Genomic DNA, 56,260 nt, shown 5'->3' on the forward strand with positions numbered 1-56,260 from the left:
GACGAGCCGAGGCGGACCGCTTCTTCGGCCACCTGGACGACGCCGACCGAGCCGAGCTGTCCCGCATCCTGCGCACCCTGCGCGCCTGACACCACGGGTTTACCCACACCGGGCGGGGGTAGCCAGCGGCCCCGTTCGGGGACAAGGTGACAGGAGGACGCTGTGTCGCTGGTGCCAAACCTGATCCACCGTCCCGCCTGATGTGCGGGATCAGCGGGGAGGCCCGATTCGACGGCCGCTCCCCCGACGCGGCGGCGGTCACCCGGATGACCGAGGCGATGCGCTCACGCGGCCCGGACGACGAGGGCCTGTTCACCGACGGCTGGGTGACCCTCGGGCACCGCCGGCTGACCATCATCGACCTGTCCGACGCGGGCGGACAGCCGATGGTCCGCGACGACCTGGGCCTGGCGCTGGTCTTCAACGGCTGCATCTACAACTACCCCGAGCTGCGCGAGGAACTGCGGAACGCCGGGTACACCTTCCACTCCACCAGCGACACCGAGGTGATCCTGGTCGCGTACGCGCACTGGGGTGAACGGTTCGTCGACCACCTGGTCGGCATGTTCGCGATCGGCCTGGTCGACCGCCCGCGGCGGCGGCTGATCCTGGCCCGCGACCGGCTCGGCATCAAACCGCTCTACCTCGCCGAGACACCTGGACGGCTGCGGTTCGCCTCCACCCTGCCCGCGCTGCTGCGGGCCGGCGACGTCGACACCAGCATCGACCCGGTGGCGCTGCACCACTACCTGTCCTGGCACTCCATCGTGCCCGCGCCACGGACGGTGCTGCGCGGTGTGCGCAAGCTGCCGCCGGCCACCCTGCGGGTGATCGAGGCGGACGGGCGCAGCCGCGAAGAGGTGTACTGGCGGCCCGACTACGTGCGGGAGCCCGCCGACGCGGGGATGGACGCCGCCGACTGGAAGGCCGCCATCGGGGACGCGCTGCGCGCGGCGGTACGCCGACGGCTGGTCGCCGACGTGCCGGTCGGCGTGCTGCTCTCCGGTGGACTGGACTCCAGCCTCATCGTGGCGCTGCTCGCCGAGGCCGGGCAGCAGCACCTGCGGACGTTCAGCATCGGCTTCGACAGTCGCGACGGCGAGTCCGGCGACGAGTTCCACTACTCCGACCTGGTGGCCCGCGCGTACGACACCGACCACCAGCGGATCCGGCTGGCCGACGACGACCTGGTGCCCGCCGTACGGCGTGCCGTGCTGGCGATGACCGAGCCGATGGGCAGTCACGACGTGGTCGCCTTCCATCTGCTGTCCGAGCAGGTGGCGCAGCATGTGAAGGTGGCGCAGTCCGGGCAGGGCGCCGACGAGGTGTTCGCCGGCTACGGCTACCACCAGCCACTCACCGAGGCGCCCCGGCACAGCGCCGCCGAGACGTTCGCCGCCGCGTTCTTCGACCGCGACCACGACGAGCTGCGGAGCATCGTCGGCCCGGCGTACGCGCTGGAGCACGACGCCAGCCGGGAGCTGCTCACCGAACACCTCGCCGCGCCCGGGGCGCAGACCGCACTGGACGCCGTGCTGCGCCTGGACACCCACCTGATGCTCCCCGACGACCCGGTCAAACGGGTGGACAGCATGAGCATGGCGTGGGGGCTGGAGGTGCGTACGCCCTTCCTCGACCAGGACCTGGTCACCCTGGCCGCGCACTGCCCGCCGGAGCACAAGGTCGCCCAGAACGGCAAGGGCGTGCTCAAGGAGGTCGCCCGGGAGGTGCTGCCGGCCGAGGTGATCGACCGTCGCAAGGGCTACTTCCCGGTGCCGGCGCTGCGCAACGTGGACGGCCCGGTGCGGCACCTGGTCGCCGAGGCGTTGCAGGCGCCGGCCGCGCGCGAGCGAGGGCTGTTCCGCCCGGAGTACGTGGCACAGCTGCTCGCCGAACCGGACCGGGCCGAGGCGGCGGCCGGCAGCAACAAGCTGTGGCAGCTCGGCCTGCTGGAGCTGTGGTTGCAGACCCACGACATCCGCTGAGCAGCGCCGATCAGCCGGCGGTCGTGCGGGCGGCCAGGTCGTCGAGGACGGCACGCAGGTCACCGGTGCGCTCCAACACGCGGCGCTGCCGGGTCGCGCCGGTGCCGTCGCGGCGCAGACGGGCCAGTTGCGCCAACACGTACCCCAGGTCGCCGTGGCGCAGCAGGGCCGGCGCGATCAGGGCCATCAACTCGTCGACGAGCGCCCAGGCGGGGCGGGTGCCGCCGGCGCGCAGGTCGATGAGTTCGCCGTCGAGGCCGTCGTGGGCGGCCCGCCAGTGGGCGGCGGCGACCAGACAGTCGCGCACGGGCGGCGCGGTCACCCCGGCGCGTACGTCGTCGGCGAGGGTGGCGACCAGGGACCGGACCAGCGCGGCGACCAGCACCGCGTCGTCCACGTCCGGGCAGACGTCGCCCACCCGGATCTCCACCGTCGGGTAGGCCGACGACGGGCGGGCGTACCAGTAGACCATCGCGGCGTCGAGCATGATGCCGGCGGCGATCAGCTCGTCGACGGTCCGGTCGTAGTCGGCGGCGGAGTCGAAGTACGGCGTCGGGCCGATGCTGGGCCAGCGTTCCAGCTGCATGGACCGCCAGCTGGCGTGGCCGGTGTCGTGCCCGTCGTGCAGCGGTGAGTTGGTGGTGATCGCCTGCACCACCGGCAGCCACGTCCGCAGGTGGTTGCAGACCTGCACGGCCAGTTCCCGGTCGGGCAGCCCGACGTGGACGTGACAGCCGCACACCGCCGGGTCGTGCGCCACCGGGCCGTAGCGGCGCGACATCGCGTGATAGCGCGGTTCGTCGGGGACCGTCCGGTGCGGCTCGGCCACCGGCGTGGCGCCGATCGCCACCAGCCGGGCCCCGGCCGCGGTGGCTGCCTCGGCGGCGGAGTGGCGCAGCGCCACCAGGTGCGCGCGCAGCTCGCTGAGGTCGGCGCAGACCGGGGTGACCATCTCCACCATGCTGTGCCGGAACTCCTGGCGGCTCTGGTCCCGGGCGGAGCCGCGCAGCGCGGACAGCACCTGGTCGGCCACCGGCAGGTTGCGCCCGCTGTCCGGGTCGAGCAGCAGGAACTCCTCCTCGACGCCGAGCGTGAGGGTGGACAGGTCGGGAACGGTGCCGGCGGTCGCCGAACGGTACTTCATGGTCTCTCGCCCTCCACTGCTTCGGCCGGCGCCTCGGTTTCCCGGCCCGACCCGACGGCAAACGCCCGCTCAGGAGGTCGCCAGCGCCGCCGCGCGGGCGGTGAGGAAGGCCCGTTCGGCCGCGTTGTCCGTCAGGGCGACGGCTGTCCGGTACGCCTCGACGGCCTCCGCCTCCCGACCGAGGCGGACGAGCAGGTCGGCGCGGACCGCGTGGTGCACGTGGTAGCTGTCCAGGTCGAGCCGATCCACCTCGGCCAGCCCCGCGGCCGGCCCGGCCACCTCGGCGAGCGCGACGGCCCGGTTCAGCGCGACCACCGGGCTGGGGGCGACGACCGTCAGGTGGTCGTACAGCTGGAGGATCTGACCCCAGTCGGTGTCGGCGCTTCGCGGCGCGGCGCTGTGCACGGCGGCGATCGCGGCCTGGATCTGGTACGGCCCGGGCCGGTCGCGGCGCAGGCAGCGGCGCACCAGCGCCTGCCCCTCGGTGATCAGCTCGGCGTCCCACCGGGCCCGGTCCTGGTTGGGCAGCGCCACCAGCTCACCTGCGGCGTTGGTCCGCGCGTTGCGGCGGGACTCGGTGAGCAGCATCAACGCGAGTAGACCGAGCGCCTCCGGCTCGTCCGGCATCAGCTCGACCAGCAGCCGGGTCAGCCGGATCGCCTCGACGCACAGCTCGGCGCGGACGAGCTGTCGCCCGGCGCTCGCCGTGTACCCCTCGTTGAAGATCAGGTAGAGCACCGCGAGCACCGCGTGCAGCCGGTCGGGCAGGTCGGCGTCGCGGGGCACGCGGTACGGGATCCGAGCGTTCCGGATCTTCGACTTGGCACGAACCAGCCGTTGCGCCATGGTCGCCTCGGGCACCAGGAAGGCCCGGGCGATCTCGGTGGTGCTCAGCCCACCGAGCAGGCGCAGGGTGAGCGCGACCCGGGCCGCAGGGGCGAGCGCCGGATGGCAACAGGTGAAGATCAGACGGAGTCGGTCGTCGCGCACGGGTCCCTCCTCGACGGGTCCGTCGGCCGCGAACAACAGGGCCGCCTGGGCGTGCCGGTCGACCCGGGACGCGTCGCGGCGCAACCGGTCGATCGCCCGGTTCCGGGCCGTGGTGATGATCCAGCCGGCCGGACTGGGCGGCAGGCCGGTCGTCGGCCAGCGCGCCACCGCGACGACGAAAGCCTCCTGCACGGCCTCCTCGGCGAGGTCGATGTCGCCGAGGAGGCGAACCAGAACGGCGACCGCGCGCCCGTACTCCGCGCGGAACACCGCCTCCACATCCGGCACGGTCAGTCTCCGGCCCCCGCCTGGAAGGGGCGGACCTCGATCGGCAGCGTCGTGGCCAACGCGTAACGACGGCCCACGTCCAGGGCGGCGTCCAGGTCGGGCACGTCGATGATCGTGATGCCGCCCAGGTACTCCTTGCCCTCGACGAACGGGCCGTCGGTGACCAGGACGTCGCCGTCGCGGGCGCGCAGCACGGTGGCGGTCTCCGGGCCGTGCAGTCCCTGGCCAAAGACCCACGAGCCGGTGGAGACCAACTCGGCGCGCAGCTCACCGAGCTGGCGCATCACCCCGGCCAGAAACTCCGGGTCCGGGGGCAGCTCGCCCTGCGGCTGGTGAAGGCTGAGCAGGTACAGCGTCATCGTTCCTCCTCGCGGGGGGCCGGCCCGTCGCCGGCCTCTCATCCTCCACACGATCGGCCCGGGCCCGGATCGACAGGCCGGCGGAAAGTTTCTCGGAGGCCGGCCCGGCCCGGGGGTCGGCGTGCCCTTTGCTCTGCACCCACGGATGCGACAGTCGGCGGCCCACCGAGGCGTCGCCTCGGTGGGTGCAGAGCAAAGGACGAAGGACAGGGGTACGGTCCGCCCAGGTGCGGGTGCCGGAGGCCCGCGACCGGGTGAGCGGTGCCGGCGAGCGGGTGGCGGCCGAGGTGCTGGCCGGTTGAGCGGCACGACCGAGCCGGCCCGGTCTCGGCGGGACCGGGCCGGCCACGGCCCTGGGTGCTACCCGGGCCGACCCGGTCACGGAGAACCGGGCCGGCGCGGGTGCCCCGGTCAGGGGTAGGTGGTCAGGTACACCTGCTGGTTGGCCGCGTTCGCGGTGCCACCGGCGTTGTTGATCACCCGGTTGATGGTGCCGACGCCACCGAGCGAGACGGTGACCATGTTGGTGAAGCGCACGTTCGGGTTGTTGGGCACCTCGAAGGCCCGCTCCTCCACGACGGCGGGGTTCACGTTGAAGTAGCTGTAGCTGCCCAGCCCCCACGCCTGGTGGCTGGTCACCGAATCGGCGACCTTGTACGCGGCGTAGCCCCGGGTCGACCCGTTCATCCAGGCCGCCTGGTTGGGCGGGTCGTACGGCAGCTCGTTCTGGTAGAAGTACGTCCGGCCGCCGTTGCCGTTCCAGATGGTCTGGTACTTCTGGTAGTGCTCGACGAAGAGGCCGTACATGGTGACGTTGTCGCCGTTGACCGTGAGCCCGGTGTCGGCGGTGTTCAGCGTCCACCCGGTGGGTACGCCGCTGGCCGCGTGGTCGGCCCGCCACAGCCACATGTGGTCACCGATCACGTTGTCGCTGTTGACGGTCAACGTGTTGGTGGCCTTGCCGACGTGTGGGCCGCCGATGCGGAAGAACACGTCGTGCAGCGAGGTCGGGTTGCTGGCGTGGCTCGCGGACGAGCCGGACGGCCCGACCTCCATCAGCACCGGCGAGTTCGTCGTGCCGGCCTCGAACATCAGGCCGGCCACCTTGACGCCGTCCACATCGGCCACCCGCATCCCCACGCTGCCGTTGTCGGCCTGGATGGTGGCCAGACCGAGGCCGAGGACGACAGTGTCGGCGCGGTTGACCTGGATCGGTTCGGTGACGTGGTGCACGCCCGGGGTGAAGAGCAGGTGCCGGCCCTGGGCGAGGGCCGCGTTGATGGTGGCCGCGCTGGTGCCCGGCTGGACGACGTAGAACTGCGACAGCGAGATGGACGAGCCGGCCGGGGTCTTGTTGTACCAGCTGGTGCCGGTCGAGTTGGTGCGCAGCGCCGGCACGAAGACCCGGTACTCACCGGTGCCGTCGACGTAGAGGAACGGCTTCTCCCGCACCTGCGGGGTCTGGCCGATGACGGTGTGCGACGGGTTGGGGAAGCTCGGCGCGGGAGCGCCGTTGACGCCCTGGAAGACCATGTTCCACACCGAGCCGGTCCAGCCGTTGCCGAACTCGCTGTTGCGCGAGTACCACTGCTGCTGCGAGCCGGAGACGACCAGGCCGTCGACGCGGGTGTCGGCCATCAGGCCGCCGCTGGACCAGCCGTCTCCGCCGTTCCAGAGCTGGATCTGGTTCTGCGCGCCGCGCAGGTGCATCCGCCGGTACGGCGCCGCCTGGGACACCGCCCAGCGCTCCACGGTCTGCCCGGCGGGCAGGGTGACCGACAGGTTCTCGGCGGCCCGCCAGAAGTTCTGGGTGGCGTTGCCGCCGAACCAGAACGCCTCGGTGCGGACGTGACCGTTGAGGTTGACGTCGTCCGGGCTCAGGCCGAGCCCGGCGACCTGGGTGAAGAAGCCGAGGTTGACGTCGGCGGTGTAGGTGCCGGGCTTGAACAGCACCGCGTAGCGCTGCGGGCCGAACTGGTTGGTCTCCTGCTGGGTGAAGAGGGTGTTCAGTCGACTCTGGATGGTCGACGTCGAGGTGCTCGGGCCGAAGACGAACGTGTTCGGCCCGAGGTTCGGGTTGCGCGGGTCGGTCGTGTCGACCGGTGGCTCACCGGTCCCGCCGCCGGTGGTGTTCACCGCCAGCTCCCACAGCGAGTAGCCGTACGCGGTGCCCCGGGCGGTGCCGTACATCCGCAGGTACCGGCCGCTGCCGCTGACGGTCAGCGACTGCGTGCCGCCGGTGCCCGTGGTGGTCGAGTAGATGGTGGTCCAGGTGGCACCGTCGGCCGAGGTCTGGAGCTGGAACGCCCGGGCGTACGCGGCCTCCCAGGTGAGCACCACCCGGCAGATCGTGCGCGTGCTGCCCAGGTCGACGCGCAGCCACTGCGGGTCACTGGCGGCGCTGGCCCACCGGGTGCCGGTGTTGCCGTCGACCGCGGCGGATGCCGCGAGGCCGGCGTCCTGCGTGGACGACGCGGTCGCCGGGCTGCCCTGCGCGACGTTGGTGCTGCCGCAGGTGGGCGTGCTGCCGCCGGTCTCGCCGTAGACCTGGAACTCCCAGAGCGAGTAGCCGTAACCGGTGCCCCGGGCGGTGCCGTTCATCCGCACGTAGCGGCCGGCGCCGGTGACGGTGAGGTTCTGGGTGCCGCCGGTGCCGGTGGTGGTCGAGTAGATCGTTGTCCAGGTGGCGCCGTCGTCGGAGGTCTGGAGCTGGAAGGCGCGTCCGTAGGCGCCCTCCCAGAGCAGGTTCACCTGGCTGATGGTTGCCCGGGCGCCCAGGTCGACCTGGAGCCACTGCGGGTCGCTGAACGCGCTGGCCCAGCGGGTGCCGGTGTTGCCGTCGACCGCGGCGGAGGCCGGGGTGCCGGCGTTCTCGGTGGACGACGCGGTGGCGGGGCGGCCCTGGGAGAGCAGGGTGGGTGCGGCCTGCGCGGGTGTGGTGGCACCGGCCGGGGTGAGCGCCGCGACCAGGGCCACGGTGAGCCCGACGATCAGGTGCCGGACGGCCCGTCGGGGACGCGGGCGTGCGGATATTGCACGAGATGTCATGACATCGCCTGTCGATAGGGGGTTACGGATGCCGGACGGGTGGGATCGGGTTGGGCCCCGTGGCGCCGTGGGTGGTGCCAGCGATGGGCGGCGCCGCGGACCGGAGAGCGCTCTCGAGTGAGTGTTGCGGCGAGATTGCGACGGCGTCAAGACATCGATCTATAACACCGTTATTTATCCCGAGCTTCGGGTTTTGTGTAATTTGCCGCCGCCGGCCCCGTCGTTCCGCCTCAGCGGCGGATGCCACCCTCGGTGAGGAAGCGGGCGATCGGCAGGGTGGCGGCGCCCAGCGCCACGGCGTCCACGCCGAGCCGGCACAGCTCGATCGACGCCTGCTCGTACGGCTGGCGCAGCGCCTGCCTGCCGGCGGCCTCCCGGACGGCCGGCAGCAGGTCGCCCAGCGCCATCGCCGCCCATCCGCCGAGCACCACACGCTCCGGGTTGAACAGGTTGATCAGGTTGGCCACCCCGGCACCGAGGTAGCCGGCGGTGTCGTCCAGCACCCGCCGGGCGGTGGCCGAGGTCTCGGCGGCGGCGACCAGCGCCGCGATCTGGGACTCCTCGTCCTCGCCGGGCACCGGTCGACCCCGACGCGCCTCCCGGTAGCGGTCGATGATCGCCTCGGCGCCCACGTACGCCTCCAGGCAGCCGCGCGCGCCGCACCGGCAGGCCCTGCCGCCGTAGACGAGGGTGGTGTGCCCCCACTCCCCTGCGCTGCTGGACGCACCCCGGTAGGTGGCGCCGTTGGTCACCACCGACGCGCCGACCCCGGAGCCGACAAGCGCGAAGACGGCGTGCCGGGCGCCCCGGCCGGCGCCGAACCACATCTCGGCCTGGCCGAGGGTCTTGGCGCCGTTGTCGATGTGCAGCGGCAGATTGGTGCCGGCGCCGATCAGACGCTCCAGCGGCACCCGGTCCCAGCCGAGGGCCTGGGCGTGCACGACCGCCTCGGCGCCCTGCTCGACCACGCCCGAGACGCCGATGCCGACGCCGAGCACGTCGCCGGGGGCCACCTGCGCCTGGGCGGTCACCGCGTCGATGCCGGCCACCACGTGCCCGGCCACCAGGTCCGGCTCGGTCCGGGCCGGGTCGAGCGGGTACTCGATGCTGGCCAGCAGGGTCATCGCGAAGTCGAACAGCTCCACCCGGACCCGGGTCTCGCCGACGTCCACGCCGACCACGAAGGCGAACCGGGGTGCGATCCGCAGCAGCATGCTGGGCCGACCGCCGTCGGACTCGGCGGCGCCGGCCTCGGCGACCAGCCCTTCGTCGATCAGGTCGGCCACCACGTTGCTGACCGCCGGCTGACTCAGGCCCGTGCTGCGCACCAGGTCCTGCCGGGTGAGCGGGCCGTCGAGGAAGAGCTTGGTCAGCAGGGCAGACCGGTTGCGCAGCCGCACACTGCGGTTGGTGGCACGCGCCAGCTCCACTCGTCACCCTCGTTTCCCGTCGGCCGTTCGAGGCGACTGTAACCGCCTCGTGCTTGACGACCCACCGGCCAGCAACTTTAATGACGACATAATTTAAGCCGTGATTTAACTCCCGGGAAACGCCGACGGACCCCGACGGCGCACCCCCGAACCCTGTCCGCAGCCGGCCGCCCGTCGTCCCGACCCCTATCGGCGACGGAGGTCGGCGGACCCCCACCACGCACCGGAAGGGCTGACCCGTGTCGAGACGACACCTCGGGATATTCACCGCCGCCGTACTGGCCGCCGCCTCGCTGACCGCCTGCGGTGGCTCCGGCGACGACTCCGCCGCATCACCCAAGACCCTCACCTACTGGGCCAGCAACCAGGGCGCCAGCCTGGAGGCCGACAAGACGATCCTCCAGCCCGAGCTGGACAAGTTCGAGAAGCAGACCGGGATCAAGGTCACCGTCGAGGTGGTCCCGTGGTCGGACCTGCTCAACCGCCTGCTCGCGGCCGCCGCCTCCGGCAAGGGCCCGGACGTGGTCAACATCGGCAACACCTGGTCGGCCTCGTTGCAGGCCACCGGCGCGCTGGTCGAGTTCGACGACGCCGCGCTGCAGGCCGTCGGCGGCAAGGACCGGATCGTGCCGGCCGCGCTCGCCGCCGCGGGCGCCCCCGGCAAGCCGCCGGCCGCCGTGCCGCTCTACAGCATGGCGTACAGCCTGTACTACAACAAGAAGTCGTTCGCCGACGCCGGCATCACCGCACCGCCGACCACCTGGGAGCAGCTCGCCGAGTACGGCAAGAAGCTGAGCACCGGCGGCAAGTGGGGCCTGGCGATCGAGGGGGCCAACCCGTCGGAGAACGCCCACCACGCGTTCACCTTCAGCCAGCAGTACGGCGGTGAGTGGTTCGACTCGGCCGGCAAGCCGACCTTCGACACCCCGCAGAACGTCTCGGCGATCAAGCGCTACATCGACTTCATGGCCGCCGACAAGATCACCAACCCGAGCAACGCCGAGTATGCGCAGAACCAGTCGGTCTCCGACTTCGCCAACGGCAAGGCCGCCATGCTGCTGTGGCAGTCCGCCGGCTCGAACCTGAAGACGCAGAACATGCCGGCCGACGCGTACGGGGTGGCCCCGGTGCCGTTCCTGGCCAGCCCGCCGCCCGGCGGCAAGAAGGTCAACAGCATGGTCGCCGGGATCAACATGGCGGTCTTCAAGCACACCAAGAACAAGGACGGCGCGCTGAGCTTCGTCAAGTTCATGACCAGCGACGAGGAGCAGACGCTCCTCAACAAGACGTACGGCTCGCTGCCGGCGGTGAAGACCGCGGGCTCCGACCCGGCGTTCAGCGCCACGGAGCAGAAGACCATCCAGGAGACCCTGGTCACCACCGCGGCCCCGCTCCCGCAGGTGCCCGAGGAGAGCACCTTCGAGACCCTGGTCGGCACCGCGATGAAGGAGCTGTTCGCGGACGCGGCCAGCGGCAAGCCGGTCACCGAGGCGTCGGTGAAGGCGAAGCTGACCGACGCGCAGCAGAAGATGCGCTGACCCAGGCGTCACCGGTGGCCGTGGTCGGGCGCTGAGCCCGGCCACGGCCACCGCCTCCGAGAGGACCCCGATGGCAACCAGCACCACCGCGCCGGACGCCGACCGGCGCGAACCCCGGGCCGGGTCACCGGCCCGGAGGCCGGCCCGCCGGCCCCGCGGCCCCCGCCGCTCACTCCTGCCGTACCTGCTGCTCGCACCGGCCATCGTGCTGGAACTCGCCATCCACGTCATCCCGATGGTGGTCGGCGTCTGGATGAGCATGCTGGAGCTGACCCAGTTCCACATTCGCGACTGGTCCACCGCACCCTTCATCGGGTTCGAGAACTACCGGGCGACGCTCGACCTGAACAGCGCCGCCGGCAAGGAACTGCTGCACTCGTTCTGGGTCACCCTGGCCTACAGCGTGCTCTCGGTCGGGTTCGCCTGGCTGCTCGGCATCTCGGCGGCCGTCGTGCTGCAACGGCCCTTCCGGGGGCGGGCGATCCTACGTGCGCTGTTCCTCACCCCGTACGCCCTGCCGGTCTACGCCGCGGTGATCACCTGGAGCTTCCTGCTGCAGCGCGACACCGGCCTGGTCAACCACGTCCTCGTCGACCAGCTCGGGCTGCTGGGCGAGCGGCCGTTCTGGTTGATCGGCGACAACAGCTTCTGGTCGCTGCTGGTGGTGTCGGTGTGGCGCAACTGGCCGTTCGCGTTCCTCTGCCTGATGGCGGGTCTGCAGAACGTGCCGGGCGAGATGTACGAGGCCGCCGCGATCGACGGCGCCGGGTTCTGGCGCCGGCTGCGCTCGGTCACCCTGCCGATGCTGCGGCCGGTGAACCTGGTGCTGCTGCTGGTGCTGTTCCTGTGGACGTTCAACGACTTCAACACCCCGTTCGTGCTCTTCGGCGGCTCCGCGCCGGAGCAGGCCGACCTCATCTCCATCCACATCTACCGCAGCTCCTTCAAGACCTGGGACTTCGGCTCCGGCTCGGCGATGTCCGTGGCGCTGCTGCTGTTCCTGCTGGTCGTCTCGGCCGTGTACCTGCTGATCACCAACCGTCGGAGGGACGACCATGCGTGAGACCGCCGGTGAGCGCTGGGGCCGGCGCATCGTGCTGACCCTGCTCACCCTCTTCGTCGTCATCCCGCTCTACGTGATGGTCACCTCCGCGGCGAAACCTTTGCAGGACGTGCAGAACGGCTTCACCTGGTGGCCCAGCCGGCCGACGCTGCAACCGTTCGTGGACATGTGGAGCACCGTCCCACTGGCCCGTTACCTGGTGAACAGCCTGGTGGTGTCGACCATCGCGGCGGTCTGCTCGGTGGTGGTGGCCATCTTCGCCGCGTTCGCGGTGAGCCGGTACCGGTTCCGCGGCCGGGGAGTCTTCTCGGTGACGGTGCTGTCCACCCAGATGTTCCCCGGCATCCTGTTCCTGCTGCCGCTGTTCCTCATCTACGTCAACCTGGGCAACGCGACCGGCATCGAGCTGTACGCCAGCCGTACCGGCCTGGTGATCACGTACCTGACCTTCTCGTTGCCGTTCTCGATCTGGATGCTGGTCGGCTACTTCGACTCGATACCTCGGGGGCTGGACGAGGCGGCGCAGGTCGACGGCGCAGGTCCGCTGCGCACCCTGTTCCAGGTGATCCTGCCGGCCGCAGTGCCCGGCGTCGTCGCGGTCACCGTGTACGCGTTCATGACCGCCTGGGGTGAGGTGCTCTTCGCGTCGGTGATGACCGACGAGGGCAGCCGCACCCTGGCCGTCGGCCTCCAGGGCTACTCCACCCAGTTCAACGTCTACTGGAACCAGATCATGGCCGCCTCGCTGGTGGTCAGCATCCCGGTCGTCGTCGGCTTCCTGGCCCTTCAGCGCTACTTCGTCGCCGGCCTCACCGCCGGCGCGGTCAAGTGAGTCATCCAAACCCAGAGGAGATCCGTCCCGTGCCCGACCTGTCCAAGCTGCCACCCGACTTCCTCTGGGGCGTCGCCACGGCGGCGTACCAGATCGAGGGGGCCGTCGACGTCGACGGCCGGGCACCGTCCATCTGGGACACCTTCTCGGCGACCCCAGGCAACGTCGACAACGGCGACACCGGCGCGGTGGCCTGCGACCACTACCACCGGTGGCCCGAGGACTTCGCGTTGCTGCGCCGGCTCGGCGTGGACGCGTACCGTTTCTCGGTGGCCTGGCCCCGGGTGATGCCCGACGGTGTCGGGCGGGTCAACCCCGCCGGGCTGGACTTCTACGACCGGCTCGTCGACACGCTGCTCGCCGACGGGATCCGACCGTTCGTCACCCTCTACCACTGGGATCTGCCGCAGGCGTTGCAGGACCGGGGCGGTTGGCCGGAGCGGTCCACCGCCGAGGCGTTCGCCGACTACGCGGCGGTGGTGGCCGCTCGCCTCGGTGACCGGGTCGGCGACTGGAACACGGTCAACGAGCCGCTCTGCGTGTGCTGGATCGGGCACCTGGAGGGGCGGATGGCCCCCGGCGAGCGGGACCTCACCCGCGCGGTGCACGCCTCGCACCACGTGCTGCTCGGGCACGGGCTGGCCACTCAGGCGATCCGCGCCAACGCCGCACGGCCGGCCTCGGTGGGCCTGGTGCTCAACCTCAGCCCGATCGAGGCGGCCACCGACCGGCCCGAGGACGTCGCGGCTGCCCGCCGGGCGGACGGGCACGTCAACCGGTGGTGGCTGGACCCGATCCACGGAAGGGGCTACCCCGCCGACATGATCGCCACCTACGGCGTCGAGCCACCGGTACGCGGCGACGACCTCGCGGTGATCGCCACGCCCACCGACTTCCTCGGGGTGAACTACTACTTCCGTCAACTGGTGGTCGACGACCCGACCGGCGCGGCACCGTACGCCCGGCAGGTGCCGGTGCCCGGCTCGGTGGAGACCGCGATGGGCTGGGAGATGTACCCGGCGGGGCTGGAGCGGCTGCTGGTCGACGTGCACGAGGAGTACCAGCCCGGTCGGATCATCGTCACCGAGAGCGGTTCGGCCTGGCCGGACGAGGTCACCGCGGACGGCAGGGTGGAGGACAAGGAGCGCACCGACCACCTGGAGCAGCACCTGGCGGCGTGCGCGTCGGCGGTGGCCCGGGGTGTGCCGCTGGACGGCTACTTCGTCTGGTCGCTGCTGGACAACTTCGAGTGGGCGTACGGCTATGACAAGCGCTTCGGGTTGGTGCACGTCGACTACCCGACCCAGACCCGGACGATGAAGGCGAGCGGCCTGCGTTACGCCGAGCTGATCCGCGCGCACCAGCGTCTCGCCCGCACGACCGGGACGGCCGCACCGGTGGCCTGATCGGGGGCGGTGCGGTCGGCCGCCCGGGGTAACCCGGGCGGCCGTTCCCGTTCCGATCGGACGAAACCGCCACCGGCCGCCACGCCCGGTGGCTAGCCTGCGGCAATGTCCGCAGCACCCGACGAGGCCGAGCAGCCCGACGCCGGAGCGCAGGTGTCCGGCATCGACCGGATGACGGCGTTCAGCGACGGCGTCTTCGCCATCGTCATCACCCTGCTGGTCATCGAGTTGCGGGTGCCGGAATACCACGAGGGCGAGCTGCTGACCGGCCTGCTCGGCGAGGGCGCCTCCTACCTGGCCTTCGTGGTGTCCTTCGTCTACGTCGGGGTGCTCTGGCTCAACCACCACGCGCTGCTGCGGTTGATCCGCGGCACCACGCTCACACTGAGTTGGATCAACCTCGGCGTGCTCTTCGGTGCGGTGATCATTCCGTTCCCCACGGCGGTGCTGGCGTCGGCGTTCACCCACGGCGACACCGACGACCAGCGCGCGGCCGTTGCCCTGTACGCGCTGTCCGCCGCGCTGATGTCGGCCCCCTGGCTGATGTTCTTCGGCTACCTGCACCGGCACCCGGCGCTGCTGAGGCGTGGGGTCAGCCCCGAGTACGCGCGCACGCAGCGGCTGCGACCGGTCACCGGCCTGGTGCTCTACGGGCTCAGCGGTCTGCTCGGCTGGTTCGTTAACCCGCTGCTGGGCCTGATCGGCGTCATCGTCATGATCACCTATCACGCGGTGACCAGCGAGGGGTTGCCCCACTGGCTCACCCGTCGCTGAGGGCGCGCAGCCGCAGCAGGTCGGCCGGGGTGTCCACGTCGAGCGGTGCGCCGACGTCGTCGCAGGGCACCTCGACCACCAGGTCCGGCCGGTCGCGCAGCAGGTCGCGGGCACCCCGGTCGCCGACGGCGTACCGGTCCAGCAGCGGCCAGGTCTCCCGAGCCAGGAGGACCGGGTGCCCCGGCCGACCGGCGTAGGTGGCGACCGCGACGAGCGCACCGCCGGCGTACGCGGCCCGCACCCGGCGGACCGCGGCCGGGCTGAGCAGCGGCTGGTCGACGAGGACCACGACCGCGGCCGGTACGTCGGCCGGCAGGGAGGCCAGGCCCCGGCGCAGCGACGATCCCAGCCCTTCGGGCCAGCCGTCGTGTCGGACCGGCACCGCGCCGGGCAGATCGGGCACGTCGTCGGCGCCGGCGCCGAGCACCACGTGCACGGGTGTGCAACCGCCGTCGCGGAGCAGCGTGATCCCGCGCCGCACCAGCGGCACCCCGTCCAGATCGACCAGCGCCTTCGGACGGCCGTACCGCCGCCCCGCGCCGGCGGCCAGCAGCAGCCCAGCGGTCACCGCTATCACCCCCGTACGAACAGCTTTGCGTTATTCGCCCTCAGATGTACCCACAAAGCTAGTCTGGGCCGGTGCAGGGCGGACCCGAGAACGCGACGACGACCGACGAGCGGCACTCGTCCCGGGTGACGTTCGAGGTCAACGACTCGTCCCGCGAGATGATGCTGGACAACCGCACCACGCTGCTGGACGCGCTGCGCGAGCACCTCGACCTGACCGGGGCGAAGAAGGGCTGCGACCACGGCCAGTGCGGCTCCTGCACGGTGCTGCTGGACGGTCGCCGGGTGAAAAGCTGTCTGGTCTTCGCGGTCACACTGGACGGCCGCTCGGTGATCAGCGTCGAAGGGCTGGCCGGGCCCGACGAGCTGTCGCCGTTGCAGGCCGCGTTCATCGCCCACGACGCGTTCCAGTGCGGCTACTGCACGCCCGGGCAGCTCTGCTCCGCCCGCGGGATGCTGGACGAGGTCGCCCGAGGCTGGCCCAGCGCCGTCACCGACGACCTGAGCGCACCGGCCGAGCTGACCGACGCGGAGATCCGGGAACGGATGGCCGGCAACCTGTGCCGGTGTGCCGCGTACCCGCACATCGTCGCGGCCGTGCGCGAGACGGCGGCGTCCTCGTGAGGGCGTTCCGCTACCACCGGCCCGCCGACGTGGCGGAGGCGGTCGCCGTGCTGGCGGCCGAGCCGCAGGCCGCGTACCTGGGCGGCGGGACGAACCTGGTGGACCTGATGAAACTCGGGGTGCAACGCCCCGACGTGCTGGTCGACGTGACCCGGCTCCCGCTGGACGCCGTCGAGGAGTTGCCCGACGGCGGGCTGCGGATCGGCGCGACCGTCCGCAACAGCGACCTCGCGGCCAACCCGGTGGTCCGCCAGAACTACCCGGTACTGGCCCGCGCCCTGCTCGCCGCCGCCTCCGGACAGCTGCGCAACATGGCCACCACCGGCGGCAACCTGTTGCAGCGCACCCGCTGCGTCTACTTCCAGGACACCGGCAAGGCGTGCAACAAGCGTGAACCGGGCAGCGGTTGCGCCGCCCTGCACGGTCAGAACCGCGACCTGGCGGTGCTGGACTGGTCCGAGCAGTGCGTGGCCACCCACCCGTCCGACCTGGCCGTGGCGCTGGCCGCACTCGACACTGTGGTGGAGGTGCACGAGGCCGACGGACCTCGCGACGTCCCGCTCACCGCCCTGTACCGCTCCCCCGGCACCCACCCGGAACGGGAGACCACCCTGGCCCGGGGCACGCTGATCACCGCCGTCCGGTTGCCACCGCTGCCGGCCGCGCGCCGCTCGACGTACCTCAAGGTGCGCGACCGGGCCTCGTTCGCCTTCGCCGCCGGCTCGGTGGCCGCGGTGCTGGACCTCGACGGCGACGTGGTCCGCGACGTCCGACTGGCGTACGGGGCGGTGGCGCACCGACCGTGGCGGGCGTACCGGGCCGAGGAGGAGCTGCGGGGCCGACCGTTCAGCCCCGAGCTGGCCGCGCGGGCCGCCGACGCGGAGCTGGCCGAGGCCCGCCCGTTGCGGCACAACGGTTTCAAGGTGCCGCTGACCCGGGCCATCACCGTGCGGGCGCTCAGCGAGCTGGCGTCGTCGTGAACACCGACGCGGTCGGCCACGCGTACCCCCGGCTGGAGGGCCGCGAGAAGGTCACCGGCACGGCCCGCTACGCCGTGGAGTACCCGGTGGACGGGATCACCTACGGCTGGGCGGTGCCGTCGGCGGTGGTACGGGGCCGGATCACCCGGGTCGACACGTCGGAGGCGCTCGCGTCCCCGGGCGTGCTGGCGGTCCTGCACCACGGCAACGCGCCCCGCCTCGCGGCCGGCCCCGAGCCGGAGCTGTGGCTGTTGCAGGATCCGGCGGTGCACTACCGGGGGCAGTTCGTCGCCGTGGTGGTGGCCATCAGCCTGGAGGCGGCCCGTGAGGGCGCCCGGCTGGTCCGGATCGACTACGACGCCGCCCCGCACAGCACGGTGCTCACCGACGACCACCCCGGCCTGTACCAGCCGGACCACGTCAACCCCAGCTATCCGACGGACACCGCCGAGGGTGACTTCGACGCCGGGTACGCGGCAGCCCCGGTGCGGGTGGACGCCACGTACCGCACCCCGGCGTACCACAACAACCCGATGGAGCCGCACGCCACGACGGCGCAGTGGCACGACGGACGGCTGCTGGTGCACGACTCCAACCAGGGCGCGTCGTCGGTGCGGGGCACCCTCGCAGAGCTGTTCGAGGTGTCCCCGGAGTCGGTGCGGGTCGTCACCGAACACGTCGGTGGCGGTTTCGGCAGCAAGGGGTACGCCAAGGCCGCTGTGGTGCTGACCGCCCTCGCGGCCCGGCACGTGGACCGACCGGTCAAACTGGCGCTGACCCGCCAACAGCTCTTCGGGCCGGTCGGCTACCGCACCCCCACCATCCAGCGGGTCCGCCTCGCCGCCGACGCCGACGGGCGACTCACCGCCATCTGCCACGACGCGATCAGCCAGACGTCGACCATCCGCGAGTTCGCCGAGCAGACGGCCGTCTACACCCGCAGCATGTACGCCGCACCCCACCGCCGCACCACCCACCGGCTGGTCCGCCTCGACGTGCCCACGCCGTTCTGGATGCGCGCCCCCGGTGAGTGCCCCGGCGCGTACGCCCTGGAGTCGGCGATGGACGAGCTGGCCATCGCCGTCGGCATCGACCCGGTTGAGCTGCGCATCCGCAACGACACGGAGGTCGACCCCGACCAGGGGCGGCCGTTCACCAGCCGCAACCTGGTGGCCTGCCTGCGCGAGGGTGCGCAGCGGTTCGGCTGGACGGACCGGGACCCGACGCCCCGCGCCCGGCGCGACGGTCGGTGGCTGATCGGCACGGGGGTGGCCGGGTCGAGCTACCCGGCCCGCGCCAGGCCGTCGTCGGCCAGGGCCATCGCCCGGCCCGACGGGAGCTTCCTGGTCCAGATCAACGCCACCGACATCGGCACCGGCGCCCGGACGGCGATCTGGCAGGTGGCCGCCGACGCGCTCGGGGCGCCACCGGAGCGGGTGGAGATCCAGATCGGCGACACCGCCCTGCCGACTGCGCCGGTTGCCGGGGGCTCGATGGGCACCGCCAGTTGGAGCTGGGCGGTGATCCGGGCGGCTCAGGCGCTGCGCGACAAGCTGCGGGACACCCCGGGCGGGGTGCCGACGGACGAGGTGTCCGCCGATGCCGACACCACCGACGAGGTGGGCGGCCAGCCGGAACTACCCCGGTACGCGTACGGGGCGCAGTTCGCCGAGGTGAGGGTGGACGGGGACACCGGCGAGGTACGGCTGAACCGGATGCTCGGCGTGTTCGCGGCCGGCCGGGTGGTGAACCCGACGACGGCGCGCAGCCAACTCATCGGCGGCATGACGATGGGACTGTCGATGGCCCTGCACGAGGAGGGACTGCTCGACGAGCGGTACGGCGACTGGGTCAACCACGACCTGGCCACCTATCACATCACCGGCTGCGCGGACGTGGAGTCCGTCGAGGCGTACTGGCTCGACGAGCACGACGACGAGCTGAACCCGGCCGGCGTGAAGGGCATCGGTGAGATCGGCATCGTCGGGGCGGCGGCGGCGATCGCCAACGCGGTGCACCACGCCACCGGGGTACGGGTCCGGGACCTGCCGATCCGGTTGGACAAACTCGTAGGCGCATCAGCCTAGGCTTAAATAAGCCAGTGGTGATATAAAGGTCGTCGTGCACGCCTTCGACGTGCTGGGCGATCCGGTCCGGCGCCGCATCCTGGAGCTGCTCGCCGACGGCGAGCAGACCGCCGGCGCGGTCAGCGCGGTCATCCGCGACGAGTTCGGCATCTCCCAACCTGCCGTGTCCCAGCACCTCAAGGTGTTACGGGACAACGGCTTCGCCACCGTGCGGCCGGAGGGCACCCGGCGGTTGTACGCGGTCGACCCGCGCCCGCTGCGCGAGGTCGACGGCTGGTTGGAGCACTTCCGCCGGTTCTGGACCCCACCCCTGGCGGCACTCGCCACCGAGCTGGCCCGGGGCCGACGCGAGCGTCGGCTGCGTGGGCCCGCCGACCCACCCGACGAGAGGAACACCTGATGTTCGACGCGACCGAGCAGATCAACGCCGTGCAGCGGAAGGTCGGCAGCCGCACCCTGGAGGCCGGTGAGGCTCGGGTGACCACGATCAGCCAGACCTACCAGGCGACCGCCGAGGACCTGTGGGACGCCTGCACCAGCGCCGAGCGCATCCCGCGCTGGTTCCTGCCGATCACCGGTGACCTGCGGCTGGGCGGCACGTACCAGCTCCAGGGCAACGCCGGCGGCACCGTGGAAAGCTGCGAGCCGCCGCGCCGCTTCACCGCCACCTGGGAGATGGGCGGCGAGGTGAGCTGGATCGAGGTGCGGGTCACCCCGGTCGGCGACGAGCGAGCCCGCCTCGACCTGGACCACATCGCGCACGTCGACCAGGACCGGTGGGCCCAGTTCGGGCCGGGCGCGGTCGGCGTCGGCTGGGACCTCGGGCTGCTCGGCCTCGCCTCGCACCTGGCCGGCGACGGCAGCGGGATCACCCCGGAGCAGGGCGCCGAGTGGACCGCCTCCGCCGAGGGACGGCGGGCCATGGAGCTGAGCAGCCACCTGTGGGGTGAGGCGAGCATCGCCGCCGGCACCGACGCCGACGAGGCGAAGGCCGCCGCCGAGCGCACCACCGCCTTCTACACCGGCGCCCCGCAGGCCTGAGCGCGGGCGGCGGCGCGGCAGCGAGAGCGGCGACCGGGGTAACGTGCTGCGGATGACCGGCACGCCGTACTCGCACTGCTCCTACTGCGGCGCCGCCTACCCGCCGGCCGCCGGATGGCCGCGGGTCTGCGCGGCCTGCGGCGAGACCGTCTGGCGCAACCCCCTGCCCGTGGCGGTCGCGGTGCTGCCGGTCCGCACGGCCGAGGGCCTGGGCGTGGTGGTCGTCCGCCGGGACATCGAGCCGGCCCGCGGCCTGCTCGCGTTGCCCGGCGGCTTCATCGAGTACGGCGAGGAGTGGTCCGATGCCCTCGTCCGTGAGCTGCGGGAGGAAACCGGCCTGGTCGCCGCGGCCGAGGACGCGCGACTGTTCGCGGTGCACGGCGCCCCGGCGGGCGGCACGATGATGATCTTCGGGGTGCTGCCGGAGCGATCGGCCGAGGATCTGCCACCGTCGACGCCGACCGAGGAGGCGACCGAGTGGCTGGTGCTCACCGACCCGGTGGAGCTGGCGTTCTCCACCCACACACGGGTCCTGGCCGAGTTCCTGACCGGCACCCCCTGAGTCACCGACGCTGCGCCGGGTCGTCCGACACGTTCGTGGGGGATGATGAGGACATGGTGCAGGCGTTCGCAGCCCACCCGCCCTGCGCGGTGTGCGGCCGACCCGCGACACACGTCGAACTCGTCGCCCCCGGTGGCAAGCCCGCCGACTGGGCCGACCGCTCAGCGCAGGAACGCGACGTGTTCGACGCCGCCCGACAGCGTCATGGCGACCAGCAGTGGTGGCTGATCTTCTCCGGCATCGAGGCCGGCAATGGCACCGGCGACCCGGTCGATCTGGCGAGAGCGACGCGGATCGCCGCCGCCTTCACCGAGCCGTACCGGTTCGCCGCCGTGACGACTGCCGGCTTCTACGATGACGCTGGCTTCTGCGGCCCCTGCGACGCACCGTACTGCCACCGCCACTGGAACGTCTCCAGCACCGGATACGGCACCTGCCCACACGGCCACGGCAAGAGCCTCGATCCATTCTGGTGGCCCGACGACCTCTGACCGTGGCCGTTGCCGCCATCAAGGGTTACGTCAATCCGCAGTATCAGCGAGCGCCGCCGCACCGCTAGGCTACGGCCTCGACATCGCATGGCTGGTAAGGGGAGACGGACATGTCGCAGGACCACGCTGAGCAGCCGTTGGGAGGTTCGGCCGCCAAGCTGGACACGACGGTGCCGCACTCGGCACGGGTGTGGAACTACTGGCTCGGCGGTAAGGACAACTTCGCCCCGGATCGCGAGGTCGGCCAACAGGTACGGGCGGTCTTCCCGGAAATCGTCGAGGCGGCCCGGTATTCGCGCGCGTTTCTCGGACGAGCCGTAACCTATCTCGCCGCGGAGGCGGGGATCCGTCAGTTCCTCGACGTCGGTACCGGCCTGCCCACGGCCGACAACACCCACCAGGTCGCCCAACGGATCACGCCGCAGGCGCGCGTCGTCTACGTCGACAACGACCCGATGGTTCTCGCGCACGCCCGGGTGCTGCTGACCAGCAGCCAGGAGGGTGCCACCCAGTATGTCGACGCCGACCTGCGCGACCCGGAGAGGATCGTCCAGGACGCTCGGGACACACTGGACTTCGGTGCGCCGATCGCGCTGATGCTGCTGGGCGTCATGGGTCACGTCGAGAAGCCGGCTGAGGCGCGGGCCATCGTCGACGCTCTGGTCTCGTCCCTACCGCCGGGCAGCTTCCTGGCGATGTCCGACGGTACGGCTACCAGCGAGCGGGTCATCGAGTCGCATCGGCAGTACAACGAAAGCGGTGCTCTGCCGTACCACCTGCGTGCGGTCGCGGACTTCACGGCGTTCTTCGACGGCCTCGACCTCGTCAAGCCGGGTGTCGTGCCGCTGGGGCACTGGCGGACTGACAGCAGGCCCCCGGCCATGGTGGACGGCTACTGCGGGGTCGCCCGCGTGCTCTGACGCCTCTTCACCCCGTACGCCGTTCGGCGGGTCGCTTGAAGGTTGGTTGCTGGCGTCGGCCATGACCAGTTCCCCGACGCGCCTCTAGGTAGCCTGCGCGTCGCCCGGCACCTCTGTGATCGGCAGCAGGACCCGGAACGTGGTCCGTCCGGGCTCGGTCTCCACCCGAATGTCGCCGTGGTGCTTGTGCACCACAATTCGGTACGAGATGTCCAGCCCCAGGCCGGTGCCCGCGCCGACCGGCTTGGTGGTGAAGAACGGCTCGAAGATGCGCGGACGCACCTCGGGCGGGATACCCGGGCCGGTGTCGGTGACCTCCACCGCCAGCGAGTCACCGACACGTCCGGTGTGGACGGTCAGCACGCCCTTCTCCCCCATCGCGCCCAACGCGTTGTCGATCAGGTTGGTCCACACCTGGTTCAGCTCGGCCGCGTACGCCGGGATGGGCGGGATGCCGCGGTCGTACTCGCGGACCAGCTTGACCTCGGCGGGGATCTTCCCCTTGAACATCACCAGCGTGGCGTCGAGCAGGTCGTGCACGTCCACCACCCGGTGCGGCGCGCGGTCCAGCTGCGAATACTGCTTGGCGGCGCCCACCAGGCCGGAGATCCGGGTGACCGCGTCACCAATCTCGCGCATCAGCAGCTCGGTGTCGACCGCGTAGGTGAGCCACCGCACCGCCGCCTCCAGGTCGGCGGATCCGACCGCAGCCTTCACCTCCGTCAGCCAGGCCGTGTCGAGCCCGCCCCCGACCAGGATCGGCGCCAGGTCCCAGGCGCCGCCGACGCCGTGCTCCTCCAACCAGTCGGTCAGGGTGTCCTCGGCGTCGGCCGTGGCCATCGGGGTCAACTTCGGCGCGGTGGCAACCCGGGCGACAGCCTCCTCCTGCAACGCGACGAGACCGTGCAGGGCCCTGCCGTCGAGCCGCCCGTCGGCGATCATCGCGAGCTTGTGCCGCATCCCGGCGACCCGGTCGCGCAGCACCGAGGTGGCCCGCACCGCCGCCGCCGCCGGGTTGTTCAGCTCGTGGGTCAGACCCGCCGAGAGCGAACCGAGCGCCAGCAGCCGCTCCCGTTCACCGACGATGGTCTGGGAGTCCCGCATACCGAAGAACAACCCCTCCAACAGGTGCATCGGCATCGGGAACCAGGACCGCAGGGCGTGCGCGAAATCCTCCGCCGGCAACACGAAGAAGTCCGCGTCGGTCACCGCCCGCAGGCTGTTGCGGTAGACCTGGTCGACCTGGTCGCCGAGGTACGCCTGGACAGCTCCGCCGTACACGCCGCGCTGGTCGGTGCGGCTGACCTCGACGTCGTCACCACGCACCTGCCGACTCAGCGCCACCGCGCCGCGCACCAACACGAAAAAGCAGGTCGCGGGCTCGCCCTCGGCGTACACGAGGGTGCCCCCGGCGCGCTGCTCGACCCGGCCGCGCTCGGCCAACCAATCGAGCTGGCCGTCGTCCAGGGCCTCGAACAGGAACAGGGTACGCAGCTGCGCGGGTGTCAGCCGATCAGACTCCATGGTCATTGGGCCTCCAGGTAGCGGTGCACGAGCGAGACGGCCATCGCACCCTCGCCGACGGCCGATGCGACCCGCTTGACCGACTCGGCGCGCACGTCACCTGCGGCGAACACCCCCGGCACGCTGGTCTCCAGGTGGTACGGGTCGCGCGACAGCGACCAGCCCGCCGGCCGTCGTCCGCCGGCGAGCAGATCCGGGCCGGTGACGATGAAGCCGCGCGGGTCGCGGACCAGCACCCCGTCCAGCCAGTCGGTGCGCGGCTCCGCACCGATGAAGATGAACAGCCAGGACGTGTCGACCGAACGGGACTCCCCGGTCCACGTGTCGCAGAGGGTGAGCCGTTCCAGGTGGTCCTCCCCGGACCCACCGACCACGGCGGTGTGCGGGTGCACGATGATCCGGTCGATCCGTTCCAACTGGTCGATCAGGTAACGCGACATCGAGGCGGTCAGGTCCGCGCCGCGGATCAGCAGGTGCACCTTCGACGCGTACCGGGAGAAGTGCACCGCCGCCTGCCCGGCGGAGTTGGCCCCGCCGACGATGTAGACCTCCTGCTCGACGCAGCTCGGCGCCTCGGTGGCGGCCGCACCGTAGAACACCCCCCGGCCGGTGAAGTCGGCCAGCCCGGGGGCATCGAGCACCCGGTACGACACGCCGGTGGCCAGCACCACTGTGTGCGCCGCGATCTCGGTGCCGTCGCCGAAGCGCAGCAGCCGGGCTCCCCCGGCCTCACTGAGACCGACGACCTCCCGGGCACTGAGCAGCTCGGCGCCGAACTTCACCGCCTGCCGCCGGGCCCGATCGGTCAACTGCGCGCCGGAGACGCCGTCCGGGAAGCCCAGGTAGTTCTCGATCCGGCTGCTCTGCCCGGCCTGACCACCGGTGGCCCGCCGCTCGACGAGCACGGTCCGCAGCCCCTCCGACGCGCCGTACACCGCCGAGCCGAGGCCGGCCGGACCACCGCCGATCACCACCAGGTCGTAGAAGTCGCACGCCGGCACCACTGTCAACCCGGCCAGCGCGGCCAGCTCGGTTTCGTTGGGGGCGATCAGCGCCTTGCCCTCGGGGGTCACCACCAGCGGTACGTCCGCCTCGGTGGCACCGGCCGCGTCGAGCAGGCGGACGCCCTCCGGGTCGTCCGACAGCAGCCAGCGGTACGGCACCAGGTTGCGGGCGAGGAAGTCGCGGACCTTGAACGACGGCGCCGACCAGCGGTGCCCGACGACCCGGATCTCGGCGCTGGCCGCGTCGGGGGTGACCGCCCACGCCTCCAACAGCCCGTCCACCACCGGGTACAGCTTCTCCTCCGGCGGATGCCACGGCTTGAGCAGGTAGTGGTCCAGGTCGACCACGTTGATGGCCTCGATCGCGGCGTCGGTGTCCGCGTACGCGGTGAGCAGGACCCGGCGGGCGGCCGGGAAGATGTCCATCGCCGCCTCGAGGAACTCCACCCCGGTCATCTCCGGCATCCGGTGGTCGGCCAGCAGCAGCGCCACCTGTTCGCCGCGCAGTTTGACCTCTCGCAGCGCGTCCAGCGCCTCCGGCCCGGAGGAGGCCCGCAGCACCCGGTAGCGGTCGCCGTAGCGGCGCCGGACGTCCCGGGCCACCGCCCGGGACACCACGGGGTCGTCGTCGACGGTCAGGATCACCGGGTTCGCCATGGCGCCATGAAACCACCTGGCACGGGTCGACCGCACCAAGGCGTGAGCTCCACCGCACGCTTGACCGGCCCGGGACCGGGTAAGCCGGTGAGCCGTACGGGCGCCCGAACACCGGCGACCCGCCCGGTTGCCGTGCACACCTCGGGGGGCCCATGGCGGACGCGACACCGACCGGACCGACGATGTCGGGCGCGATAGTGGAGCTGCGGGTGCACGGCGTCTCCGGCGCGGGGGCGGACCAGGTGCTGGACCGGCCGTACGTGCACCAGGTCGCCGGGGACCGCAGCGGAGGGTTCTACCGACCGCGCCCCGGTTATCCGGACTCGACAGGGACGGACGGGGTGACGCTGGAGGCGTACCGCTGGAGCGACCTGCCGTCCGGCACGGCCGTGCGGACGCTGTCGTTGGTGTTCCTGTTGCCGTTCATGCTCTGCAACGTCGCGCTCTGGATGCGCCCGGCGAACACCGCTTCGAAGCTCGGCTTCATGGCGCTGTGCCGGGTGCTCGCCCTCACCCTCACCATGCTCTACGTGCTCTCCATCGTCGGGGTGGCGTTGGACCTGGTCGCCTGGCGCTGCATGGACACCCCGTCGTGCCTGGCCGGGCGGAGCTGGCTGTCCTGGCTCGGCGGACGCCCGACCGGGCTGCGCCTGGGTGTGCTGGCGTTGGTGCCGGTCGCCGCCATCGGGTTGGTCTGGTGGCTCGGCGCGCGCCCGGGCCACTCGTTCGACGCGTTCCGGACCCCGTCGACCCCGACCTCGAAGCACCAGTTGAGCGCGGTCGGCCAGTGGGACGGTGAGCCACTGGTGGGTCGGCTGCGCTCGGTCCACGTCGCGGCGGCGTTCGCCACCCTCGACGGCAGCCTGCTGGCCGCCCGTGCCAGCCAGCACCGCTCGTGGGTGATGGTGATCCTGCTGGCGGCCACCGGGGCGGTGCTGCTGACCTGCCTGGTCCTGCTCACCGTGGTGCCGAGCATCGACCGGACCGACCCGGCGCCCCGGGTGGACGCCTTCTTCCGCGGGCTACGCACGATCGCCTGCGGTGTGACGGTCCTGGTTATCGTTCACGTCGTCATCAGTCCGGCCCCGTGGCCGCAGGGCCGCGCGCTGCCGGGTTACGGCGCGATGGTGGCCTGGCTGTTCGTCAGCCAGATGATGCTGGTGACCGCCCTCGCCGCGCTGGTGATCTGGCGGCGGGGCGGCGGGCAGCGCGGGGCGCCGCTGCGTTCGTTGGGTGCGCCGGTCTTCGTCACGATCGCGGCCGGACTCGCCGTGGCGTTCTCCGCCGAGCTGGTCTACCGGGTGGCGGACCTGCTTGATCGTGAGGGGACGACCGCGGACGGCCTGGAGACCAGCCCTCCCCTGCCGTACAAGTGGGCGATCTTCGGGTTTTTCATGGCGGTGGTGACCGCCCTGCTGGTGGCGGCTCTGGTCACCAGGCTGACCCGGCGCGGGCGGCGGCGGGCCGCCCAGGCGATCGTGGCCGCCGACTTTCCGCACGCGCCCGCGTCGGCGGCGGACCGGCTGCGTCGGGTCGAGCAGGCGATAGCCCGGGCCCGGTTCACCGAGCGGCTGGAACCGCTCTCCGTGGTGTACGCCGGGCTGGCGGCGCTCGGCCTGTCCACCAGCGTTCTCGGCCTGCTCCAGCTCATGCCGGGCGAGCTGGCGCAGCGCTACGTCGGAGTGCCCGAGAATATGGTCAACTTCCTGATCGGGTCGGGCAGCTACGCGATCGCCGCGATCCTGCTCGGCCTGGTGATCGGCGGCCTCTTCGCCTACCGCACGGCCGGGTTCCGTCGCTACGTGGGTGTGCTCTGGGACCTGGGCACGTTCTGGCCCCGGGCGGCACACCCGTTCGCGCCGCCCTGCTATGCCGAGCGGGCCGTGCCGGAGTTGGCCAAGCGGATCTCCTACCTGGTGGAACAGGGTCACGGCGTGCTGCTGGCCGGGCACAGCCACGGCTCGGTGCTGCTCGCCGCCACCGTGCTGCAACTGCCCACCCGGATCACCGACCGGGTCGCCCTGCTGACCTACGGGTCACCACTGGGTCGGCTGTACTCGCGGCTGTTCCCGGCGTACGCCGACGAGCCGGCGCTGCGGGAGATCGGCGAGCGGGTCGGCTGGCGCTGGATCAACCTGTGGCGCGACACCGACCCGATCGGCGGGTGGATCTTCGCCTCCCACCGGCCCGGGGAGGCGGAGACGCTGACCGGGCCGGCGGCGATGGTGGATCGCCGGTTGGTCGACCCGGAGGATGTGGTGCCGGCGCCCAGCGACAGCGTTCCCCCACCGATCCTGGGGCACTGGCCGTGTGAGTCGCAGGATGAGTTCGCCGAGTCGGTGCGGGAGCTGACCGGGCGACTGCTCCCGGGGTGGCAGGCGACCGGCGGAGCCGGCCGGCCCGGCTGAGGCAGCGGCCGGATATCGTCGCGGGGTGAGCCCCTCCAAGCAGCCCGAACGCCGGTTGATCGCCTCGAACAAGAAGGCCCGGCACGAGTACACGGTGCTCCGGACGTACGAGGCGGGGATCGTGCTGGTCGGGACCGAGGTGAAGTCGCTGCGCGAGGGGCGGGCCTCGCTGGTGGACGCGTTCGCGCACGAACGCGACGGTGAGATCGTGCTGTACGGCCTGCACATCGCCGAGTACACCTACGGCACCTGGACCAACCACGCTCCTCGCCGCAATCGCAAGCTGCTGCTGCACCGGGCCGAGATCGACCGGATCCTGGACAAGGTCCGCGAGGGTGGGGTGACCATGGTCCCGCTGTCGATGTACTTCGAGAACGGCTACGCCAAGGTCGAGCTGGCCCTGGCCAAGGGCAAGCGCTCCTACGACAAGCGGCAGACGCTGGCCGAGCGCGACGCCAACCGCGAGATCGCCCGCGAGCTGGGCCGGCACCTCAAGGGCCACCCCCGCCGGCCCTGACCTCCACCCTTCTCGCTAGCGGCCGATCTTGTCCAGCTCGGCGAGGTCGTCGTCGGAGAGGGGCAGTGCGGCGCCCGCGATGTTCTCGCGCAGGTGCGTCGTGGACGAGGTGCCCGGGATCAGCAGGATGTTCGGCGAACGCCGCAGCAGCCAGGCCAGGGCGACCGACATCGGTGCCGCCTCCAGCCGAGCGGCCACGGTCGAGAGCACCGAGGACTGCAGGGGGCTGAAGCCGCCGAGCGGAAAGAACGGCACATAGGCGATGCCCTGCTCGGCGAGCGCGTCGATCAGCTCGTCGTCCTGACGGTGCGCGAGGTTGTACATGTTCTGCACGCACACGATCGGCGCGATGGCCTGCGCCTCGGCGACCTGTTCCGGCGTCGCGTTGCTCACTCCGAGGTGCCGGATCAGGCCCTGCTGCTGAAGGCCGACGAGTATCTCGAACGCCTCGGCGACCGAACCGGGCTGCGGGCCCGCGGCATCGCCGAGCCGGAGGTTGACAAGGTCGAGCACGTCGAGGCCGAGTGTCTCGAGGTTCTCGTGCACGGACCGGCGCAGGCTCTCCGGATCACGGGCCGGTGGCCAGCCGCCCTGCTGGTCGCGGTTCGCGCCGACCTTGGTCACGATGTGCAGCGAATCGGGGTACGGGTGCAGCGCTTCCCGGATCAGCTGGTTGGTGACATGCGGCCCGTAGGCCTCAGAGGTGTCGATGTGGGTGATGCCGAACTCGACGGCCGCGCGAAGGACGGCGAGTGCCCCGCCGTGATCGGCCGGCGGTCCCATGACCCAGGGGCCGGCCAGCTGCATGGCGCCGTAGCCGAACCGGGTGACCGGCAGGTCTCCCAGCGTCCAGGTGCCGCCGGGAAGGGAGGTGGAGACCATGTTCGTACCTCTGGCTTTCGTGTCGCACTGAGCGGTGCTGGTGCATCGTCTACCTGCTCCACTATCGGGGTGTAACTTCACGATGGGAAGTAGGCACCTGAAGGTGCGTAACGCCCCCAGCGGCGGGAGGAGCGGTCCGATGACAACGACGACGGCGGCGCGGAAGAGGGATCAGGCCAAGGCGGAATATGACGCCTTCCTGGCGCAGTGTCCGAGCCGCAAGCTGCTCGACCGCATCGCGGACAAGTGGGTCACGTTGGTTCTGGCCGCGCTCCGCAGTGACGGTTCGCACCAGTTCGGCGCCGACTGCGCCGGCGAGCCGCGGCCGATGCGGTACTCGGAGCTGTCGCGCCTCCTGGCCGGGGTCAGTCAGAAGATGCTGACCCAGACACTGCGCTCCCTGGAACGCGACGGTCTGGTCACCCGCACCGTGGTGCCGACCGTGCCCGTCACCGTCACCTACGAGCTGACCGACCTCGGTGTCTCCCTGCACGAGGTGATACGCGGCCTGAAGGGCTGGGCCGAAACGCACATGGACGATGTGCTCGCCAACCGCGCGACGTACGACAACCAGGTCGCCTGAGCCGCTCCGCCTCCCCACGACGGAGTCACGCAACACCCGGTCGCGCACCTACGGCCGGACAAGCCCACGGGAGTACGCAGACACGGCGCGGTCCGCCCTTTCGCGCTCGCAGATGCGGCAGCTAGGGTGAGCCGGTGACGATGTTCCGGATCGGTGAGGCGGCCGACCTGCTCGGCGTCAGCAGCGACACCATTCGCCGCTGGGTCGATGCCGGGCGGCTGACGGCCGGGCGCGACGAGCACGGCCACCGGGTGATCGACGGGGTCGACCTGGCCGCGTTCGCCCGCGCCCAGGCCGCCGACCCGGACGCGGGCGCCGAGTTCTCCTCGGCCCGCAACCGGCTGCGCGGCATCGTCGTCGACGTCCGCAAGGACACGGTGATGGCCCAGGTCGACATCCAGGCCGGCCCGTTCCGCGTCGTGTCGCTGATGAGCCGGGAGGCGGTCGACGAGCTCGATCTGCGGGTCGGCTCGATGGCCGTCGCGGTGATCAAGTCGACCACGGTCGTGGTGGAGCGGGCCGCACCCGCCCCGAGCAGGGGAAGGTCGGGCGGATGAGCGCGCGGGCGACGCGTACGGCGATGGCCGTGGTCATGGCGCTGACCGTCGCCGGCTGCGGCGCGGGCGACGACCGGGCCTCCGGCGGCGCCGCGGACGGTCGGGGCACCGGCGCGGTGACGGTGTTCGCGGCCGCCTCGCTGACCGAGTCGTTCCGCCGGATCGGCAAGGACTTCGAGGCCGCCAATCCCGGCAGCACCGTGACCCTCAATGTCGCGGGCAGCTCAGCCCTGGCCAACCAGATCAACCAGGGTGCGCCGGCGGACGTGTTCGCCTCCGCCGCCCCGGCGAACATGGCCACGGTCACCGAGGCGGGCAACGCCGACGGCACGCCGACCACCTTCGCCCGCAACCAGTTGGTCATCGCGGTGCCCCGGGGCAACCCGGGAGGCGTGACCGGGCTGGCTGACCTGAGCAGGCCGGGCGTGAAGGTGGCGCTCTGCGCCAACCAGGTGCCCTGCGGTGCGGCGGCCCGCACCGCCCTGGACACGGCCGGCGTCGCGCTGACGCCGGTCACCCTGGAGCAGGACGTCAAGGGTGCGCTCGCCAAGGTGAAGCTCGGTGAGGTCGACGCGGCCCTGGTCTACCGCACCGACGCGCGAGCGGCGAGCGCCGACGTGACCGGGGTGGAGTTTCCCGAGTCGGCGCGGGCGGTCAACGACTACCCGATCGTCGCGCTGAAGGACGCGCCGAATCCGGCCGGCGCGCGGGCCTTCGTCGCGTACGTCCGCTCGGCGCCGGCGCAGGCGGTCCTCGCCGAGGCCGGTTTCCAGGCGCCATGAGCCAGCTCCTTGAGCACGCCGCGCCCCGACGGCGGGGGCGGGTGCCGATCGCGCTGCTGATCCCCGCCGGGTTGGGGCTGCTCTTCCTCGTCCTGCCGTTGGCCGGGCTGGTGATCCGGGCACCGTGGACCACGCTGCCGCAGCGGCTCACCGAGCCGGGCGCGCTGACCGCTCTGCGGCTGTCGGTGCAGACCGCGACCCTGGCCACAGTGCTCTGCCTGCTGCTCGGGGTGCCCCTCGCCTGGGTGCTGGCCCGGGTCGAGTTCCCCGGCCGTCGACTGGTCCGCGCGCTGGTCACCGTGCCGCTGGTGCTGCCGCCGGTGGTCGGTGGGGTGGCGCTGTTGCTGGTCTTCGGTCGGCGTGGGCTGCTCGGCGGCTGGCTCGACGCCACGTTCGGCATCACCCTGCCGTTCACCACCGCGGGTGTCGTGTTGGCCGAGTCGTTCGTGGCCATGCCGTTCCTGGTCATCGCCGTGGAGGGTGCGCTGCGCGCCGCCGACCACCGCTTCGAGGAGGCCGCCGCGACACTGGGCGCGAGCCGATGGACCACCTTCACCCATGTCACGCTGCCCCTGGTGGCGCCCGGGTTGGCCGCCGGCGCGGTGCTCTGCTGGGCCCGGGCCCTCGGCGAGTTCGGCGCCACCATCACCTTCGCCGGCAACTATCCCGGGCGTACGCAGACCATGCCGTTGGCCGTCTACCTGGCGTTGGAGACCGACCTGGAGTCCGCGATCGTCCTCAGCCTGGTGCTGCTCGTCGTGTCGGTGGGCATCCTGGTGGCGTTGCGCGACCGGTGGATGAGCAGCGCATGAGCAATGCACTGCTGGACGCCCGGCTCGTCGTCGACCGGGGCGCCTTCCAGCTCGACGTGCCGCTGCGGGTCGCGCCCGGCGAGGTGGTCGCGTTGCTCGGCCCGAACGGCGCCGGCAAGACCACCGCGCTGCGCGCGCTGGCGGGGCTGCATCCGCTCACCGCCGGTCACGTCACGCTCGACGCCACCGACCTGGACCGCCCGGCGACGCGCGGCTGGGTGCCCACCGAGCGCCGGCCGATCGGTGTGGTCTTCCAGGACTACCTGCTGTTTCCCCATCTCAGCGCACTGGACAACGTGGCCTTCGGGCCTCGCCGGCACGGCGTCGACCGGAAGACCGCCCGGGCCACGGCCCGGCACTGGCTCGACCGGGTGGGGCTGGACGCCCAGGCGCACCGCCGCCCCCGACAGCTCTCCGGTGGTCAGGCGCAGCGGGTGGCGTTGGCTCGCGCGTTGGCCGTCGCGCCATCGCTGCTGCTGCTGGACGAGCCGCTCGCCGCGCTGGACGCCCGCACCCGACTGGACACCCGCGCGGAGCTGCACCGCCATCTGTCCGCGCACCCGGGCGCGACGGTGCTGGTCACCCACGACCCGCTGGACGCCCTCGCGCTGGCCGACCGACTGGTCATCGTCGAGGGTGGTCGCGTGGTGCAGGAGGGTGACGGGCCGAGCGTCACCGCCCGCCCGCGCACCGACTACGTCGCCCGGCTGGTCGGGCTCAACCTGTACCGGGGCAGGGCCGAAGGGCACGGGGTACGCGTCTCGCCGGACCTGACCCTCACCGTCGCCGACCGGTTGGACGGCGAGGCCTTCGTGGCGTTCCGTCCGGCGGCGGTGGCCCTGCACCCGTCCCGACCGGAGGGCAGCCCGCGCAACACCTGGGCGGGGACGGTGGCCGGCGTCCAGCGGCACGGCGACAACCTCCGGGTGCAGCTGGACGGGCCGATCGGGGTGGCCGCCGACGTCACGCCGGCCGCCGCCGCCCAGCTGCGACTGATTCCCGGTCAGCGAGTCTGGGTGGCGGTCAAGGCGGCCGAGACGCACGCCTACCCAGCCACCGGCTGATTGCCGGGCCGCACGGCCCCTGTCGTTTTCGTCCAAGACGCCGTCGCGGTCGTGACCTAGCGTGGAGCCGGCAGCTCGCCCGAGCGTGAGGAGAAAGCACGATGCGCAACCTGGTCTACACCGGTTTCATGTCGCTCGACGGCGTCGTGGACTCGCCCGGCGGCGGGCCTTCAGAGGAGCACCGCAGCGGCGGGTGGGTGTTCAAGGACCTCGAGTTCGTCCCGGAAGCCTGGTCGCTGAAGGGCGAGGAGCTCGCGGACACGACGGCGTTGATGTTCGGCCGTCGCAGCTACGAGGCGTTCGCGGCGGTATGGCCCGGCTCCGAGGACCACGCCGACTACAAGGAGCTGCCCAAGTACGTGGTGTCGACCTCGCTGTCCGACGACGCCATCGTCGACGGTTGGGGGCCGACCACGATCCTGCGCTCGACGGAGGACGTCGCCGCGCTCAAGGAGAGCGAAGGCGGAGCGATCTTCATCCACGGGAGCGCGGAGCTGGCTCGGCGGCTGTCCGACGCGGGCCTGATCGACCAGTACAACCTGCTCGTCTTCCCCGTGCTGCTCGGTGCCGGCAAGAGCCTGTTCGGCCGGGCCGACCGGGACAAGCACATGCTGTCGCTGCGGGAATCGGAGAGCTACCCGAACGGGATCCTCAAGCTGGTCTACGACGTCAAGCGGTGATCCAGGTCGAGGGCGATCGCGCCGCCGGCCCCCTCACGCAGCTGCCCGACCGTCCGGCCGACGTAGGAGCGCAGTGCCCGGGCCAGGTGCGGCTCGTCGAAGTAGTCGAGCTTGACGACGACCTCGGTGGCCGGGTCACCGGCGGCCAGCAGCTCCGCCGCTGTGCGGGCACGCTCGATCTGCCGGACGGCGCCCTGCGTCAGGCCGGTCGCAGCGCGGAACCGGCGTTCGACCGTACGCCCCGACACAGCCGGGCGGTGACCCCGCAGCACGTCGGCGACGAGCACGTCACGGACCACCACCCCGGCCCGGACGAGACGGTCGACCAGGGCCTCGGCGTCGTCGGGGAAGGGCGTCTCCCAGCGCTGGCCGTCCAGCCGGAACGTCCGACGCGTGGTGTCGGGGAGCGCGATGCCCCCGTTGGTCAACGCCGGCGCCGGCACGGCCCGCAACGAGGTGCCCACCGCGAACTCGATGCCCGTGAAGGTCGCGCCCTCCGGCACCGGCACCGGCGCCGTTGCGGTCCGGGTCTCGGGACCGGAGATGGCCGCGTACGGTAGGCCGGCCTGTTCCCAGAACACCAGGCCCCACCGCACCCCGGCGACGGATGTCATCGTCGTGACCTGTTCGCTCGTGCAGGTCCAGACGGTGTCCACCCAGGGCGAGGCAGACCCGCGCGTCGTGAACCGCAGTCCCAGTCCCACCGGCGAAGGATAGTCGCTGTGCGCCGCGTCCCCGGGGATGGCGCCGGTGACTCCGCGAAGAGGGAGGGCAGGACAGTGGAGCAGGGCACTCGCGACGAGGTGGTCGCCCGGCTGGCCGAGGCGGTCGGGGCCGTGCGGGTCGCCCACCCGACGCGGGTGGCCATCGACGGGCCGCCCGCCGCCGGCAAGACCACCCTCGCCGACGAGCTGGCCGTCGTCCTACGCGAACAGGGCCGCGACGTCATCCGGGCGACGATCGACGATTTCCTCTTTCCCCGCAGACAGCGCTACGCGCGCGGCGAGTTCTCGGCCGAAGGCTGCTACTTCGACACCCACGACCACGGGGCGTTGAACCGCGTTCTGCTGGATCCGCTCGGCCCGGACGGAGATCGAGGCTTCCAACCCACCGTCTACGACCGCACCACGGACACGGTGCTGACCCCGCCGGTGACGACCGCCCCGGTCGACGCCGTGCTGGTCTTCGACGGCGTCTTCCTCATGCGCCCGGAACTGGTTGACCGGTGGGACCTGCGCGTCCTCGTGTCGACCGCGTTCGAAGCGACAGTGGAACGTGCCGTGATCCGGGAACGTCGGGTGTCATCTCGTGCCGACGTCGAACGGCGCTGGCACGAGCGGTACATCCCCGCCCAGCGGCTCTACGTCGCCACGGCGCGCCCGGGCGATCACGCCGACATCATCGTGCACAACGACGAGCCCCAACGGCCAGGCTGGGAGAGCCACGCGCACGCTGACCGCTGAGCCGCCGCGGTCAGTCGGTGAGCAGGTCGTGGTGTGCGGCGCGCAGCCGGGCCAGCGCCGGGTCGCTGCCGGGGACGACCCGGCGATCCAGCTCGGCCCACACCTCGGCCAGCGCCACGCGGACCGCACTCAGCTCGGCGGCGTGCCGCTGGCTGCTGCGTCGGTGCTGTTCGTCGAGGCGCCGGGCCCAGCCGGCGGTGACCGTGGCCAGCCGGTCGGCGTCGGCGCGGGCCTGCGCGGCGCTGCGGGCGGCCGAGGCGGGGACGATCGCGGCGACCGGGCGGGGATCGCCGTCGCGGGTGACGACGGTGACCGCGTCGGTCAGCTCGGCCAGCGCGACGAGCTGGCTGAACCGGGTGCGCGCCTCACGCAGCGGCACGGAACGCGGCGGGTCGGGATGAGGGGTGAGCGCGGGGACGGCCATGGATGCATGGTGTCGCCCGGGTACGACAGATTTGCGTCGTCAGTGGACGGTGGTCGGCGATCCGCTCGCCCCGGCCAGCCACTCGTCGGCCAGCACCGACCAGACTTCGAGGTCGATTCGCTCCTGCGGGCCGGGGATGACCTGGCGCAGCGTGCCGTCCAGGCGCAGGCCGAGTCGACGGGCGAGTGCCTTGCTGCGGGTGTTGTCGGCGTTGGTCCGCCACTCCACCCGCTGGATGCCGCGCTCGCGCACCGCCCAGTCGACGATCCGGCGGACCGCCGGCGCCACCATGCCCTTTCCCTCGGCTGCCGGCTCCACCCAGCAGCCGACCTCGCAGACACCCCGGGTCACGTCGAACGACACGAGCATGACCCCGCCGACCAGCGTGCCGCGCCACCACAGCCCCCAGATGCCGCCGCTGTCGCTGGCCCACCGGTCGGCGTACCGCTGCAACACCGCACGGGCCGACGCCAGGTCGGTGGCCACGAAGGTCGGCGACACCCAGGGCTGGATGTGCTCCCGGGCCCTGTCGAGATTGGCGAGGAACTCCTCGGCAAGCCAAGGGTCCAGCGGGCGCAGCTCGACCTCCTCGGTCAGCGGCAGGGCGAACACCGGGCCTCCCCGAAGGTGCGCTGGCAACGACGGGTAGCAGACTCGCACAGGGCCGCAGGCCGGCTGCGGGCCGGGGCCGCTCACTCCGGCAGATGGGTACGCAGGGCGGCGAACTGGGCCACTGTCAGGTAGGAGGGGTTGGCGGCCTGAGGTTGACGGAACACCTCCAGGTCAGCGAGTCGGTCATCGGCGCGCAACACCGTGCGGGGCACCCGGTCGCCGGCGGCGAGGATGGGCAGGTCCAGTGGCACCGACCAGGGCTGGCCCCCAGCGCCTGGCTCGGCCACCCCGGTGACCCGTCCGACACCCCACACCCCGTATGGCAGTCGGGCACGGCTGCCGCTGGCCCAGAAGACCACCGGCTGCCCGGCGCGCATGAGCCGCGCCCGATAGCCGGGGCGTACGCACCAGCTCGTCACCAGTGGCTCGGCGGCGAACCGGGCGTTGAGGTCGACCAGGTCGGCGTTGCCTTTGATCAGCCAGGCGCCCAGGTCGTCGAGGCGCACCCGTGGCTCGGTCATCCGCTCATCCTGCCCCGCCGACGGCCACCCCAATCAGATGATCATGTGGGTCCAGTAGCTGAGCCAGAGCACGAACAGGGCGCCCTGCACGACGGCGAGCGTCGCGGTCAGCCACACGTCGACGCTCGCGCGGCGGGCCCAGCGCGCCAGCACCAGAGCCACCGGGAAGGCGGCGAGCAGGTAGCGCAGCAGACTCTTGTACACCGCCGGGCCCATCGACAGGGGCACCAGCACCATGAGTACGCCGTACACCAGGTAGGGCAGCTCCCGGCGGCGGAACCCGGCGACCAGCACCGCCAACACGGCCACCGCGAACCACAGCCGCGCGGCGTCGCGTGGTTCCCCGGCCAGCCCGTGCAGCAGCACCGGCACCGGGTTCTGCACCCTGATTCCCCAGCCGGTCTCCTGGGCGTGCTGGTAGGCGAACCAGTCCCCGCCGCGCCACCGGCAGTACGCCATGAAGGTGAACCACCCGGCGGGCAGCAGCAGCAACGGCCAGCCGATCCGCAGATAGCCGAGCAGGGCGCGCGGGCCGAGCCGCCAGTCGTGCTGGCGGAGCAGCACCAGGGCCAGCGGCAGCGCCACGAGCAGGCCGACGGAACGGCTCATCGCCAGGAAGTAGCCGAGCACACCGACCAGCAACCAGCGGCGCCGCTCGGCGTAGTAGAACGCGGCCAGCGCGAGACAGACGAACAGCGACTCGGTCAGCGCCGCCTGGAACAGGAACGCGGTCGGCAGCAGCACCAGGTACCGGGTGAACCGGCGGGCCGCGCCCGCGTCGCCGAGCAGGAGTTCGGCCAGCCGGTAGCCGTACCAGAGCGCCAGCAGGAACGCCACGTTGCTGATCACCAGCAGGGCCAGCGCGTTGTCGCCGCCGAGCACCGCGCCGAGGGGCCGGGCCAGGAACGGGTACAGCAGCGGGAACCCGAAGTCCCGCCACGGCCCGGTCAGCGGCAGCTCGCTCAGCCGCAGGTAGAGCAGAGCGTCCCAGGCGAACCAGAAGGAGATCCACCGGTGCCCGGAGATCTCCCGCTGTTGCGCCCACATCAGCGCCTCGTCCGGCGGCGGTGCCCCGGGAATGCCGTCCCAGGCGTGCAGGGCCAGCAGCCCTAGCAGGGTCAGCACCACCTTCGCGCCGAGAAACAGACCGATGACGTACGCCCAGGGCTCCGGCACCCGGCGAGCCAGGCGGGCCGCTCCGCGGCCGGCCGTGGCCGTGCGGGCGGCCAGCGCCGCCGCGCCGCTGCGCCACCGGTGCATCCGCCCCCGCTCCCCCGGTCCATCGGCCCGCCCGCCGCCGCGCGGGGTGTCGCCCTTCTTGTTGTACGCCGCCGCGCGCCGCACCGGAGCGAAAATGAACCACCATCAAGGGTGACATTACGCGCAGAACGGGTACGCGCCGCGCCTCAACCATGACGGTGGGCAGGGAGCGCGGCAGCATGAGCGAGCAGCACGGCACGGTGATCATCGGTGCGGGGCCGGCAGGGCTCACGGCGGCGTACGAGCTGCTGAGACACGGCCTGCCGGTGCAGGTGTTCGAGGCGGACGAGGTGGTCGGCGGGATCAGCCGGACCGTGGAGCGCGACGGGTGGCGGTTCGACATCGGCGGGCACCGGTTCTTCACGAAGGTGCCCCGAGTGGAGGCGTTCTGGCACGAGATCCTGCCCGACGAGGACTTCCTGACCCGACCCCGGATGAGCCGGATCTTCTACCGGGGCGCGCTGTTCAACTACCCGCTCAGCGCCATGAACGCCCTGCGCAACCTGGGGCTGCCCGAGGCGGCCCGCTGCCTCGGTTCGTACGCCCGGGCCCGCCTGCGCCCACCGAAAGATCAGTCGCACTTCGAGGGCTGGGTGTCGGCCCGATTCGGCTGGCGGCTGTACTCGATCTTCTTCAAGACGTACACCGAGAAGGTGTGGGGAATGCCGGCCGACCGGTTGCAGGCCGACTGGGCCGCGCAGCGGATCAAGAACTTGTCGCTGGCCACGGCGATCCGCAACGCGCTGCTGCCCAGCCGCCGGCGCACGGACGTGACCAGCCTGATCGAGGAGTTCCAGTACCCGAAGTACGGGCCGGGGATGATGTGGGAACGCTGCGCCGAGCAGGTCCGCAAGCGTGGCGGACAGCTGTCGACCGGCACCTGGGTGACCGCCGTGCACCGCGACCCGAAGCGACGGCGGGCGATCAGCGTGACGGTCGACGGCGCGGGCGGGCAGCGTACGCAACCGGCCGGCGACGTGATCTCGTCGATGCCGATCTCGGAGCTGGTGTCCGCGATGCGTCCGCCGGCACCGCCGGAGGTGCTGGCCTGCGCCGCCGACCTGGGCTACCGCGACTTCCTGACGGTCGCGTTGGTGGTGCCGGCGGAGTTCTCGTTCCCCGACAACTGGATCTACGTGCACGACCCGGGAGTGCGGGTGGGCCGGATCCAGAACTTCGGCTCCTGGTCGCCGTACCTCGTCAAGGACGGGCGCACCTGCCTCGGGCTGGAGTACTTCGTGTTCGAGGACGACGAGATGTGGCGTACCCCGGATGCCGACCTCGTGGCGTTGGCGACCGCGGAGCTGGAGCGGTTGGGGTTGGTCCGACCCGGTGTGGTGGAGGCCGGCTACGTCGTGCGCATGCCGAAGGCCTACCCGGTGTACGACGAGCGCTACCAGCACAACGTGGACGTCATCCGTGCCTGGCTGGCCGAGGCGGTGCCGAACGTGCACCCGGTGGGCCGCAACGGCATGCACCGCTACAACAACCAGGACCACTCGATGCTGACCGCGATGCTCACGGCCGAGAACATCGCCACCGGCAGTACGCATGACGTCTGGTCGGTCAACGTCGAGCAGGACTACCACGAGGAGTCCTCCGGCGGCGACGGTCGACGGGGCACGGGCCGGGACGCACCGGTGGTGCCCAGCCGGATCATCGCGGCTCCGATCAACGTGCCCGAGGGTGTCGGTGCGGCGGGGAGCGGCGATCGACCCAGGCAGGTGCCGCTGGGCTGACGCCGCCCGACCCTGCGCCGCGCCACACATCGGCGATCCCGACGGCAGTTCAGCGATGTTGAAGCAGGCCTCGCTCGGCCATGTGGGCTCGCAACGTCTCGGCATCCTCGGCCGACATCAACCAGCGTGGGATCACGGTGGCCGGCATCCGGCCGACGTACACGATCCAGAAGTCTGGAGTGTCCCTGACCTGGGCGACCCCGTCCCAGGCGATGCCGCCGGACTCCGAGCCGCTACGCATCATGATGTTGGCATCGGTGATGTCGTAGGCGCCCTCGACGGCATAGCCACTGGAACGGCGTCGGGCGCGCAACCGCACCCAGGGCCAGTAGAGCATCGACAGCACGCCACCCACGATCAGCGTCACCCACAGCGGCGAAATCTGCTCGCCCCACGAGAACCCCCGCGACAGTGCCACACCGATCGCTCCGACCGCCGCCAGCGTCGCACCGATGTAGCTGAACCTGCGCAGCCGAACACTGGCGAGCGCAGCGGCCACCCGGCCCGGGTAGGCGGGATCGGCGGGGACGTCGAATCGGATGTGCACGTCAGAACGATAGTGCCCCGAACCACGTCCGGGCCTGGCGGACACCGAACCGCCGGAGTGCTGGCCAGGGTGCTGTGACACATCGCCCACCCCAGAGGCCAGCGAAGCCGACAGCCGATACCTACAGTCGGGCCATGAGCACCGACGAAGGCGCGCGGGCCTGGCTCCGCCGGCACGGAGCGGAGCAGATCGCCCATCCCGGTGGCAACCTGTACGCCCACCTGTGTCGGGTCAGCGAACGACTCGCCGTGCTCGGCTGCGGCAGTGACGTGCAGGTCGCGGGCCTCACCCACGCCGTCTACGGCACCGACGGGTTCGACCTCGCCCTGCTCGATCGCGCCGATCGCGCGGTGCTGCGAGACCTCATCGGCGCCGACGCGGAAGAGCTTGTCTACCTGTACGGCGCCTGCGACCGTGAACGCAGCTGGCGAAAGCTGGCACAGACCGGCCAGGTGTTCGACCGCTTCGCACATCAGGTGCGGACGCCGGATGCGGCTCAACTGCGGTCGCTCGTGGACCTGAGCATCGTCAACGAACTGGACGTCATTGAGCAGGATCCTGCGGTGGCGGACCGGCACGGCCCCTACTTCCGCGACCTGTTCGCCTCCTGGGCCCCACTGGCCTCCGCGCCGGTCATCCGCGATGCGCAGCGGGTCCTGCGGCCGTGACATCGATGACACACACGCGCGTACGCGTGCGAGCCGTCTACCCCGGCAGCTTTGATCCCTTCACTCCCGGGCATGCGAACGTGGTGAACCGGGCACGCGGCCTGTTCGACGAGGTGGTCGTGCTCGTCGCGGTCAACGGCACCAAGCATCCGACGATCAACGAGCAGGAGCGAGCGGCCGCCGTTCGGGCCATCCTGCCGGTGGAGTGGACCTCCGTCACCGTTGTGGCCTGGAGTGGATTGACCTCCGCCTACTGCCGAAGCCACGACGTGGGGGTGATCGTCCGCGGCGTGCGCAACACCACCGACCTTCAGGCCGAGTGTCAGCTCGCCGCGATGAACCAGTCGCTGGGCGTCCCCACGGTATTTCTGCCCGCGCGGCCCGAACTGGCCGCGGTGTCCTCCACCGCGGTGCGGGCGCTGGGGCCGTTGCCCCCGTCCACGCGGCCGTAGGCAGCCAGACATCGGCAGACCCCAGGCGTCACGGCAGGTGCGTGCAGTGGGCCACCGTGGCGTCGTCCGGGGCCTGAGCGGCGGCGGCACCGAGGCCGTCGACTTCGGCCTGCCGGACGCGGCGGATGACACCGGATGGGCCGTCGGCGGCGAGCATTTCCAGGACGCCCGGCCAGTCGGTGAGGCCGTACGGGCTGACGATACGGCTGGCACCGTTGCTGAGCAGCGCGGCACCGTTCAGGTCGGCGAGGGACCGGCTGCCGGTCACCGCCTCCCGGGCCGCGCGCGGGTCGTCCTTGGCGATCCAGTAGCCGCCGACCTGGTTCCGGCGGGCCCGCAGCGCCTCGGCGCAGGAGTCGCGGACGCGGTCGTACTCCAGGGTTCCCTGTGCAATGCCGTCCAGGGGCGCCGAGCAGTCACGCCGGGCGGTGACCTCACGGTCGTCGGTGATCACCTGAGGGCCACCGTGGGCCGGGTCGAGGATGAGGAACGAGTCCGCGAGCAGCAGATAGTCAAGGCGGCCCCGGTACGCGCGCACCACCGCGACGGTGGCCTGCGGGCTGCGCGGGTCCCCGATGTCGCAGGTGTCGCCGTGCGCGGCGGCTGTCTCGCCGATGGCGGTGGCGAGGACGGCCGTGAGGTCCTGCCCGTCGTCGCGCGACAGGTGGCCGAGCAGCGCTCCGCCGAGACGCTGCGTGTACCAGGCGACCCCGTGGAAGCAGAGTGATTCGGCCCCGGGGATGCCGGCACCGTCGAGCAGGACGACAGCGCCGGGAACCGCGCCGACGAAGTCCTCGTTCGACCGACCGGCCCGACCGGCGCTCGTCGCCAGGCTGACGTGCACGTGTGCGCTCCCGTGCGACAGATGCCTCGATTGAGGTCAGACGTATCCGGTCCAGGGTTCTCCGACGCCCGCGCGCACAACGCTGCACCCGGGAGGGAGGTCAAGAACGTCGATCAGGCTGGGGTCCTCGTCGACGGCATGGTGCAGGTGCCCGACCTTGCCGTCGCTGCCGCTCGCATCGGAAGCTCCGATCAGCTGCCAGACGCCGTCGTCCGCGTCGTGCCTGACGAACAGAACAGGCTCGTCGCGTTCGAAGACCTCAGGGGTCTGGATACAGCTGGTGCCCAGAAGCCAGTGCCGCATCCACCAGGCTCGCCGATCGCGCTGCATGACCTGGTCGGTGACCCACCAGACGAACGGCAGGTCCTCGTGGGCGCGCGACTGGTCCGCGGTCAGGTCCGGGCCGCCCTGCGGGACCCGCTCGAACGGCTCGTCGACGAGCGAGAACGCGTGACCGTCCTCGTTCGCGAAGATGACCGCGTGGAACGTGCCACCGCCAGGATTGCCGGCACCGATCCCGATGGACAGACGGGCGACGTGCGGGTCCGAGCCGGTGGTCCAGCCGAACGCGTACGAGGCAAGCTCACCATTCGGCCCCACGAACTCGCCGAACGCACGCCGGTCCATGCCGCTGACATCGGCCGTCGGCACCTCAACGAGCGCGCCCTCCAGCACCTGGATCTCCACGCCGGCAACATAACGGATCGGCGGTCGTCGCTCTCGGACCAGGTGCCCGGACGGCGGCAGTAATCGAGGTTGACAGGCTCAAGCCAGCTGCGGCAACCTTGCGGTTCACCACGCGAATGGCGTGGCCACTCTGCATGAAGGAATGACGCCTGTGATCCGGGTAGGCCGAGCGACCGCCTGAGTGTTGACCACGCGACGAATGGTCGTCGCGGTGTTCTCCACGGTGAGCGGTCCAACGCTTCTTTCGCCCATCGCAGCTTCTCCCATGCATCGAGGTTCACGTTGACCATGGATGTCCGCATCCAGCAGTCCGTCGTCGCCAATCTGTCCAATCGACCCGCACCCGTAGAGGTGGGGCCATTCGTGATCGGGATGGATCCGACAACGGCCAGTCCCCACATCAACTACGCGACTCCGCATCCCGGTGCTGTCATCACCGCAGCTGACGTCACCGCCCTGGCCGCGGCCTTCCGCGCAGCTGATCGCAAACCGCGCCTGGAGTACGTCATCAGCTGCGCCCCCGGTCTGGAGGCACTCCTGGTCGCTGCCGGCTTCATCGTGGAAGCGCGGCACACCTACCTGGTCTGTGTGCCGGGCGCATTGACGACACCACCCACGCTCGACCACCTCAAGCTGCACGAACCCGGCACCGATGCTGAACGCGCCGCACTGATCGGTGCCCAGAACGAAGCCTTCGGCGGCGATCCGGTGGCCTCCAGTGCTGACGTGGCTCGGCTCCGGCGCCAACAGGAGGCCGGCGGCGTGATCGTCATGGCCGTCACCGACGACGGCACCTGCGCCGGAGGCGGTGGAGCGGCCCCGCCCACCGGCGCGGTGAGCGAGGTCGCCGGCATCGCCGTTCGCGCGCCCTACCGCCGTCGGGGACTGGCTGGCGCGATCACCGCCGAGATCACTCGGCGGCTGTTCACCACGGGCACGGAGATCACCTGGTTGGAGGCCTCCAGCGAGGATTCGTGGCGGATATACGAGCGCGTCGGCTACCGACCCACCGGTGAACGGCTCTACATCGGTTTGGGCTGAGGTCCGAAACAGGCCCCGGGCGGAGGTCCACCGACCAAGGCCCGGGGTCGCCTCTCCGGCACACGACGAAACACCCCGGTCAGGGTTTGCGGGCAACCGCGCCGTAGATCGAGGCGTCGGCCAGGGCTGGCCGCTGCTCCGGCGGCACCTGCGGGCGCCACTCGGTGACCGGGACGATGCCGGGCTCGGCCAGCTCCAGACCGGTGAAGAAGCGGGCGAACTCCGCACGGTCGCGGGGCACCGCGTCCTGCTTCATCCGGCCGGAGTCGAACTCGGCGTACATCCGCTCGACGATCTGGTTGGGGATGTGGTCGGTGGTGAAGTGGGTCAGCGCCAGCCAACTGCCTGACGGCAGCGCGTCGAGCAGCCGGGCGACGTGCTCGTGTGGGCGGTCGTCGTCGGTCAGGAAGTGCGTCACGGCGATCAGCACCAGGCCCACCGGCTGGGACAGGTCAAGTGTGGTGTGCAGTTGCGGGTCGGCGAGGATCTTCTCCGGGTCACGCAGGTCGGCGTCGAGGTAGGCGGTGGCGCCGGCCGGGTCGCTGGTCAACAGCGCCCGAGCGTGGACCAGCACCATCGGGTCGTTGTCGACGTAGACCACCCGGGACTCGGGCACGACAGACTGCGCCACCTCGTGGGTGTTGTCGGCGCTCGGTATGCCGGTGCCGATGTCGAGGAACTGCCGGATGCCGGCCTCCTCGGTGAGGAACCGGACGGCCCGGCCGAGGAAGGCCCGGTTCTCCCGGGCAAGGGTGCGTACTCCCGGGTAGACGGCCGCGATCTGGTCCCCGGACTCCCGGTCGACAGCGAAGTTGTCCTTGCCGCCGAGCCAGTAGTTGTAGCGGCGAGCCGGATGCACCACAGTGGTGTCGATCCGGTCGGCACCCCGACCCTCGGATGATTCCGACGTGGATGGCACCGTCACGAGACCTCCCCAGGTCACCCGGCTGCGTCGCCGTGTGGCACGACGCACGATCTGACCATGGTAGGTGCTGGGCATGGGAGCGAGGGGCCCGTCCGGGCCTCACCGACCGGCGGCGACACCGTAGGAAACCGCTTACCAGTGCGCTATTGACGGTCATCACTGGCTGTCAGTACCGTGATGCGGGCAGCAAGAAAGCGCTTTCCGGCCCTCACCGTCCAACAGGGAGCGAGCGCCCCGATGCCCCGACACCTCCGCGCGTTCTGCCTCATCCTGCTCACCATCGCCGCCGTGGTGAGCACCACCACCGCCCTGCCCGCCGAAGCCGCCCCACGCTTCCGGGTGCTGGTCTTCTCCAAGATCACCAACTTCTACCACGACTCGATCCCGGTCGGCATCGCCGCGATCCAGCAGCTCGGCGCCGCCCACAACTTCGAGGTCGTCGCCACCACCGACGCCGCCGCGTTCACCGACGCCAACCTCGCCACGTTCGACGCCCTGGTCTTCAACAACACCAACTCGCTCCCGACCTCGGGCGACCTGCTCAACGCCAGCCAGCGGGCCGCGCTGCAGACGTTCATCCGCAACGGCGGCGGCTGGGCCGGCCTGCACGCCGCCTCGGCCAGCGAGCGTGACTGGCCCTGGTACGAGGGCCTGGTCGGCACGATCTTCGACTATCACCCCGACTTCTCCTCCACCGGCGGCACCTTCCCCGGCCGGGTGAAGGTGCTCGACCGGGCGCACCCCTCCACCCGCAACCTGCCGGAGCTCTGGGAGCAGAGCGAGGAGTGGTACAACTGGCGGACCAACCCGACCGGCAACGTGCACACCCTCGCGCAGATCAAGGTGCGCGACGGGATCAACGGACTGGACGAGGGCGTCGACCACGCGTACTCCTGGTGTCAGCGCTACGACGGCGGCCGGTCCTGGTTCACCGCCGGCGGGCACGCCAGCTCCCAGTTCAGCAGCGCGACGTTCCTGGAGCACCTGCGCTACGGCATCGAGTGGGCGGCCGGCGCTGTCGCCGGCGACTGCTCGGCCACCAGGACCAGCAATTTCGAGCGGGTGGGGCTGGTCACCGAGAACCTGGCCGACCCCTTCGAGTTGGCCGTCGGCCCGGACCGGAAGGTCTACTACATCCAGCGCACCGGCGCGCTGAAGGTGGTCAACTCCGACACCCTCCAGGTCACCACACTGCTGGACTTCGCGTACACCTCGGCGATGACCGACCAGTCCGACGGGCTGCTCGGGATGACCCTCGACCGCAACTTCGCGAGCAACGGCTGGATCTACCTGCTCTGGTCGGACAAGACCCTCAAACAGCTGAACCTGTCCCGGTTCACTGTCGCCAACAACAGCGTCGCGCTCTCCTCGGAGAAGCGCCTGCTGACCGTCCCCACCTACCGGGGTGAGGGTCGGGCCAACTCGCACATGGGCGGTTCGCTGGCCATGGACGCGGCCGGGCGGCTCTACGCGGCGATCGGCGACAACACCGACCCGTTCGCCTCCAGCGGCTACACGCCCGTCGACGAGCGGGCCGGCCGCGCCGCCTGGGACGCCCAGGGCACCGCCGGCAACACCAACGACCTGCGCGGCAAGATCCTGCGGATCACACCACAGGCCGACGGTACGTACACAGTGCCGAGCGGCAACCTCTTCCCCGCCGGCACCGCGAAGACCCGCCCGGAGGTCTACGCGATGGGCATGCGCAACCCGTTCCGGATCACCGTCGAGCCGCAGACCAACGCGGTACTGGTGGCCGACTACGGCCCGGACGCCCGCGCCGCCGATCCCAACCGTGGCCCGGAGGGGACTGTCGAGTTCAACCGGATCACCAGTGCCGGCAACTACGGCTGGCCGTACTGCGTGGGCAACAACATCCCGTTCAACGACTACAACTTCGCCACCAGCACCTCCGGGGCGAAGTTCAACTGCGCAGCGCCGGTCAACGACTCGCCCAACAACACCGGCCTGACGACCCTGCCGGCGTCGAAGTCCGCGCTGGTCTGGTACGCGTACTCGGCCTCCACCCAGTTCCCCGAGGTCGGCACCGGCGGCGGCGGGCCGATGAGCGGCCCGGTCTACGACTACGACCCGGCCAACACCCGCACCACGAAGTTCCCCGAGTACTTCGAGGGCAAGTGGATCACCTATGAGCTGACCCGCAAATGGTTCAAGACGCTGTCGATCCACAAGACGGCGCAGACCTTCAGCAACGCGCGCTTCGGCCCCACCGCCGTGGGTGACCTCCAGTCGATCAACGGGATCTTCGGCAACATGAGCTGGATCCAGCCCTTCGAGGCGGAGTTCGGGCCGGACGGCTCGCTCTACGTCATCGACTTCGGCGAGGGCACCGGCAGCGGTCGCGGCGGCAGCAACGCCGGCGCGGGCATCTACCGCATCGACTACGTGGCCAACGGGCGACCACCGGCCGTGAAGATCGCCGCCACCCCGGACAGCGGGCGCACCCCACTCGCGGTGTCGTTCTCCTCGGCCGGGTCGGCCGCCGGTGACGGTTCGGCGCTCAGCTACGCCTGGGACTTCACCAACGACGGCAGCACCGACTCCACAGCGGCCAACCCGAGCCACACCTACTCGACAGCCGGCAGGCACACCGCCCGGCTGACCGTCCGCAACAGCGGCAACGGGTTGACCGCCACCGCGGTCACCGAGGTGGTGGTCGGCAACACCCGGCCCACGGTGACCATCACCGTGCCGGACGGGGGCTTCTTCGACTTCGGCGACAAGATCCCGTACACGGTGACGGTCACCGACCCGGAGGAGAGCACTATCGACTGCTCGAAGGTCACCGTGCAGACGCAGCTCGGTCACGACTCGCACGCCCATCCGCTGGACGTCTACACCGGCTGCTCGGGGCTGCTCGCCACCGAGGCCGACGCCGGTGACGGGCACGGGCCGGGGCAGAACCTCTACACCGTGGTCACCGCGCACTACACCGACGGCGGCGCGGCCGGCGGCGTACCGGCACTGACCGGCTCGACCCGGGCCCAGTTGCAGCCCAAGAGCAAGGAGGCCGAGCACTTCACCGCCCAGTCCGGCATCATCGTGAACGACCGGGCGACCGCCCGCGCCGGCAAGCGGCTCGGCGAGGTCGACCACAACGACTGGGTGGCGTACGGGCCGGTGGACCTGCGCAACGTCGGCTCGGTGACGCTCGGGGTGACCAACGGCGGGCTCGGCGGCACCATCGAGCTGCGGACCGGCTCCCCCACCGGCACCCTGGTGGGCGCGGCCACCATCGGCTCGACCGGCGGGTGGGACAACCTGGTGTCGCCCACCGTCACGCTCACCAACAAACCAGCCGGCACCACCACCCTGTACGCGAAGTTCGTCAACGCCGCCCAGGTCGGCGGCACCCCGGACCTGCTGTCACTGGACTGGTTGCGGTTCAACGGCGCCGGGGTCAAACAGGAACCGGGCGGGACGCTCGCCCTCGCGGCCAACGCGGCAAGCGGCACCGCGCCGCTGACCACCACGCTCACCGCCACCGCAACAGCGCCGTCCGGGCAGAGCATCACCGACTACGTGTGGGACTTCGGTGACAACAGCGCCATCACACACGGGGCGACGCTGCGGTCGACCGCCCACAGCTACCCCCGCAAGGGGACCTTCACCGTCCGGGTGACGACCACCTACACCAGCGGAGAGACCCGCTCGGCCAACCTGACCATCACGGTCAACTGATGATCGAGCGGTGGCGGGCAGGGATCGACCTGTCCGCCACCGCCGGGCCCAAGGCCAAGAGCGGTCTGCTTGCGAGTCACCGAGCCTATCGGTCAGCAGGCGCTGCACGTCGGCGACGACCTGCTCGGCATCCCTGCGCTCGGCCCGCGACAACAAACCAGCCACGACGGCCCGCGCCGCCAGCCGTTGTTCGCCTCCAGACCATCCTCGAACACCAACTGCCGCCGGGCAGGGTTTACGCTGTGGCTCACGGTCACTGCATGATCTTCGGCTTCCTCACGCCATCGATGATCATGCAAGGCGCCGTGCTCAATTGAGGCACCGCACCGGAGACGACGTGGCGAACCAGTTCCAGAAAGCTATGCGGTTGATGCGCAGCAACGACGCACAGACCCAGGAGGACGGGTTCCACCAGCTGCGGCCCCACGTCGCGCAGCACCTCGACGAGCTGATCATCGAGTTCAACCGCGAGACCGCCCATGGCCTGCGCTGCTGGTTACTCGAACTGATCGGTGAAGCCCGCGCCGAACAAGCCCTGCCTGTGCTCATCGACCAGCTCCACGGCGACGACGAATCGCTGCGGTTCTGGGCTGTCAGAGGCCTCGAACGGCTCGACACCAAACAAGCACGTCGCGAGCTGTACCAGGCCCGCACTACCGGCTTGATCCCCTGACCCGCGAAGCCAGATCGCGAAGCGTCACTGGAGTACCAGGCCGTGCTTCTGAAGTGCTCGTGTTGGGCCTACTCGCAACGGTGGGTAGCCTGCCGGCATGGCAAAGGTTGTCACCTACCTGGAGATGAATAACGCCAAGGACCTGCAACCTGGGAAGGTGGTGCCGGACCTTTTCCTACGGCGCGTTGACGGTGGCCTGCCGGTCGTGCGTGCCACCACTGCTCAGGTCGGAGGCCCCTACGGGTGGCGGAGTGCATCTCGCACGAATGAAGAGTGGCAGGAGCTGATGCAGCGTCGTCCGCGGCGCCAATACTGGCTCATCGCTCTGAAGGACGAGACCGTGGGGGTCGCAAATTTGGAACCCCAGCCTCACGGAGATGTGGAGATCACCACCTTTGGGCTGTTGCCCGAATATGTCGGGAGGGGTCTCGGTGGCCACGCGCTGACGCTGACCATCCGGCAAGCATGGGACAGTGAGGCCGTGGAGTCTCCGGCTGTACGCAGGGTTTGGCTGCACACATGCTCGTTGGACCATCCGAATGCACTACGCAACTATCAGCGACGCGGCTTGACTGCCTATCGCACGGAGGTCGAAGCCGAGTAATAGTCACGCCAACGAACCCGACTCGAAGACGATTCGCCTACTGTCGTTGCCGTACTAGGCTTCCGCCATGCTGATCATCGATGGCGCGGGCCGGTGGACCGCACCCGCCGAGGCCGCCAACGACTGGGTCGAACAGCTGAGAGTGCCGGACCTGTCGGTGGGGACCTACTGCATCCCGGCGGGCGGTTTCGACGCCCAGAGTCCGCACACCGAGGACGAGATCTACGTGGTCACCGCGGGGCGGGCCCGGATCGTGACCCCGGACGGCGCGGCCCAGGTGGGCCCGGGTTCGGTGATCTTCGTGCCGGCTGGCGAGGAGCACCGGTTCGACGAGGTGACCGAGGACCTGGCACTGCTGGTGGTGTTCGGCCCGGCGTACGGCTCGCGCGCTCCGGGTCCGCGAGCCGAGTAGAGCGGGCGAGTCGCCAGCCCGGAGGTTGACGGTGAAATCGCTTGGAGCTGCACCGAGGCGTGCAGTCGAGCCAGCCTGACTGCGTCGCCGGCTCGGCCGCGCCGGACCACGTAACGGTCGCTCTCCATTGTCATGCCGTGTCTCCCGTGGGGCTCAGATACGGTTTCGTCCTCCACAATGGTTGCACGCTCGAACCATCTGGTTGTACCGTCGAACCATGCAGCCTGGCGAGGTCGACGCGGCGCAGGAGGCCCTGATGCGGTTCGTCCGCAACTTCGGCCTCCACCAGCCCGACCGGACTCCGTGCGGGCAGCCGCTGCCGGTCTCGGAGGCGCACGCCATGGTGGAGATCGCCCGGGAGGGGCAGATCCGGCAGGTGGAGCTGGCTCGCAGGCTGCGTCTGGAGAAGAGCACCGTCAGCCGCCTGGTCACCAACCTGGTCAACAGAGGCTGGGTGCACCGGGAGACAGCCGAGGGTGACGGCCGTGGCGTTCTGCTTCTGCTGACGGCCGCCGGCACCACCGCCGCCGCCCGGCAGGCCGACGCCCGCCGGGACCGGCTCACCACCCTGCTCGATCGCGTCCCCGACGACCAGCGCGCGGCAGTGGTGCGTGCGCTCCAGACCCTCGCGGAGGCCACCAATGAACCGTCCTGACCGCCCTCGTGCCCATCGCGCGCTGCTCCTGGCGGCCGTCGCTGCCACCGCGCTCAGCGGCGGCTGCGCAGACGACCCGGCACCGTCGACACCGACGGCCAGCTCCAGTCGACAGGCCGACGTCGCCGAGCGAGGCGCGTCCGTCATGCCGTTCGACCTGGATCGCACCACGCACCGCTTCACCAAGACCGACACCGGTGGCGTGCAGACCGTGGTCGCCGACGACCGCCAGGACACCACCCAGATCACTCTTGTCCAGCAGCATCTGACCGCCGAGGTCGAGCGGTTCCGGCGTGGCGACTTCGGCGATCCCGCCCGCATCCACGGCACCGAAATGCCCGGCCTGGCAGCGCTTCAGGCACACGACGGGCGGATCACCATCGAGTACGCGACCACACCCGGCGGCGCACAGGCCACCTACACCACCGACGACGCCGCGCTCCGCGATGCCCTGCACCACTGGTTCGACGCCCAGGTCAGCGACCACGGCGAGCACGCCACCCGCTAGGCGCCACCGCCGGCCGCCCGGGCCGCGTGTCCTCGCCGCCGCCAGAGCACGGTGCACGCCACGGCCAGGGCCAGCTCGAGCAGCGGCGCGACGCCGACCCCGGCGAGCGTGCAGGCCACCGCCAGCAACGCGGGCGGCACCCAACACCAGGCGGGCACGGTCCGCGGCGCACGACCGCGCCGACGGGCCGCGGCTTCCACGGCCATCGGCACCACCAGCACCGGCAGCGCGGCGGCCAGGAGCGTCAACCACTGCAGCACGAGGCGGTCGAAACGCGCCACGGCCAGCACCCCGCCGAGGACCGCGACGACCAGCATCGCCGTACGAGCCGGCACGCGGGGGGCCAGGCCACGGATCGCCAGCGCCCCGGAGTACGTGGTGGTCAGCGCGGCGGCGAAGACCGCCACAGCGACGAACAGATTCGCGTACGCGGCCAGGTCCGAGCCGGCGGCCAGCAGCGCGACCACGTCGGCCGAGCCGGTCCGCAGCCACAGGCCGGCACCGGCGATCACCCCGAGCAGCGCGGGCCCGATCAGCAGCCCCACGCACCAGGCCAGGTCCCGCCGCCGGGCGAGGCCGACGCTGAAGTCCGGCGCGCGCAGCGCGAACACCGCCGCGTAACCGATCAGCGCGGCGGCGTCGGCGAGCCCACCGGCGGCGAGGCGAACCGGCGCACCGGGTGGCGGCAGCACCGTCAGGCACCAGCCGACCAGGACCACCGCGCTGAGCGTGGTGAGCACGGCGACCCGGTTGCCGAGCCGGGCCGGCCCCCAGGAGACGGCCAGCACCGCCACCTCCAGCAGCACCGGCCCGGCCCAGCCCGGCAGGTCCGTCAGGGCGGCCAGGGAGGCACCGCCGAGCCCGACGTTGAACCCGTTCCAGCCGACCATCGACACGGCCAGCACCGCCGCCAGCAGCAGCCGTGACGTGTTGCCCAGGTAGGCGGGCAGCACCGCGGTCAGCGTTCCACCGTCGCCGAGCGGCCGGCGCAGGCCGATCCGGCCCTGCCCCCAGAGCAGCGCTGCCACCAGCACCCCGCCGACCAGCAGCCCGGCGACCGGCACCGCGCCGCCGTGCCGGGCCGCCATCGCCGCACCGAGCACCAGCGTGGCGGGCGCGGTGCCGATGCCCAACCACGCGCCGACCGCCGCCGGCCAGCGTCGCTCGGCAGTTTCAGACAACGTGGCGCAGGTAGCCGGCTATCGCCGCGTCCAGCACCTCAGCGCCCGGCCGCGCCCACACCTCGGCGGAGAAGACCTCCACCTCGATCGGGCCGCCGTAGCCGGCCGCGTCGACCGCCTCGCGCAGCCGGCGCAGCTCGATGCACCCGTCGCCGGGCAGCGCCCGCCCGAGCAGCACCCCCTCCGGCAGCGGTGTCACCCAGTCGCAGACCTGGAACGCGGCGATCCGGGAGCCCGCCCGCGCGATCTGCGCGTACACCGTGTCGTCCCACCAGACGTGGTACGCGTCCACGACCACTCCGACCACCGTCGGGTCGAACCGCTCGGCGATGTCCAGGGCCTGACCGAGGCTGGCGATCACGCAGCGGTCGGCGGCGAACATCGGGTGCAGCGGCTCGATCGCCAGGCGTACGCCGGCGGCATGGGCGTGCGGGGCCAGCTCACCGATCGCGTCCGCGACCCGCTGCCGGGCGCCGTCGATGTCCCTGCTGCCCGGCGGCAGCCCACCGGACACCAGCACCAGCTCCGGGGCACCCAGTGTGGCCGCCTCCTCGATGGCCAGCAGGTTCTGCGCGCGCCAGTCGTCCGTGGAGAAGAAGCCGCCCCGGCACAGCGAAGTGACGGTGAGACCGGCGTCGCGGACCAGTTTCGCGGACCGGGCCAGTCCATGATCGGCGACCGGCTCCCGCCACAGCCCGATGCCCGGCACCCCGGCGTCCACGCAGCCGGCCACCACGTCGGGCAGCGGCCACCGCTGGGCGGTCGCCTGGTTGAACGAGAAGCGCGCGAGGCTCTGTGGGCTTGCCGTTCGCGACTGCGGGGCTCGCAGGACCGGCTCACTCCTCGCGCTCACTGCTCCACCCCCGCCACCGTGAACAGCGCTCGGGCGCGGGAGGCGGCCAGGTCGGCGTCCGGCAACAGTCCCGCCGCGTCGGCCAGGGTGAGCAGCGTGGCCAGATGCGCCGGGGACCGGCCGGACTGCGCGCCGCCGACCATGGTGAAGTGGTCCTGGTGCCCGGCAAGCCAGGCCAGGAAGACGATCCCTGTCTTGTAGTGCCAGGTCGGGGCCGCGAACAGGTGCCGGGCCAGCGGCACGGTCGGCGCGAAGATCTCGTCGTACGCCGCCAGGTCACCCCGGTCCAGGGCTGCCAGCGCGGCGGCGGCGGCCGGTGCGATGGCCGCGAACACCCCGAGCAGCGCGTCCGAGTGCCCCACCTCGTCGCCCCGGATCAGCTCCGGGTAGTGGAAGTCGTCACCGGTGTAGAGGCGTACCCCGGCTGGCAGTCTGCGGCGCAGCGCGACCTCCCGGCCAGCGTCGAGCAGCGACACCTTGATGCCGTCCACCTTCGACTGGTGTGCCTTGATCAGCTCGACGACGGTGTCGGCAGCCAGGTCCAGGTCGACCGCACCCCAGTAACCGGTCAACGTCGGGTCGAACATCGGGCCCAGCCAGTGCAGCACCACCGGCTCGTCGGCGGCGCTCAGCAGCTCGTCGTACACCCGGAGGTAGTCCTCCGGCCCGCGCGCCGCGGCGGCCAGGTGTCGGCTGCACATCAGCACCGGCCGGGCTCCGGCCGCGCGTACGTCGTCGAGCTGCTCCAGGTACGCGGCGGTGACCGCCGCCAGGGTGGCCGGGCCGGCGGGCAGCTGATCCGTGCCGACCCCCGCGACGATCAATCCTCCCGCCGCGCGGGCCTCGGCGGCACTGCGGCGGATCAGCTCGCGGGTCGCCGGGTAGTCCAGCCCCATCCCCCGCTGGGCGGTGTCCATCGCCTCGGCGACCCCCAGCCCGTACGACCACAGGTGCCGCCGGAAGGCGAGGGTGGTGTCCCAGTCCACCGTCGCCGGGGCGCCCGGCACGTTCTCCGCGGTCGGGTCGGCGACGACGTGCGCTGCCGCGTACGCGATCCGGCTGGTCGCTGGCGCGGCCGGGCGGGCGAAGCCGCTCCCCCCGGCCAGCCGGTGCCGTCGCCCGCCCGGCAACACCACCTCGGCGGTCATGAGCGCAGCTCCGGCACCTCGATGCGACCACCCTCGCGGGCGGAGCGCAGCCCCAGCTCGGCGAGCTGCACACCCCGCGCGCCGGCCAGGAAGTCCCACCGGAACGGCTCACCGGCCACGACGTGCCGCAGGTACGCCTCCCACTGCACCTTGAAACCGTTGTCGAACTCCTCGTTGTCGGGCACCTCGGCCCACTGGGCCCGGAAGTCCTCGGTGGCCGGCAGGTCCGGGTTCCACACCGGCTTCGGGGTCACCGCCCGGTGCTGCACCCGACAGTTGCGCAGGCCGGCGATGGCGCTGCCCTCGGTGCCGTCGACCTGGAACTCCACCAGCTCGTCGCGGTACACCCGCACTGCCCAGGACGAGTTGATCTGCGCGATGATGCCGCCGTCGAGTTCGAAGATCCCGTACGCGGCGTCGTCGGCGGTCGCCTGGTAGGCCTGACCGGTCTCGTCGACCCGTTGGGGCACGTGGGTGGCGGTCACGCAGGACACGGCGGTGACCCGGCCGAACAGCTCCTCCAGCACGTAGTGCCAGTGCGGGAACATGTCGACCACGATGCCGCCGCCGTCCTCGGTCCGGTAGTTCCACGACGGACGCTGAGCGGGCTGCCAGTCGCCCTCGAAGACCCAGTAGCCGAACTCACCGCGCACCGAGAGGATCCGGCCGAAGAAGCCGCCGTCGATGAGGCGCTTGAGCTTGCGCAGGCCGGGCAGGAAGAGCTTGTCCTGCACGACACCGGTGCGTACGCCGGCCGCGTCCGCCGCCCGGGCCAGGTCGAGCGCGGCGGCGGTGTCCTCGGCCAGCGGCTTCTCCGTGTAGATGTGCTTGCCTGCCTCGATGGCCTGCCGGATCGCCTTCTCCCGCTGCTGGGTCACCTGGGCGTCGAAGTAGATCTCGACGTCGTCGCGGGCCAGCGCCGAGGTCAGGTCGGTGGTCCAGTCGGTCAGGCCGTGCCGCTCGGCGATCTCCCGGAGCTTCGTCTCGTTGCGCCCGACCAGGACTGGCTCCGGCCAGATGGTCGTGCCGTCGGCCAGCGCCACGCCGCCGGATTCGCGGATGGCCAGCAGCGAGCGGACGAGGTGCTGGCGGTATCCCATCCTTCCGGTCACTCCGTTGACGATGATGCCGATCGACCTGCGGGTCATGGTGTTCCTTCCGTCGTGCTGGTCGTGCCGATCCGCGCTCAGTGGTTGGCGGCCGCGCTGCCGAGCAACCCACGCAGGTCGGTGGCGAGGCGGTCGAAACGGGGGTCCGACATCACCTGCGCGTAGTCGCGGTGCGCCGGCAGCTCGACCGGAAAGGTGCGGATGATCCGGCCGGGCCGGGCGCTCATCACCACGACCCGGGTGCCGAGGAAGACCGCCTCGGCGATGGAGTGGGTGACCAGCACCACGGTGGTATCGGTCTCCCGCCAGATCCGGTGCAGTTCGGCATTCATCTGCTCGCGGGTCAGCGCGTCCAGGGCGCCGAACGGCTCGTCCATCAGCAGCACCGAAGGGGAGTGCAGCAACGCACGGCAGAGCGCCACCCGCTGCTGCATGCCGCCCGACAACTCGTGCGGCAGGGCCTTCTCGAAGCCGGTCAGGCCGGTCATCTCGATCAGCTCGTCGGCCCGACGGGACGCCTGGGCCCGGTCCATGCCGCGCATCTCGGCCTGGAGCAGGATGTTGGCCCGGGCGCCACGCCACTCCAGCAGCGCGGCCTTCTGGAAGACGAAACCGATCTCCTTCTGTGGGCCG

General features: G+C 71.3%; 57 protein-coding genes (2 of these 57 cut by a window edge). 34 read left to right on the forward strand and 23 right to left on the reverse strand.

The window, feature by feature from the left end:
- A protein-coding gene (locus tag FBZ33_RS15875) for a MarR family winged helix-turn-helix transcriptional regulator (RefSeq protein ID WP_088948460.1) crosses the window boundary here: on the forward strand, window positions 1-89 show its end. The gene continues 343 nt to the left of window position 1, outside the view; the window shows 89 of its 432 coding nt (coding positions 344-432); its start codon lies beyond the left edge, outside the window; the stop codon is at window positions 87-89.
- Between the two features lie 111 nt (window positions 90-200).
- Entirely contained in the window at window positions 201-1,985 is a 1,785-nt protein-coding gene (locus FBZ33_RS15880; protein ID WP_141909652.1) for an N-acetylglutaminylglutamine amidotransferase, read from the forward strand.
- Window positions 1,986-1,995: 10 nt separating this feature from the next.
- Here the strand turns inward: FBZ33_RS15880 and FBZ33_RS15885 are convergent, their stop codons facing one another.
- The 5 genes from FBZ33_RS15885 to FBZ33_RS15905 form a co-directional block, all read right to left on the reverse strand.
- Window positions 1,996-3,129: a glutamate--cysteine ligase gene (locus FBZ33_RS15885; protein WP_141909653.1), complete on the reverse strand. Its 1,134-nt coding sequence runs from the start codon at window positions 3,127-3,129 to the stop codon at window positions 1,996-1,998.
- Between the two features lie 69 nt (window positions 3,130-3,198).
- Window positions 3,199-4,407, reverse strand: coding sequence for an RNA polymerase sigma factor (locus FBZ33_RS15890; RefSeq protein WP_099854081.1), 1,209 nt, complete (start codon window positions 4,405-4,407; stop codon window positions 3,199-3,201).
- Between the two features lie 2 nt (window positions 4,408-4,409).
- Complete coding sequence (locus FBZ33_RS15895) at window positions 4,410-4,766, reverse strand: YciI family protein (RefSeq protein WP_088948464.1); 357 nt, start codon at window positions 4,764-4,766, stop codon at window positions 4,410-4,412.
- Window positions 4,767-5,177: 411 nt separating this feature from the next.
- On the reverse strand, window positions 5,178-7,814 hold the full coding sequence (locus tag FBZ33_RS15900) for a discoidin domain-containing protein (RefSeq protein ID WP_141909654.1): 2,637 nt from the start codon (window positions 7,812-7,814) through the stop codon (window positions 5,178-5,180).
- A 230-nt stretch (window positions 7,815-8,044) separates the two neighbouring features.
- The gene (locus FBZ33_RS15905) at window positions 8,045-9,244 is read right to left on the reverse strand and encodes an ROK family transcriptional regulator (protein ID WP_141909655.1); all 1,200 of its coding nucleotides are present in this window, start codon (window positions 9,242-9,244) and stop codon (window positions 8,045-8,047) included.
- 239 nt (window positions 9,245-9,483) lie between these two features.
- Between FBZ33_RS15905 and FBZ33_RS15910 the strand changes: the two genes are divergently transcribed.
- From FBZ33_RS15910 to FBZ33_RS15930, 5 genes are all read left to right on the forward strand, one after another.
- Window positions 9,484-10,782, forward strand: a complete 1,299-nt coding sequence (locus FBZ33_RS15910; protein WP_088948467.1) for an ABC transporter substrate-binding protein — start codon at window positions 9,484-9,486, stop codon at window positions 10,780-10,782.
- Window positions 10,783-10,852: 70 nt separating this feature from the next.
- Entirely contained in the window at window positions 10,853-11,845 is a 993-nt protein-coding gene (locus tag FBZ33_RS15915; RefSeq protein ID WP_088948468.1) for a carbohydrate ABC transporter permease, read from the forward strand.
- Complete coding sequence (locus tag FBZ33_RS15920; protein WP_088948469.1) at window positions 11,838-12,677, forward strand: carbohydrate ABC transporter permease; 840 nt, start codon at window positions 11,838-11,840, stop codon at window positions 12,675-12,677. Before FBZ33_RS15915 ends, FBZ33_RS15920 begins: the two co-directional genes overlap by 8 nt.
- 29 nt (window positions 12,678-12,706) lie before the next feature.
- A complete protein-coding gene (locus tag FBZ33_RS15925) occupies window positions 12,707-14,083 on the forward strand; it encodes a GH1 family beta-glucosidase (protein ID WP_141909656.1) in 1,377 nt (458 codons plus the stop codon).
- Window positions 14,084-14,188: 105 nt separating this feature from the next.
- The gene (locus FBZ33_RS15930) at window positions 14,189-14,857 is read left to right on the forward strand and encodes a TMEM175 family protein (protein WP_141909657.1); all 669 of its coding nucleotides are present in this window, start codon (window positions 14,189-14,191) and stop codon (window positions 14,855-14,857) included.
- Here the strand turns inward: FBZ33_RS15930 and FBZ33_RS15935 are convergent.
- Window positions 14,844-15,425 (reverse strand): NTP transferase domain-containing protein, encoded by a 582-nt coding sequence (locus FBZ33_RS15935; RefSeq protein ID WP_255508891.1) that lies wholly within the window; start codon window positions 15,423-15,425, stop codon window positions 14,844-14,846. The genes FBZ33_RS15930 and FBZ33_RS15935 overlap by 14 nt on opposite strands.
- Before the next feature lie 71 nt (window positions 15,426-15,496).
- Here FBZ33_RS15935 and FBZ33_RS15940 point away from each other — a divergent pair, with 71 nt between their 5' ends.
- From FBZ33_RS15940 to FBZ33_RS15975, 8 genes are all read left to right on the forward strand, one after another.
- Window positions 15,497-16,048, forward strand: a complete 552-nt coding sequence (locus FBZ33_RS15940; protein ID WP_370453015.1) for a 2Fe-2S iron-sulfur cluster-binding protein — start codon at window positions 15,497-15,499, stop codon at window positions 16,046-16,048.
- Window positions 16,045-17,028 (forward strand): xanthine dehydrogenase family protein subunit M, encoded by a 984-nt coding sequence (locus tag FBZ33_RS15945; protein ID WP_141909658.1) that lies wholly within the window; start codon window positions 16,045-16,047, stop codon window positions 17,026-17,028. Before FBZ33_RS15940 ends, FBZ33_RS15945 begins: the two co-directional genes overlap by 4 nt.
- Window positions 17,025-19,115: a xanthine dehydrogenase family protein molybdopterin-binding subunit gene (locus FBZ33_RS15950; RefSeq protein ID WP_141909659.1), complete on the forward strand. Its 2,091-nt coding sequence runs from the start codon at window positions 17,025-17,027 to the stop codon at window positions 19,113-19,115. The genes FBZ33_RS15945 and FBZ33_RS15950 overlap by 4 nt, the downstream gene beginning before the upstream one ends.
- Window positions 19,116-19,149: 34 nt before the next feature.
- The gene (locus FBZ33_RS15955; RefSeq protein ID WP_088948476.1) at window positions 19,150-19,515 is read left to right on the forward strand and encodes a helix-turn-helix transcriptional regulator; all 366 of its coding nucleotides are present in this window, start codon (window positions 19,150-19,152) and stop codon (window positions 19,513-19,515) included.
- On the forward strand, window positions 19,515-20,156 hold the full coding sequence (locus tag FBZ33_RS15960) for an SRPBCC family protein (RefSeq protein ID WP_141909660.1): 642 nt from the start codon (window positions 19,515-19,517) through the stop codon (window positions 20,154-20,156). Before FBZ33_RS15955 ends, FBZ33_RS15960 begins: the two co-directional genes overlap by 1 nt.
- A gap of 52 nt (window positions 20,157-20,208) precedes the next feature.
- On the forward strand, window positions 20,209-20,718 hold the full coding sequence (locus FBZ33_RS15965) for an NUDIX domain-containing protein (RefSeq protein ID WP_141909661.1): 510 nt from the start codon (window positions 20,209-20,211) through the stop codon (window positions 20,716-20,718).
- Window positions 20,719-20,771: 53 nt separating this feature from the next.
- Window positions 20,772-21,209: a hypothetical protein gene (locus FBZ33_RS15970; protein ID WP_141909662.1), complete on the forward strand. Its 438-nt coding sequence runs from the start codon at window positions 20,772-20,774 to the stop codon at window positions 21,207-21,209.
- A gap of 110 nt (window positions 21,210-21,319) precedes the next feature.
- The gene (locus tag FBZ33_RS15975) at window positions 21,320-22,129 is read left to right on the forward strand and encodes an SAM-dependent methyltransferase (protein ID WP_141909663.1); all 810 of its coding nucleotides are present in this window, start codon (window positions 21,320-21,322) and stop codon (window positions 22,127-22,129) included.
- A gap of 84 nt (window positions 22,130-22,213) precedes the next feature.
- On the opposite strand, the gene FBZ33_RS33625 is transcribed toward FBZ33_RS15975, so the two are convergent.
- Both FBZ33_RS33625 and FBZ33_RS15985 read right to left on the reverse strand, forming a co-directional pair.
- Window positions 22,214-23,659: an ATP-binding protein gene (locus FBZ33_RS33625; RefSeq protein WP_141909664.1), complete on the reverse strand. Its 1,446-nt coding sequence runs from the start codon at window positions 23,657-23,659 to the stop codon at window positions 22,214-22,216.
- Window positions 23,656-25,314, reverse strand: a complete 1,659-nt coding sequence (locus FBZ33_RS15985; RefSeq protein WP_141909665.1) for an FAD-dependent oxidoreductase — start codon at window positions 25,312-25,314, stop codon at window positions 23,656-23,658. The genes FBZ33_RS33625 and FBZ33_RS15985 overlap by 4 nt, the downstream gene beginning before the upstream one ends.
- A 152-nt stretch (window positions 25,315-25,466) precedes the next feature.
- Between FBZ33_RS15985 and FBZ33_RS15990 the strand changes: the two genes are divergently transcribed.
- The gene (locus FBZ33_RS15990) at window positions 25,467-27,722 is read left to right on the forward strand and encodes a hypothetical protein (protein ID WP_141909666.1); all 2,256 of its coding nucleotides are present in this window, start codon (window positions 25,467-25,469) and stop codon (window positions 27,720-27,722) included.
- Window positions 27,723-27,747: 25 nt separating this feature from the next.
- Entirely contained in the window at window positions 27,748-28,239 is a 492-nt protein-coding gene (gene smpB / locus FBZ33_RS15995; protein WP_088948483.1) for an SsrA-binding protein SmpB, read from the forward strand.
- Between the two features lie 15 nt (window positions 28,240-28,254).
- On the opposite strand, the gene FBZ33_RS16000 is transcribed toward smpB, so the two are convergent.
- Window positions 28,255-29,121, reverse strand: coding sequence for an aldo/keto reductase family oxidoreductase (locus FBZ33_RS16000; RefSeq protein ID WP_141909667.1), 867 nt, complete (start codon window positions 29,119-29,121; stop codon window positions 28,255-28,257).
- Between the two features lie 139 nt (window positions 29,122-29,260).
- Between FBZ33_RS16000 and FBZ33_RS16005 the strand changes: the two genes are divergently transcribed.
- The 6 genes from FBZ33_RS16005 to FBZ33_RS16030 all read left to right on the forward strand — a co-directional run bounded on the left by FBZ33_RS16005 (window position 29,261) and on the right by FBZ33_RS16030 (window position 33,599).
- Window positions 29,261-29,704 (forward strand): helix-turn-helix domain-containing protein, encoded by a 444-nt coding sequence (locus FBZ33_RS16005; RefSeq protein WP_141909668.1) that lies wholly within the window; start codon window positions 29,261-29,263, stop codon window positions 29,702-29,704.
- Window positions 29,705-29,838: 134 nt separating this feature from the next.
- A complete protein-coding gene (locus FBZ33_RS16010; RefSeq protein ID WP_088948486.1) occupies window positions 29,839-30,261 on the forward strand; it encodes a molybdopterin-binding protein in 423 nt (140 codons plus the stop codon).
- Window positions 30,258-31,043 (forward strand): molybdate ABC transporter substrate-binding protein, encoded by a 786-nt coding sequence (gene modA / locus FBZ33_RS16015; RefSeq protein WP_221629471.1) that lies wholly within the window; start codon window positions 30,258-30,260, stop codon window positions 31,041-31,043. Before FBZ33_RS16010 ends, modA begins: the two co-directional genes overlap by 4 nt.
- Window positions 31,040-31,855 (forward strand): ABC transporter permease, encoded by an 816-nt coding sequence (locus tag FBZ33_RS16020; RefSeq protein WP_099854125.1) that lies wholly within the window; start codon window positions 31,040-31,042, stop codon window positions 31,853-31,855. Before modA ends, FBZ33_RS16020 begins: the two co-directional genes overlap by 4 nt.
- Entirely contained in the window at window positions 31,852-32,919 is a 1,068-nt protein-coding gene (locus FBZ33_RS16025) for an ABC transporter ATP-binding protein (protein WP_141909669.1), read from the forward strand. Before FBZ33_RS16020 ends, FBZ33_RS16025 begins: the two co-directional genes overlap by 4 nt.
- A 101-nt stretch (window positions 32,920-33,020) precedes the next feature.
- The gene (locus FBZ33_RS16030) at window positions 33,021-33,599 is read left to right on the forward strand and encodes a dihydrofolate reductase family protein (RefSeq protein WP_141909670.1); all 579 of its coding nucleotides are present in this window, start codon (window positions 33,021-33,023) and stop codon (window positions 33,597-33,599) included.
- Here FBZ33_RS16030 and FBZ33_RS16035 read toward each other — a convergent pair.
- A complete protein-coding gene (locus FBZ33_RS16035; protein ID WP_141912708.1) occupies window positions 33,581-34,297 on the reverse strand; it encodes a helix-turn-helix domain-containing protein in 717 nt (238 codons plus the stop codon). The genes FBZ33_RS16030 and FBZ33_RS16035 overlap by 19 nt on opposite strands.
- An 81-nt stretch (window positions 34,298-34,378) precedes the next feature.
- On the opposite strand from FBZ33_RS16035, the gene FBZ33_RS16040 reads away from it, so the two are divergent.
- Window positions 34,379-35,062 (forward strand): uridylate kinase, encoded by a 684-nt coding sequence (locus FBZ33_RS16040; protein ID WP_141912710.1) that lies wholly within the window; start codon window positions 34,379-34,381, stop codon window positions 35,060-35,062.
- Between the two features lie 10 nt (window positions 35,063-35,072).
- Here FBZ33_RS16040 and FBZ33_RS16045 read toward each other — a convergent pair whose 3' ends face one another.
- The 4 genes from FBZ33_RS16045 to FBZ33_RS16060 form a co-directional block, all read right to left on the reverse strand.
- The gene (locus FBZ33_RS16045) at window positions 35,073-35,486 is read right to left on the reverse strand and encodes a type II toxin-antitoxin system Phd/YefM family antitoxin (protein ID WP_088948492.1); all 414 of its coding nucleotides are present in this window, start codon (window positions 35,484-35,486) and stop codon (window positions 35,073-35,075) included.
- A gap of 39 nt (window positions 35,487-35,525) precedes the next feature.
- Complete coding sequence (locus tag FBZ33_RS16050) at window positions 35,526-36,098, reverse strand: GNAT family N-acetyltransferase (RefSeq protein WP_141909671.1); 573 nt, start codon at window positions 36,096-36,098, stop codon at window positions 35,526-35,528.
- 80 nt (window positions 36,099-36,178) lie between these two features.
- On the reverse strand, window positions 36,179-36,619 hold the full coding sequence (locus tag FBZ33_RS16055; RefSeq protein ID WP_141909672.1) for a hypothetical protein: 441 nt from the start codon (window positions 36,617-36,619) through the stop codon (window positions 36,179-36,181).
- Between the two features lie 33 nt (window positions 36,620-36,652).
- A complete protein-coding gene (locus tag FBZ33_RS16060) occupies window positions 36,653-37,963 on the reverse strand; it encodes a hypothetical protein (RefSeq protein ID WP_255508892.1) in 1,311 nt (436 codons plus the stop codon).
- 95 nt (window positions 37,964-38,058) lie between these two features.
- Here FBZ33_RS16060 and FBZ33_RS16065 point away from each other — a divergent pair, with 95 nt between their 5' ends.
- Entirely contained in the window at window positions 38,059-39,618 is a 1,560-nt protein-coding gene (locus FBZ33_RS16065; protein WP_141909673.1) for an NAD(P)/FAD-dependent oxidoreductase, read from the forward strand.
- Between the two features lie 49 nt (window positions 39,619-39,667).
- On the opposite strand, the gene FBZ33_RS16070 is transcribed toward FBZ33_RS16065, so the two are convergent.
- Window positions 39,668-40,165 (reverse strand): YcxB family protein, encoded by a 498-nt coding sequence (locus tag FBZ33_RS16070; RefSeq protein WP_141909674.1) that lies wholly within the window; start codon window positions 40,163-40,165, stop codon window positions 39,668-39,670.
- A gap of 134 nt (window positions 40,166-40,299) precedes the next feature.
- Here FBZ33_RS16070 and FBZ33_RS16075 point away from each other — a divergent pair, with 134 nt between their 5' ends.
- Both FBZ33_RS16075 and coaD read left to right on the forward strand, forming a co-directional pair.
- Window positions 40,300-40,833, forward strand: coding sequence for a DUF6817 domain-containing protein (locus FBZ33_RS16075; RefSeq protein ID WP_141909675.1), 534 nt, complete (start codon window positions 40,300-40,302; stop codon window positions 40,831-40,833).
- Window positions 40,834-40,838: 5 nt separating this feature from the next.
- Complete coding sequence (gene coaD / locus FBZ33_RS16080; protein ID WP_141909676.1) at window positions 40,839-41,285, forward strand: pantetheine-phosphate adenylyltransferase; 447 nt, start codon at window positions 40,839-40,841, stop codon at window positions 41,283-41,285.
- Between the two features lie 28 nt (window positions 41,286-41,313).
- On the opposite strand, the gene FBZ33_RS16085 is transcribed toward coaD, so the two are convergent.
- Window positions 41,314-42,129 carry a hypothetical protein gene (locus tag FBZ33_RS16085; protein WP_185755316.1) on the reverse strand — a complete coding sequence of 272 codons (816 nt, stop codon included), beginning with the start codon at window positions 42,127-42,129 and terminating at the stop codon, window positions 41,314-41,316.
- A 36-nt stretch (window positions 42,130-42,165) separates the two neighbouring features.
- A complete protein-coding gene (locus tag FBZ33_RS16090; protein ID WP_141909677.1) occupies window positions 42,166-42,816 on the reverse strand; it encodes a hypothetical protein in 651 nt (216 codons plus the stop codon).
- Between the two features lie 372 nt (window positions 42,817-43,188).
- Between FBZ33_RS16090 and FBZ33_RS16095 the strand changes: the two genes are divergently transcribed.
- Window positions 43,189-43,857: a GNAT family N-acetyltransferase gene (locus tag FBZ33_RS16095; protein WP_255509130.1), complete on the forward strand. Its 669-nt coding sequence runs from the start codon at window positions 43,189-43,191 to the stop codon at window positions 43,855-43,857.
- Window positions 43,858-43,936: 79 nt separating this feature from the next.
- Here FBZ33_RS16095 and FBZ33_RS16100 read toward each other — a convergent pair whose 3' ends face one another.
- The gene (locus tag FBZ33_RS16100; RefSeq protein WP_255508893.1) at window positions 43,937-44,782 is read right to left on the reverse strand and encodes an SAM-dependent methyltransferase; all 846 of its coding nucleotides are present in this window, start codon (window positions 44,780-44,782) and stop codon (window positions 43,937-43,939) included.
- A gap of 237 nt (window positions 44,783-45,019) precedes the next feature.
- Here FBZ33_RS16100 and FBZ33_RS16105 point away from each other — a divergent pair, with 237 nt between their 5' ends.
- From FBZ33_RS16105 to FBZ33_RS16130, 6 genes are all read left to right on the forward strand, one after another.
- The gene (locus FBZ33_RS16105; RefSeq protein WP_141909680.1) at window positions 45,020-48,484 is read left to right on the forward strand and encodes a ThuA domain-containing protein; all 3,465 of its coding nucleotides are present in this window, start codon (window positions 45,020-45,022) and stop codon (window positions 48,482-48,484) included.
- Window positions 48,485-48,821: 337 nt separating this feature from the next.
- On the forward strand, window positions 48,822-49,157 hold the full coding sequence (locus FBZ33_RS16110; protein ID WP_255508894.1) for a HEAT repeat domain-containing protein: 336 nt from the start codon (window positions 48,822-48,824) through the stop codon (window positions 49,155-49,157).
- Between the two features lie 97 nt (window positions 49,158-49,254).
- On the forward strand, window positions 49,255-49,761 hold the full coding sequence (locus FBZ33_RS16115; protein ID WP_141909681.1) for a GNAT family N-acetyltransferase: 507 nt from the start codon (window positions 49,255-49,257) through the stop codon (window positions 49,759-49,761).
- Window positions 49,762-49,828: 67 nt separating this feature from the next.
- Window positions 49,829-50,173: a cupin domain-containing protein gene (locus FBZ33_RS16120; RefSeq protein ID WP_141909682.1), complete on the forward strand. Its 345-nt coding sequence runs from the start codon at window positions 49,829-49,831 to the stop codon at window positions 50,171-50,173.
- A gap of 217 nt (window positions 50,174-50,390) precedes the next feature.
- Entirely contained in the window at window positions 50,391-50,828 is a 438-nt protein-coding gene (locus tag FBZ33_RS16125; RefSeq protein WP_141909683.1) for a MarR family winged helix-turn-helix transcriptional regulator, read from the forward strand.
- Window positions 50,815-51,336 (forward strand): aspartate carbamoyltransferase, encoded by a 522-nt coding sequence (locus tag FBZ33_RS16130; RefSeq protein ID WP_141909684.1) that lies wholly within the window; start codon window positions 50,815-50,817, stop codon window positions 51,334-51,336. The genes FBZ33_RS16125 and FBZ33_RS16130 overlap by 14 nt, the downstream gene beginning before the upstream one ends.
- Here FBZ33_RS16130 and FBZ33_RS16135 read toward each other — a convergent pair.
- The 5 genes in view from FBZ33_RS16135 to FBZ33_RS16155 are tightly spaced (at most 38 nt apart) and all read right to left on the reverse strand, a layout consistent with a single transcriptional unit that may run on beyond the window.
- Entirely contained in the window at window positions 51,333-52,517 is a 1,185-nt protein-coding gene (locus FBZ33_RS16135) for a hypothetical protein (protein ID WP_141909685.1), read from the reverse strand. The genes FBZ33_RS16130 and FBZ33_RS16135 overlap by 4 nt on opposite strands.
- Window positions 52,510-53,346: a sugar phosphate isomerase/epimerase gene (locus FBZ33_RS16140; RefSeq protein ID WP_141912717.1), complete on the reverse strand. Its 837-nt coding sequence runs from the start codon at window positions 53,344-53,346 to the stop codon at window positions 52,510-52,512. The genes FBZ33_RS16135 and FBZ33_RS16140 overlap by 8 nt, the downstream gene beginning before the upstream one ends.
- A gap of 20 nt (window positions 53,347-53,366) precedes the next feature.
- The gene (locus FBZ33_RS16145; RefSeq protein ID WP_141909686.1) at window positions 53,367-54,518 is read right to left on the reverse strand and encodes a dihydrodipicolinate synthase family protein; all 1,152 of its coding nucleotides are present in this window, start codon (window positions 54,516-54,518) and stop codon (window positions 53,367-53,369) included.
- Window positions 54,515-55,666, reverse strand: coding sequence for a Gfo/Idh/MocA family protein (locus FBZ33_RS16150; RefSeq protein ID WP_141909687.1), 1,152 nt, complete (start codon window positions 55,664-55,666; stop codon window positions 54,515-54,517). The genes FBZ33_RS16145 and FBZ33_RS16150 overlap by 4 nt, the downstream gene beginning before the upstream one ends.
- 38 nt (window positions 55,667-55,704) lie before the next feature.
- Window positions 55,705-56,260, reverse strand: partial view of an ABC transporter ATP-binding protein gene (locus FBZ33_RS16155; protein WP_370453090.1) — the 3' portion only. Its footprint extends 200 nt past the window's final position; the window shows 556 of its 756 coding nt (coding positions 201-756); its start codon lies off the right edge, out of view; its stop codon occupies window positions 55,705-55,707.

It is taken from the genome of Micromonospora sp. A202, from assembly GCF_006715105.1.
GTDB lineage: Bacteria > Actinomycetota > Actinomycetes > Mycobacteriales > Micromonosporaceae > Micromonospora > Micromonospora zamorensis.

Bases quoted from the DNA above. Each gene is read 5' to 3' on its own strand.
- FBZ33_RS15880 (WP_141909652.1), top strand. From the start codon at position 201: ATGTGCGGGATCAGCGGGGAGGCCCGATTCGACGGCCGCTCCCCCGAC.
- FBZ33_RS15885 (WP_141909653.1), bottom strand. From the start codon at position 3,129: ATGAAGTACCGTTCGGCGACCGCCGGCACCGTTCCCGACCTGTCCACC.
- FBZ33_RS15895 (WP_088948464.1), bottom strand. From the start codon at position 4,766: ATGACGCTGTACCTGCTCAGCCTTCACCAGCCGCAGGGCGAGCTGCCC.
- FBZ33_RS15900 (WP_141909654.1), bottom strand. From the start codon at position 7,814: ATGACATCTCGTGCAATATCCGCACGCCCGCGTCCCCGACGGGCCGTC.
- FBZ33_RS15915 (WP_088948468.1), top strand. From the start codon at position 10,853: ATGGCAACCAGCACCACCGCGCCGGACGCCGACCGGCGCGAACCCCGG.
- FBZ33_RS15920 (WP_088948469.1), top strand. From the start codon at position 11,838: ATGCGTGAGACCGCCGGTGAGCGCTGGGGCCGGCGCATCGTGCTGACC.
- FBZ33_RS15930 (WP_141909657.1), top strand. From the start codon at position 14,189: ATGTCCGCAGCACCCGACGAGGCCGAGCAGCCCGACGCCGGAGCGCAG.
- FBZ33_RS15960 (WP_141909660.1), top strand. From the start codon at position 19,515: ATGTTCGACGCGACCGAGCAGATCAACGCCGTGCAGCGGAAGGTCGGC.
- FBZ33_RS15965 (WP_141909661.1), top strand. From the start codon at position 20,209: ATGACCGGCACGCCGTACTCGCACTGCTCCTACTGCGGCGCCGCCTAC.
- FBZ33_RS15970 (WP_141909662.1), top strand. From the start codon at position 20,772: ATGGTGCAGGCGTTCGCAGCCCACCCGCCCTGCGCGGTGTGCGGCCGA.
- FBZ33_RS15975 (WP_141909663.1), top strand. From the start codon at position 21,320: ATGTCGCAGGACCACGCTGAGCAGCCGTTGGGAGGTTCGGCCGCCAAG.
- FBZ33_RS33625 (WP_141909664.1), bottom strand. From the start codon at position 23,659: ATGACCATGGAGTCTGATCGGCTGACACCCGCGCAGCTGCGTACCCTG.
- FBZ33_RS15985 (WP_141909665.1), bottom strand. From the start codon at position 25,314: ATGGCGAACCCGGTGATCCTGACCGTCGACGACGACCCCGTGGTGTCC.
- FBZ33_RS15990 (WP_141909666.1), top strand. From the start codon at position 25,467: ATGGCGGACGCGACACCGACCGGACCGACGATGTCGGGCGCGATAGTG.
- FBZ33_RS16000 (WP_141909667.1), bottom strand. From the start codon at position 29,121: ATGGTCTCCACCTCCCTTCCCGGCGGCACCTGGACGCTGGGAGACCTG.
- FBZ33_RS16005 (WP_141909668.1), top strand. From the start codon at position 29,261: ATGACAACGACGACGGCGGCGCGGAAGAGGGATCAGGCCAAGGCGGAA.
- modA (WP_221629471.1), top strand. From the start codon at position 30,258: ATGAGCGCGCGGGCGACGCGTACGGCGATGGCCGTGGTCATGGCGCTG.
- FBZ33_RS16020 (WP_099854125.1), top strand. From the start codon at position 31,040: ATGAGCCAGCTCCTTGAGCACGCCGCGCCCCGACGGCGGGGGCGGGTG.
- FBZ33_RS16025 (WP_141909669.1), top strand. From the start codon at position 31,852: ATGAGCAATGCACTGCTGGACGCCCGGCTCGTCGTCGACCGGGGCGCC.
- FBZ33_RS16030 (WP_141909670.1), top strand. From the start codon at position 33,021: ATGCGCAACCTGGTCTACACCGGTTTCATGTCGCTCGACGGCGTCGTG.
- FBZ33_RS16045 (WP_088948492.1), bottom strand. From the start codon at position 35,486: ATGGCCGTCCCCGCGCTCACCCCTCATCCCGACCCGCCGCGTTCCGTG.
- FBZ33_RS16055 (WP_141909672.1), bottom strand. From the start codon at position 36,619: ATGACCGAGCCACGGGTGCGCCTCGACGACCTGGGCGCCTGGCTGATC.
- FBZ33_RS16065 (WP_141909673.1), top strand. From the start codon at position 38,059: ATGAGCGAGCAGCACGGCACGGTGATCATCGGTGCGGGGCCGGCAGGG.
- FBZ33_RS16075 (WP_141909675.1), top strand. From the start codon at position 40,300: ATGAGCACCGACGAAGGCGCGCGGGCCTGGCTCCGCCGGCACGGAGCG.
- coaD (WP_141909676.1), top strand. From the start codon at position 40,839: ATGACACACACGCGCGTACGCGTGCGAGCCGTCTACCCCGGCAGCTTT.
- FBZ33_RS16095 (WP_255509130.1), top strand. From the start codon at position 43,189: ATGGATCCGACAACGGCCAGTCCCCACATCAACTACGCGACTCCGCAT.
- FBZ33_RS16105 (WP_141909680.1), top strand. From the start codon at position 45,020: ATGCCCCGACACCTCCGCGCGTTCTGCCTCATCCTGCTCACCATCGCC.
- FBZ33_RS16115 (WP_141909681.1), top strand. From the start codon at position 49,255: ATGGCAAAGGTTGTCACCTACCTGGAGATGAATAACGCCAAGGACCTG.
- FBZ33_RS16120 (WP_141909682.1), top strand. From the start codon at position 49,829: ATGCTGATCATCGATGGCGCGGGCCGGTGGACCGCACCCGCCGAGGCC.
- FBZ33_RS16125 (WP_141909683.1), top strand. From the start codon at position 50,391: ATGCAGCCTGGCGAGGTCGACGCGGCGCAGGAGGCCCTGATGCGGTTC.
- FBZ33_RS16130 (WP_141909684.1), top strand. From the start codon at position 50,815: ATGAACCGTCCTGACCGCCCTCGTGCCCATCGCGCGCTGCTCCTGGCG.
- FBZ33_RS16145 (WP_141909686.1), bottom strand. From the start codon at position 54,518: ATGACCGCCGAGGTGGTGTTGCCGGGCGGGCGACGGCACCGGCTGGCC.
- FBZ33_RS16150 (WP_141909687.1), bottom strand. From the start codon at position 55,666: ATGACCCGCAGGTCGATCGGCATCATCGTCAACGGAGTGACCGGAAGG.